The sequence below is a fragment of the Amycolatopsis sp. M39 genome, from assembly GCF_001651785.1.
Lineage (GTDB): Bacteria > Actinomycetota > Actinomycetes > Mycobacteriales > Pseudonocardiaceae > Amycolatopsis > Amycolatopsis rubida.
In genome coordinates this window covers 660728-716151 of record NZ_LWSF01000001.1, presented here as the reverse complement: position 1 = coordinate 716151, position 55424 = coordinate 660728, and the positions used below count along the sequence as shown (strand labels likewise).

The following is a 55424-nucleotide window of genomic DNA, read 5'->3' as shown; positions in this document are numbered from 1 at the left end:
CCACCAGTGAAAGGCACCCCCCATGCGATTGGCGGACAAGATCGCCCTGATCACCGGCGCTTCGAGCGGAATGGGCAGGGCAGCCGCCCAAACCTTCGCCCGCGAAGGCGCGACGGTCGTCGTCACCGACGTCGAAGACGCTGACGGCACCGCCGTGGCCGAGGAAATCCGCGCCAACGGCGGCCAGGCCGAATACCGCCGCCTGGACGTCACCGGCGAAGCTTCCTGGACCGCCGCGATCGCCGACGTCCTGGACCGGCACGGACGACTCGACGTGCTGGTCAACAACGCCGGCATCAGCGGCACCTTCGACCCAGACCTGACCAGCACGGCGTTTTATGATCGGCTGCTGCAAGTCAACGCCCGCGGAGTGTTCCTGGGCATCAAGCACGGTGCGGCGGCGATGTCCGGCCGAGGCGGAGGTTCGATCGTGAACCTCACGTCGATCTCGGCGTCCATCGGGCAGGTCGGCGTCCATCTGGGATACGCCGCCTCGAAGGGCGCGATCAAGGCGATGACGACCACCGCGTCCGTCCACTATGCGAGCGAAGGCATCCGAGTCAACGCGGTGGCACCCGGTCTGCTGCCACCGATGCGAACCTCTCGCGGCTCCACCGATCCGGTGTGGCGAGCGAAGCAGGTCGAGGGCGTCCCGATGGGGCGGACTGGGGAGGTACAGGAGGTCGCGGATGTGATCCTGTTCCTGGCTTCCGCGGAATCCTCGTACGTGACCGGGGTGGAGATCCTCGCTGACGGGGGTTACACGGCCCAGTAGACGTTTTCGGGCGCGCTGGGGCCCCTGCGGATCTCGGCGGCAGTCCCGGCTCGCTGGGGGTGGCATCGTGACGCCGTCAGCCCTCTGTCTCGTGCCGACTCCCGCTCGACCTTGGCTCCCCTGCTCCGGTGGCCGCTAGCCCCTCGGACACCCACCGCCGCGCGCCGACTCCCGCTGCCGCTCGGTCCGGATTCCCTGGTCCGTCCTCGGGATTCGGCTCTCCGGCACTCACCACCTCCCGCCAGCCGCAGCGGACTCGTCGACGCCCTGACTCGCCCTGGCCACCATCGGAGCCGGCGCTGTGATCGCTGCGAACCCTCCGCCCCGCGCCAACTCCGCCGGCCGCGGTCACTGCCAGCCCTCCGCCCCGCGCCAACTCCGCCAGCCGCGGCCACTACCGGCCCTCCACCTCGCGCCAACTCCGCCGGCCGCGGTCACTACCAACCCCGCTGCGCACCAACTCCACCAGCCACGGCCACTGCCGGCCCTCCGCCCCGCACCAGCTCCACCAGCCGCGGTCACTACCGGCCCCGCCGCGCACCAACTCCACCAGCCGAGCCCTGCGCGCCCGCCCCTGCCCACCATCGAACTCTGCTGCTGTGACCCCCTCTGCCTCAATCAGCCGTCACCGACCGGCGCGCGCGGTACGTTCACCGGGCCACCGCCCGGTGGCGAGACGGAGGCGAAGCCGGTGGAACTGAGGCAGGTCGAACACTTCCTGGCTGTGGTCCGGCGCGGCAACTTCACGCGCGCCGCCCAGGACGTGCACGTCGTGCAGTCCGCTCTCAGCGCGTCCATCCGGAAGCTGGAAACCGGCCTCGGCGCAGAACTGTTCGACCGCACCACCCGCCGGGTCACTCTCACCCCGGCGGGCGAGGCCCTGCTCCCGCTGGCCCGCCAAATCGCCGCGGACGTCGACTCCGCCCGAGGCGAGGTAGCCGCGGTGGCCGGCCTCGCGCGCGGCCGGGTGTCGATCGGGACCATCCAGACCCTGACCGTCGTCGACCTGCCCGCGAAGCTGGGCGAATTCCGCGCCCGCTACCCGGGAATCCGGCTGCGCGTCCGGGAAGGCACCATCCCCGGACTGACCGCCGCGGTGTCCGACGGCGAACTGGATCTGTCCTATGTGGGCGGTCCGCTGCCGGAGGAGCTGGCCGAATTCGCCAGCTGGCAGCAGAACCTGGTCCTGCTCACCCACCCCGGACATCGTCTGTCGGCCCGCCGCCGAGTCCGGCTCGCGGAACTGGACGGCGAGCCTTTCGTGGATTTCACCGGCAGCGGCCTGCAAGCCTTAGTCGACCGAGCCTTCACCGAGGCTGGCGTCCGTCGTGATCAGGTCTGCGAGGCGACAACCGTCCCGCTGCTGGTCGACCTGGTCGCGGCAGGCCTAGGCGTCACCGTGCTCCCAGAGCAGGTCGCCGCCCGGTCCGGACTGCCGTTCGCCCGCCTCACCCAGCCGACGCTGGCCCGCACCATCTCCCTGACCGGCCGCTCGGCAAACCTCACCAACCCGGCGGCACGGGCGCTGCTGGCCCATCTTCTCGCCTGACCCCGCGCACCGGCGCGAGCACCAGCGCGAACCCGGCCAAACCCAACGCCAGCGCGACGGTCGTCAGCCCGGTAATCCCGGCGACAAACGCCAATGCGAACGCCCTGCCGCCAAGCCGCCGCAGCAACCGGACAACATCCCGAGCAGCTCCGTCAGCCGACCCGACCCCGGTTGCCGGGTTGAGGTCGGCCATCAAGCCGCCGGTCGCAGGCTCGGCGGCAGCCGCCACTTCGACATCTACCGCAGGCTCGACACCGACCACTGGATTGACGCAGGCCACCGGGTTGACGCAGGCCGCCCGCCAGGCGCTCGCCACCGACTCAACGCCACCCGACGGGTCGTCATCGGCCGCCAAACCGACGTTGCCCGCAGGCTCGGCACCAGCCACCGGTTCGACGTCGGCCGCAGGCTCAACGCCAGACGCTGACCCGACGTCGGCAGCAAGCCCGGCGCTAGCCACAGACCTGGCACCCGCCCCAAGCCCAGCGCTAGCCACAGACTCGGCACCGGCCGCAGACTCGACGCTCACCGCCGGGTCGTCGCCGACTGCCGACTCGTCGCGCGCCACCTCATTGACGCTGGCCGCCGTGCAATCGCCTACCGGATCGACGGCAGCGTCCTCCGGTGCGCTCCCACGCTCGACCGTCGCGCCGAGGGCAGCGCCGTCCGGTGCGCTCCCACGAGCGTCCAGGCCTCCCTCACCGTCCAGGCCAGTTTCGGCGTCGGCGGACCGGTCCGCCGACACGTCACCGTCGAGGTGCCGGTCTTCGCTTTGTCCGGAGTTCTCGGCGGAATCGCCAGACGCAGACGTCATGGGCTGAGTATTGGCTTGCCTCGACCTCCCAGTCCAACACCTGTTTTCGCTGCGATTCAGCGATGAAATCGATCGCCCTCGCGAAGGCTTGTCGACGTGGCAGTCGCCGTCGGCTCGACGGCACCGGGGATCAGGCAAAGACCACCTCCTCGCTTCCAATCAGCTTCACGCCAGCCGCGGACAGTTCCCCGGCCACACGGGCGCTCTCCTCGGCGGCGGAGAATTCGTCGTCGTACGTGGCGTGGGCGTCGTGGACCAGCGTGCTCTTATGACCGCGCTTGAGGGCGGCCAAGGCGGGGGCTCGGACGCAGAAGTCACTCTGCATTCCGGCCACGACCAGCGGGCCGACTCCGGCAGCACGGAGCCCAGCTGGGTGCCGGCGAAGGAGTCGGGTGTCTGTTTGTCGACTACGTGCTCGCCTGGGCGGGCCTCGTGCACTAGTTCCCAGCCGGAGGTTCCGGGTACGTCGGGGTCGTCGCCGATGCTGTTGTTCCGGATGTGCACCACCTGCGCCCCCGGCCCGCGCCCGCTCCAGGACATGCGAGATCGCGGCGGCGACTCGGTCGGCATCGGGCACGGGAGCGGGCGGGAGAAGCATGCTGTTCTGGACATAGATGAGGAGCAGCACGAGAACCATGCCGGAAGCATCTCAGCGGGCACCGACAAAACCGGGGCTTCGGCGTTCGCCCACAGGGATGAACGCCGGACGAGGCCTTCGAAGTGGTCTGACGGAGCAGGTACCAGGCGGCGTTTGCCGGGACGGCTCTTCGGCAAGGCTTCCGCGTCGGGCTGTCGCGCCCGCCCTGCGTTGGCTCGGGCTACAGGTCTCGCCGTTCTCGCGCGGATTCCTGCTCGGTCGACGGTCTCGGATGCCGCATCGGGCGTTGCCGGGCGACTGGGTAGCGCGCCAGGGGGTGCGCCTCGTCCAATCGATGGCGGGCGCGGCGGGGTACGTCGTCCGACGGGGAGACCCAGCGGCGCGTCGAGTCGTCCGGAGGGGAGGCTGGAGGAGCATTCGGCGGCGGGACGGCAGAGCGACGCCGGGCGGCGCGGCGCAGGAACACTACGGCCAGCACCACGAACACCGCGGCGACGGCCACCAGGAGCCACCAAGCTTGCATTCGTCCTCCCGTCGTGGGTGGGTCGCACGCAAGGGTGCCCGTTCAGCACGAGGACAGCGCGATGTCCACACCGCCGGGTGTCACCGGAACGGGGGTTGTTTGCTGGATAATCGCGAAGAGCCGGGCGGGTCCTGCTTCATCGACGCTAACTGGGCCGCATAACGACGGGGCTTCACAGTGAAGCACACGGACGGTGCCAAAATTCTGTCGCGCGGCAACGCACGTGGAGTCTCGGGCCACGAGAAAGCTGCCACGCAACATAGGATCTCGGTGGGAATGGCTAGCACCGCAAAGGTGCGAAGCATGGACGCTGAGTGTCCCGGCCCGCGGCGCGCAGAGCCTCCGGCCAACCACGCCGAAGCCGCACTCACCCAAGCGACAACCTCACCGGTGAACGGCTCGCTTCACCCCCGCAGCACCAACTCGCGCACCTCAACCAGACCCCACACGACCCTGCCCGCGAGCAGCTCACCCCCCCCCACAGCAGCAAAAGCCGCACCTCACCCAGACCCACACGACCCTGCCCGCAAACAGCTCACGCCCCGCAGCAGCAAAAGCCGCACCTCACCCAGACCCGCACAACCCCATCCACGAACGACTCGCCTCTGCAGGCAGCAAAAGCCGCACCTCAGCCGAGCACCGACAACTCACCGGCGAAGGGCTCATTTCACCCCGTCCCGCAGCACCGACGCCCGCACCTCGCCCCGGCCCGCTCGACCCCACCGGCAAACAGCTCACGTCACCCCCGGCAGCACCAAAGCCGGACGGGCCCATCGGCGACCGCCCCGTAGCAACCGAAAGCCGCATCGCACCCAATCGCACACGGTCCCACCCGCGAACGACTCACTTCACCCCGTCCCGCAGCGCCGAAACCCGGTCCACCGCCGCGGTGAAATCTCCGCTGGGCAGGGATCCATCCGACAACCCGGCGGCCAACGCCGAAGCAGCATCGTCCCCCTGGCTCACGTCTCGGGCCGAGGCCAGGATCAGGTCCATTCCCGCCTTCGCGGCCAGCACCGCGCGGTTTCCCGTTCCGCCATAGGACTTCAGCGCACCGGCTTCCAAGGCGTCCGTCACGGTCACCCCGGCGAAGTTCGTGTCTTTTCGGAGTTCCCGCACGGCCGTTGGCGAGAGTCCGGCGGGGTGGGAGGGGTCAAGCGCGGGGTAGACAGCCCACGAGAGCATCACGAGCTTCACGCCAGCGTCGACCATCGGACGGTACGGGGCCTCGTCCTTGGCGCGCAGTTCGGGCAAGGGCACGTTCAGCGTCACCGGGCCGGCGTCCGTGTCGCTTCCGGCGGGCACGGCGCCCAGGCCGGGGAAGTGCTTGGCCGTCGCGGCGACGCCCGTTGACTGCTGGGCCGTGACGAAATCCCGGCCCAGCGCACCGGCCACCTGAGGGTCCTGACTGTATGAGCGGCCGTATTTGTCGATGAAATTGCCCGGTTGGCGGTAGACATCCAGAACCGGCGCGAGGTTGACGTTCATTCCTGCCCCGGCGAGGTTCTGGCCGGCACCGGCGCCCGCGGCTTTGGCCGCGGCAGAAGGGTCAGCGGACTGCGCTACCTGCTTCTCCGACAGAACGGGCTCGCCGGGCAACCGGCGGACCTTGCCGCCTTCCTGATCGGTCATCAGCAGCAACGGACGACGCACCGGGCTTTGCGCGTTCGCGTCCCGCAATTGTCGTACCACGTCGCTGATCTGCTGGGAGCTTGAGAGGTTCTCGCCGAAGAAGATTACGCCTGCCGCCTCGCCGGCGCGGATTCGTTGCAGCAACGAGGCGGGCGGCGTCAGACCAGGATAGGAGTAAATCACCCGCTGTCCGGCGAGCTGCCGCGGCGTGAGTCCGGCGGGAGTGGCGGCGACCGTGCTCAACGCGAGCACCGTCACGGCCAGAGCCAGCAATGCCTTCCGACGCTTCATGCGACCTCCGTTCACGAGCCGTAGGACCACGCTAACCCCCGGCGGGCGGGCGTGCTCGGCTGCCGGGGGTTAGCGCGGTGAACGAGATCGCCGAAGAATGGCGGGCACAGCGATATCTGGTGGGTTCAGGTGCGCGGCGGGTCGTCCGCATGCCGGTCGAGAGACCGAGCGGCACCGGCGTCCCGGCTGCCCTCGAAGGTGCAGGACTCGCTGCTGCCCGCGCGCGCGAAATCAGACCGGACAGGACTCGCTGCCCGGGTTGAGTCCTCAGTGGACAATCAGACCCAGTAAGCGACCCGAGCCCGGTAATTGCGCAGCACCAGCATCGCCAGCGACCAGCCGACCACGGTCACCACGCCCGCGACCAGCCAATGCGTCCAGCTTTGCTGCTGCCCGACCAGTGGTGCGCGCACGATCTCGACGAAGTGATAAACCGGGTTGAGCTGCAGCAAATTCACCGCGATGGAGCCGAATCCTTCGTGCGAGGCCTGGTTCATCGCGCGGACCTGGTCCATCGACCACATGATCGGTGTCGCGTAGAAGAGCATCGTGATGAAGCTCTGGATCACCGGCGGGATGTCGCGGAACCGCGTGGACACCACGCCGAACAGCAGCACCACCCACGCGCCGTTCAGCAGGACCAGGATCAGCGCGGGCACGGCGAGCAGCATTCCCCAGCCGAGCCCGGGGTGCAGCAGTGCGTATTCCTTGTCCACCAAGCGGTACGGGTGCGAGAGCTTGCCGAAGAAGATCGCCAGCACCAGTACGTACACGACGAGGTTGTGCGCCAGATACAACGCCTGCCGCCACACCGTGCGCAGCGCGTACACCGACACCGGAGCCGGCAGCTGCTTGATCATCCCTTCGTTCGCGATGAACGTTTCCGAACCCTCAACGATGCAGCCGTTCATGAAGTTCCACAGGATGAGCCCGGTGGTGATGCTCGGCAGCAGGGTCGAGATGGAAGTGCCGAACAACGCGGAGTTCACGACACCCAGCGCGAGCGCGGTGACTGCCATCCCGACGGTGATCCACAACGGCCCTAGCGACGAGCGCCGGTAGCGCTGTTTGATGTCCTGCCACGCGAGCAACGCCCACAGTTCCCGGGCACGCAACCCGGCCTGCAGATCGGCGAAGGCTCGACGCCAGCTTCTCGGGTCCGCGTCGATCGCGGGCGGAGCGGTCATGACCACGAACCTAGCCGCGATCGCCGTTCTCGGCCAACACACGACTACGGTGTGCCGGGTGAGCTTTTTCCTGTCCCGCGTCCTTTCCGCGCTCCGCGACGGCGGCGACACCGTGCTGTTCCACCACGACGACACCACCATGACGTACCGGGCGGCGTCAGAACTGCTGTCGAGGCTGTACGGCGGGCTCGCCGAGGTGCGCGCCGTGGTGGCGATCGACGCCGCCAACCGGCCGGAAGTGGTGCTGACCCAGCTTGCCGCGCAGCTGCGAGGGCTGGAAGTAGTGTTGATCGCGGCCTCCGCGAGCCGTCCGGCGCGAGCGGCGACGCTCGCGGCGACCGGGGCGACCCTGCTCACCGATGCCGAACTCGACACGCTCGCCATCGCGCGACCGTCCATTCCGGACAATTTGCCGAACAGTGTCACGGCGATTTTCCCCAGCGGCGGCACCACCGGAACTCCGAAACTGATCCGGCACAGCGGAATCTACGACGGCGTCGCCCATATCTTCCAGCCGGACGGCACCAAAACCGCTCTCGTCACCGCGCCGCTCACGCACATGACCGGCAACGCGGCCGTTTTGGGCGCGCTCTGCTGCGGCAACACCGTGGTACTGCACCGTGAGTTCAACGCGGAGAAGCTTCTCTCCGATGTGGAGCGGCATCGCGTCACCACATTTTCCCTTACCCCGCCCCGGCTAGCCGCCGTACTCGACCATCCACATCTGGCCGCCACGGACGTGTCCAGCGTGCAACAGCTTTCCCTCGGTGCCGCACCGCTGGCGCCACGCAGGTTGGCCGAGGCGCTCAAGGTGTTCGGCCCGGTCGTCGGACAGGGATACGGGCTCACCGAAGCGCCGATGATCGCCAGCATTTCCGCGGACGAAGTCCTTGCCCGGCCGGAACTTCTCGGTTCCGTCGGCCGCATCGTGCCCGGCATGGAAGCCCGGATCGCGGATGGCGAAGTGCTCGTCCGCGGGCTGTCGGTGATGGACGGCTACCACGGGAAACCGCCGATCGGCGACAGCTGGCTGCGCACCGGCGACCTCGGCCGCTTCGACGACGAGGGCTACCTCTACCTGGAGGACCGGATCGACGACGTCATCGTCACCGGCGAGCACGGCACGAAGGTCTCCTCGACCGCGGTGGAGCACGCGCTTCTCAGCCACCCCAAGGTGAAGGCCGCCTCGGTCGTCCCCGCACCGGGGCCGGACGGAACCCTGCTGCACGCCGTGGTGGTCGCCGAAAAGACCACCGCTGACGAACTGCGTGACCAGGTCCGCGAAGAACTCGGCGGCGAGCACTTCGTACCGTCCACTGTGGAGTTCCGCGGCGAGTTGCCGCTGACCCCAGTGGGCAAAGTGGACAAACAGCGGCTCAAGCGTTGACCGACCGGCCCAGCAAGCGTTCCCGGTGATGTTCCTCGCGCAGGTCCCGCCGCCGGGCGTGCAGCAGTTGCGCTAGCGTCACCTTGCCGAGTACCCGCGACGGGTCGTGCCGGTCGACCACCAGCGCCTGCGTCGTGTGCCCGAGCGCCAATTCGTTCGCGACGTCGCGCAGAGTGTCGTCCTCGTACACGACGACATCGGCCGACATCTGCACGTCCGGTTGGTGCGTCATCACTTCATGCACGAAGAACGTCTCAAGTGGATCGGTCGTGTACTCGCGAGTGAGGTGCAGCCGCCGCGCGATCTTCTCCGTGAGCACGGAACGCTTGAGCAGCAGCACCGAAAGCGCGTACGCCGAGAACGACGCTACGACGAGCGGCAGCAGATAACTCCACGCGTGGGTCAGCTCCAAAGTGAACACAATGCCGGTGAACGGCGACCGCAGCACGCCGCCGACCACCGCGGCCAACCCGCACGTCGCCCAGAACCCGGGCGCGATATGCGGTAGCAAGCCGCCTTCCGCGGCGCCCAGCGCGGCACCGATCATGAATACCGGTGTCAGCACGCCTCCAGAGGTCCCGGATCCCAGCGAAAGCGCCCAGATCAGCGTCTTCACGACCAGGATCCCGGCAATCAGCGACGCGGTCGCGTGCCCGGTGAGCAGCGTGTCGATCACGTCGTAGCCGACGCCGAGCGCGTGCGGTTCGATCAGGCCGCCGATGCCGATCGCGGGCCACCACATCCAGTGCACGGGCAGCCGCCCGAAAAGATCCTCGGCGAAGTAGACGAGCGCGGTCGCGCCGATCGCCAGCAACCCGCCGGTCAGGCCGGGGACGAGGGCGAGACCGCCGGCGGCCGGGCCGGGGCTGGCCCCGGTGAACGGGACTCCGAAGACCGGTCCGGTACCGAGCAGGAACCCGCGGCACACCGTCGCGACCGACACCGCGGCAGCCAGCGGCACGAGACTGCGCGGCCGCCACTCGAAGAGCAACAATTCGACCGCCAGCAGGACGGACGCGAGCGGTGCGTTGAAAGTCGCCGCCATCCCGCCCGCGGCACCGGCGACCAGCAGAGTCTTGCGTTCGTCCGCGGACAGTTTCAGCAGCTGCGCGAGGGATCGAACCGACCGCGCCGCCGGTCATGATGATCGGCCCCTCGGCGCCGAACGGGCCGCCGGTGCCGATGCTGACCGCCGCCGACACCGGTTTCAGCACCGCTCCGCGCGGGGCCACCCGGCTGCCGCCGGTGAGGATCGCTTCGATCGCCTCCGGCATGCCGTGGCCGCGGATCTTCTCCGAGCCGTAGCGCGCCATCAGGCCGATCACGAGCCCGCCGACAACCGGCGCGAGCAGCACGAGCCACCACGGATGGTGCTGCGCGCCCGGCGCGACGAGATCCGTCGCGACGCGTTGGTAGAAGACCCGGTTGGTGATCAAGCCGATGAGCTTGAGCAGCGCGAACGCCGCCACCGCCGCCGCGCCGCCCACTGGCAGCGCGATCGCGGTGATCAGCAGCATTCGCGGATTGACTGCGAAGTCGCCGAGGTGCGCGGCCCGCGCCGGAACCTTCCCAGCCGGCCCGGCCCCGCCGTGGGCACGCCCGATGCCGATTCCGCCGCCATGACCAGGTCGCGGACCGCCGTCGAGACCGCCTCGTTCCGCGCGGCAGGCACTTCCGCGAGCAGCTCGGACAGCGCGCGCTGGCGCCTGCCGACGACCCCCGCCACGACCTCGCGCCCGGCAGCGGTGACCTCGATGGTCACCACCGTGCGACGGTGCTCGTCCTCGCCGCGCACGACGTACCCGTGCGCTTCGAGCTTGTCGGCCAGCCGGGTGACCGAGGACGCGTTAACGCCCATCACCTCGGCGAGCCGCGAACACGGCACCCGTCCCAGGCTGTCGAGCACCACCAGCAATCGCACCTGCGGGAAGGTGACGCCGCGCGGGGCGGCGTGCGCGCTGTCCCAGGCCACGGCCACGAGCACGCGAGTCAGCCGTTCGAGAGCGGCCACGTCGTCCGGCACATCTTGCATAGTGCAAAAGTTGCTATAGGCAATGCTTCGGGTCAAGGGGGTGCTCGGTCACCAGGGGTTCCTTCCCGGGCTGCCGGTCGTGTCGGTGATCTTGGCTAGGGTGGGTTTCGGCGACGCGGAGGTGAGCCGGTGGAGGACCACCCACTCCGGGGCAACCCCGGGGAGCAGCACGACACGTATCCACAGCGCCCCGCGCAGCGGCGGCACGCTCCGCGTGCGAGACAGCGCGGATGAACGGAGAACGAGTCGCCTCCGCGTCGCTGCTCGAACCGATGCCGGTGTGGCGCTGGCCGGTCGCCCGGTGGACCACGTTCGACGAATGTGCCGCCGCCCTCGACCTCACGCCGGGCGAGCTGTCCTGGTTCGCCGACGAACGCGGCTGGCACCGGCGGTCCCGGCCGGTGCTGCGGCATTACAGCTACCGCTGGATCCCCACGTCCGCCGGCGGTGCGCGGCTGATCGAACGGCCGAAACCCCGGCTGGCCGAGGTACAACGCCGGGTCCGCGGGCACGTGCTCGACGCGCTGCCGGTCCACGAGGCCGCACACGGTTTCCGCCGCGGCCGTTCGATCCACACCTGCGCCCGCCCGCACGCCGGACAAGACATGGTGGTGCGGCTGGACCTGGCCGGCTTCTTCCCGACCGTCTCCGCGTCGCGCGTGCGGTCGCTGCTCGACCTGGCCGGCTACCCGCCAGCCGTCGCGTCCGCCATCGCCGGAATCCTCACCACCCGCACCCCGGTCGACGTCCTGCGCGCCGCACCCGCCCGATCGGCCATGCTGGGCCATCTCGCCGGCACGCATCTTCCGCAAGGCGCACCGTCCTCGCCCTCGGTGGCCAATGCGGTCACCCATCACCTGGACCGCAGGCTCTCCGGCCTCGCCGCCGTGCTGGGCGCGAACTACACCCGCTACGCCGACGATCTTGCCTTCTCCGGCGACGCGAGCCTGCCGCTGCACCGGCTGCTGCCGGGCGTCCGGCGGATCGTGACCGACGAGGGGTTCCGCCTGCGCGACGACAAGACGTCAGTGAAACCGGCTTACCGGCAGCAGCGCGTCGCCGGGTTGGTGGTGAACGCCGCGCCAGCCGTCGCCCGCGCCGAGTACGACGAACTTCGGGCCGTGCTGCACAACTGCGCCCGCACCGGCCCGGCGCCGCAGAACCGCGCCGAGCACCCCGATTTCCGCGCGCACCTGCTGGGCCGGATCGCGTGGATCAGCGCCACGAACGCCACCCGCGGCACGAAATTGCGCGACCTGTTCGACCGGATCGACTGGTCGTGAACGCGACCGGTTCAGACCGGCAACAGGCTGAGATTCCGCTCCATCTCGGCCCACCATCCGGCCGCCGGAACATCCCGCGGCTGAATCAACGAGGCTTTGACCAGAATGTCGGGCCGGTTTTCTCGCCAAGCGTAGGAAAAAAGCTCGTCGTAATGCACCCGCGGAAGCCATCCCTGTTCCCGGCCCGCTTCCAATCGCATGAGCTGCCGAGCAAGATCCATACTGCTTGGCGCACAACTGCGAAACGCGTTCGAAAATCTTTGCACGCCCACCGCGTCGCCCTGCCGAACCGCCTGGCAGGCAAGGAAAAGCGCCGTCACGGCAAGGACGTCCGACCGGCGCACCCCGCCCTCCGCCGCCAGATGTTCCGCCAGCTGAAAACTGCGCTTCCGCCGCCCCCGGCGCACCATTTCCGCCAGCGCTCGCTGCTGCCGAATGAGATATTCGTCTTCCCGCAGATACTGCACAGCGTTTCCTCCCCTGCGCCCGGTCCCGACCCAGGCCGCTTCCCGGTACAGGATGCTCCACCAGGGTGACAGATACGTCGGCGACACTCAGCCGTTCGGAGCAAAATATCACCCAGAGGCATCGACAGTACCCGACCGCGCAAGTCCGGGAATCCTTGTTGTGCCGCAGGAATCGGGCGGCTCAGCGCGGTGGGCGGGAGTTCGCGACGCGGGAGGGTTTCCGCATCGGCCTAGCGCTTTGGGTTGGGTTGCCGGTGCGGATGGGGCGAGTTGCTGCAGAATCCGCATTCCACGATGACTGACTGCAGCAGATACCCGGCAGCGAGCGGGACGGTGACTGCGAAACGCTTTCACACCAAGGGCTTGGTTCCGGCAAGCGGAGCAGGCCTCCGCACAGTTCGCGTCCGGGTCGCCTTGGGCAGCGCGGTTGTCGAGTTTGATTTCCGGGCGCGATTTCACCCGTTCGGCCCAGTCGGGCGCGTCGAATCGAGAGAACGAAGCGCAGGGAGAGAAAGCCCGCGCACGGAAGGATTCCCGGCCGCGCGGCGCCCAGGGGACCTGACACCGAGGACGTGCAAACCGAGAGAGGCGGCCTCGGGCACGTCGAGCGTCCGAGAGCGCGCAACCTCTCGCGCGCAGAGCGTGTGGCATCACGAGCACGGTGACGAAGCTTGCGGGACAGAACTGGATTTGCTCAGCCAAGGCCCACCCCGCCAGGGTTCCGGACAGACTCGGCTGCCCGGTCAGCTCGTCGGCAATCGAGGTCCCGCCGGGTTACGCCACCCGCCGCCGGGTTACCCCACCCCTCAGCCCCGAAAACCTCTCACCCGCACCAAACGCCGAACCGTCCAGCCCGGCACAGCTCAGTCACGACCAGCCCGGCCCTCCCCAGGACCAGGCTGGCACATCAGCCGACAACCCCGCGACCGGCCCGCACGCCGGCCGCGGCGTGTTCTTCCCCTGAAACCTCGGAGCACTCCGGCGGAACCGAAGCGCCTCAGGCGACCTCGGTCCGGCTGCCGCCCGGGGCGTGCAGCCCCAGCATGTCCAGCAGCAGGGCGCATTCCTGCGCGTCCTTGGACCGGGACGCGACGGCCAGCGCCGCCTTGCGGCGACGTTCCTCCTGCCGGGCCGCGTCCGTGTCGTCCACGAGGTCTGGTGCCGGGTGCAATCCGGTGGTCAGGTCTCGCATGGTGGCTCCTCCCCGATTGGCGTGGGCGCGGGTTCCCCGCGCTCCCTGCACACCCCTTCAACGGCCGAGCCGCACCGGATGTTCCGATGACTCCGGTCACGTCTGCCAGCCAGACCAGAATGACACAAGGCGGGAGCCGCCGGTGCGGCTCCGGAAAACGGACCGTGCGCAGGGCCGGAAGCCCATTGTCCTAAGTGGACACACCGGGAATGCGCCCATTCGGGTGGCGTGAGTGGCCTCACCCGGCCGGGCGAGCCACTATCCACGCTGTGCGTCCCGATCGGCGCCCCGTGCGCACCGCTCTCGCCGGGATGACCGTGCTCGTCCTCGGCGTCCTCACCGCGCTGCAGGCGCCGAATCTGCCGATTATCGGCGACGGCACCGCGTATGCCGCCGAGTTCAGCGAAGCCGCGGGACTCCAGACCGGCAGCGACGTCCGGGTCGCGGGAGTGAAAGTCGGCCGGGTGTCGGAGGTTTCGCTCGACGGCGCGTCCGTCCGGGTGTCGTTCCGGGTGTCGGGGGCGTGGCTCGGAGACCGGACATCCGCGTCGATCCGGATCAAAACGGTGCTCGGGCAGAAATATCTGGCGCTCGACCCGGTCGGTGCCGGACCGCTGGATCCGGACACGCCGATCCCACGCGACCGGACCACTGTTCCGTATGACGTCCTGCCCGCGTTCCGGCAGCTGGCCACGACCGTCGACGCCATCGACACCACCCAGCTGGCGCAAAGCTTCCGCGCCATTTCCGGCACCTTCGCGCACACCCCGGCCGACGTCCGCGCCACGCTGACCGGGCTGTCGCGGCTGTCCGATTCTCTCTCCGCCCGGGACACGAAACTGGCTCACCTTTTGGCTCAGGCGCGCACAGTTTCCACCACTCTCGCCGACCGCGACACCCAGCTGACCCGGCTTCTCGCCGATGGCAACCAGTTGCTGGACGAGGTGCGGAAACGCGCATCGGCCATTCAGTCGCTGCTCGCCGGAGCCCGCCGGTTGAGCAGCGAAGTGTCCGGGCTCGTCGCCGACAACGACCGCGAACTCGGCCCGGTGCTCGCCCAGCTCGACCGGCTCACCGCGCTGCTCGAACGAAACCGCGCCTCACTCGCGGACGGGATCCGCGAACTGGCCCCGCTCGTCCGCTTCGCCGCGAATCTCGCCGGCAACGGCCGATGGATCGACGGTTACCTGTGCGGCTTGATCTTTCCCGCGATCGGGCCGGTCAACGAGCACGGCTGTTTCAGTCCATGAGCCCCGGTCCGCCGGTGATCCGCACGGTGACCTGGTTGTCGTTGTAGGTGTAGGCCTCGTAAGCGAACTCGACGCCGGTCTTCTCGACGTGTTCGGTCCACGCCCGGTATTCGTGCCGTTTCCAGCCGGGGAAGTTGAAGAACTCGTCGAAGTGCACGATGCTGCCGACGCGCAGCCGCGGGCCGACGTTGTCCAGCACCGTCTTCGCGGAGCTGTAGAGATCGCCGTCGACGTGCAGGAAATCGACCGGACCGGGGTGTTTCTCCAGGAATCCGGGCAGACTGTCGGAGAACAGGCCGACGACGAGTTCGGCCCCCGGCACGTCGGGCAGGTCGTCGCGGGCGAAGGCGCCGGCTGGCATGCCGTTGAGCCACGCCTCGGGCAGGCCGTCGAACGAATCGAAGCCGTACACCTCGGTCGCCTCGCGCGCGGCCGTGATGGTGCGCAACGTGTTGCCGGACGCGACGCCGAACTCCAGCGCCATTCCGCCGGTGGGCGCGAGGGAAAGCGCGTACTCCAGCGTTTCCTTCGGGCTGCCGAAATGCTCTGCCCCGATCAGGCTTTCGCGCGCGAAGACGTTGCTCTCCAGCGCCGCGTCCTGATCGCCGGCGTACACGATGTCGCGGCGGCTGCGGATCTCGAACTCGACCACGCGGTCCAGCAGGCGGCCCCCCTGCCAGGCGATCTCGGACCGCAGATCCTCGCGCGTCCGTTCCAGCTCCGCGCGCAGTTCCGAGCGCAATTCGGCGAGCTGCTCGGTGTGCGGATCGTGCAGGCGGGCCGCGGCCCGGCGCAGCACCAGGCCGGCCTTCCGGCGCAGCGCAGGGCCCAAAGTCCTGGTCGTCAGCCGAGCTTGGCTTTCCTGGTTCATCCCGGGACGATAACCGACAACCGGACACCGTCCCGAACTGCCCGGTTTACCCGGAAGTAGCCTGCCGCCTCACCACCGCGGATCCCTGTGCGGCCGCGCATAACGCCGAGTTTCCTTCTCCGTCCACTGTGTACAGATCGCAGCGGCACGTCGCCCGCGAACGGCTCGCTTGGACGACCGTCGCTTCCGCACGCAGCAGCATGCCGTCGGCGGGCACGAGGTAGTCGATGGAGAAGCCGCTCGTGAGCAACTGCGGACCGAGCACGGTTCCGGCGGCGAAGGTGAGCGCGTTGTCCGCGGCGTAGGCGAGGACGCCGCCGTGCAGGTAGCCGTTCTGCTGCCGGAGGTCGTCGCGGACGTCCAGTTCCAGCACCGCGCGTCCGTCGCCGAATTCCTCGACCCGCGCGCCGAGCAGGACGCTGAACGGTTGTGCGGCGAGCCCGGCGCGCGCGAAGTCTAAGTCCATTTCCGATCCTCACTTCAGTAGTGAAGTACTTCAGTAGTGAAGTGAGGATGGCGGCGGGAAGAGAACACTGTCAAGATCCCCGCATGGCCGCCGACGAACGTCTTTTCTTCCTGCTGCAGAGCGCGGCGCACCGGCTGCGCGTCGAGGGCGACCGGCGCTGCCTCGCCGCGGGCGGCGTGACGACCGCGCAGCTCGGCGCACTGCTCGCGGTGCACGACCAACCGGGGCTCACCCAGCGGGAACTGGCCGCCGAACTGGGCCAGCGCGAATCGGCGATCACCGCGATGACCGGGCGGTTGATCGAGGCGGGGCTGATCGTCCGGCAGCCGCATCCAGAACAGCACCGGGCGCTGGTGCTGGACCTGACCGCGGAGGGGAACGCGACGATCGCCCGGTTGCGGCCGGTGATCGAGTCGTTCAACCGCGAGCTGCACGCGCTGCTCGGGGACGCGTTCGGGCCGACCAGCGAGGCACTGCGATACCTCGCTGGCTGGCCCGGCTAACCCCCGGCACACCTCCCCCGCGACGCGCCTGGCCGTGAGGGGAACCCTGACGGAATCAGATTCCCGCAGGGTTCCCCTCACGAACAAGCCGGGCGCGGAGCGTTAGGAGCACCCGGCTAGCTTCACCAGAGATGTCATCCACCACACCCGCCCCCGCTGCCTCGCGGCAACGTGCGGGCCCCATCATGTCCCGCGTGGCGATCATGGCGGCCCGGCTCTGGTGGGCCTGGCAGACGGTCCGATCCGCGGGCGTTGCTTACCTCTCGGCTCAGCGTTCGGAGCCGTCCCCGCCCTGCTCGGCGAGGAATCGTTCGAACTGCGAGCCCAGTTCGTCCGCGGTCGGCATGTGTTCCTGCGATTCGGCGAGCAGGCTGTGCCCGGAAGCTTCGGTGAACGTGTCGTACTGACGTTCCAGTGCGCGCACCACGTCGGCGGATTCCTCGGATTCGGCGACCTGGCGGTCGATTTCCGCCTTGGCCACCTCGGCCGCGGTGCGCAGTTCGCCGTCGGGCAGGCGCAGGCCGGTGGCCTTGCCGATCGAGTCGAGGATCGTCAGCGCGGCGGCCGGGTAGGTCGACTGCGCCAGGTAGTGCGGCACGTGCGCGGCGAAGCCCATCGCGTCGTGGCCCCATTCGCCGAAGCGGTACTCCAGCATCGCGGCGGCGCTGCCCGGGACCTGCATGCGGTTCGGCAGCGGCTGGTGCTCGCCGACCAGGTGCTCCCGGGTCGCGTGCGCGGTGACGCCGAGCGGGCGCGTGTGCGGGGCCCCCATCGGAATCCCGTGGTACCCCACGGTGAGCCGCACGCCCCAGCGTTCCACCAGCTGCCGCACGGCGGCCGCGAACAGCTCCCATTCGCGGTCCGGCTCGGGGCCGGACAGCAGCAGGAACGGAATGCCGTCGTCGTCGTGCAGCAGGCGCACGACCAGCTCGGGGGCCTCGTATTCCTCCCAGTGGTCGACCGCGTAGATCATCGACGGGCGGCGCGACCGGTAGTCGATGAGCCGGTCGACGTCGAACCGCGCGACGACCCGGTTCTCGACCTCTCCGGTGAGGTGGTCGGTGACCAGCCGCCCGGCCGAGCCCGCGTCCATGAAGCCCTCGAAGAAGTGCAGAAGCACCGCTCCGTCCAGGTCGGGGACGTCCGAGTCCACCTCGTACAGTTCCACGGGATCGAGTCCCACCGGATCCTCCTGCTGCTCGCTTGCACGGACGTACGCGATACAACGCGGCCCGGCTGCGAATCCATCCCGCGCGCGGCGGAAATAGTAACGCCCCGCACTCATCAGCCACCCCGGATCGGGGCATCGTGACACTTGTCGTGGGCATCGACCCCAGCGGTCAGGCACTCTGAGCACGTGAACTTCGAGGAATCCACCACGCTTGAACTGCGGCTGCGTCCGCCCGAACACCGGGTGAGCCGCCGGGCGATCGGCCACTGGGCGACGTCGGCGGGAGCGGCCTGGCTGCTCGTGCTCGCGGTGCAGGCGGTGGTGGTCGCGACCGCGGACGACCCGCCGTCGTGGCTCACCGTGACGCTGCTGCTCTCCTGCGTGCTCGCCCCGCTTCATCTGCTCGTCATGCCGCAGTGGCGCTACCGCGTGCACCGCTGGGAAGTCACCGGCGAGGCCGTCTACACCCAGTCCGGCTGGCTGAAGCAGGAGTGGCGGATCGCGCCGGTCTCGCGGGTCCAGACGGTGGACGTCGAACGCGGCCCGCTGGAGCAGCTGTTCGGGCTGGCCCGGCTCACCGTCACGACCGCCTCCGCCGCCGGGCCGCTGCGCATCTCCGGCCTCGACCGCGACGTCGCGGTCGCGCTCGCCGACGAGCTGACCCGCACCACCCAGGCCGTTCGCGGGGACGCGACGTGAACGCGACCGCGCCTTCCCCGCCGGCCGCCGCGGAGGGCACCGGCGACGCGCCCTGGCATCGCCTCGATCGCCGGATGTTGTTGATCCGCCCGGTTCTCGACCTGGTGAAGTCACTGCCGGTGCTCGTGGGCGCACTGGTGCTCGGCCACGGAAATCACTGGCAGTGGATCGGTCTCGCCGCCACCGCGGTGACGATCGGCGTCGGCATTTCGCACTGTCTCACCTCGCGCTACCGCGTCACCGCGACCCAGATCGAATGGCACACCGGGTTGCTGCTGCGCAAGCAACGCGCCATTCCGCGCGATCGAATCCGTACCGTGGACGTGCTTTCGGAACCGAAACATCGGCTTTTCTCGCTGTCGGCAGTACGAATCGGTACTGGACGGCACGATCACGGAAAAGGACCGGGCAAGGACCAGCTGGTGCTCGACGCGGTCACCCGCGCGGAAGCCCAGCGGCTGCGGACTCTGTTGCTGCACCGGAAACCGGCCGAAACCGAAGCGGCGCGACCGCCGGAGTCGCTCGTCGCCGAGGTCGACAAGCGCTGGGTGCGCTACGCGCCGTTCACGCTGTCCGGACTCGCGGTGGTCGCCGCGATCCTCGGCACGGTTTATCACTTCGCGCACGAACTGCACTTCGATCCGACGAGTTTCGGGCCGGTCCGCGACCTCACCGCCCGCGCGCTCGAACAGCCGGTGTGGCTCACCGTGGTGCTGGCGGCGGCCGGGCTGCTCGTGCTGGTGTCGGTGCTGTCGGTCGGCGGATACGTGTTGTCGTTCTGGAACTTCCGGCTCACCCGCGAACCGGGCGGCACGCTGCACATCCGGCGCGGACTGATCACGACGCGGTCGGTGTCGATCGAGGAGGACCGGCTGCGCGGCGTCGAGGTCAAGGAACCGCTGCCGCTGCGGATGGTCGGCGGCGCGAAGTGCGTCGCGGTCGCGGCCGGACTGCGCGAGGGCAAGGGCGCGGACCGCGGCGGCGGCCTGCTGCTGCCGCCGGCTCCGGCCGGGAAAGCCCGGGAGATCGCGAGCGAGGTGCTCGGCGAGGACTTCGCGAATGTCCCCCTCGTGCGGCATTCCCGGCGCGCGCTGACCCGCCGGATCACCCGCGCCGTCTTCTCCGTGCTGGCGCTGTCGGCCGCGCTGTTCGCGCTGGCTCGGCTCGATGTCCTGCCGGAATGGCCGTGGCAGGCCGCGCTCGTGCTGCTGCCGTTCGCCGTCCTGGTCGGTTTCGACCGGTACCGCTCGCTCGGCCACGCGATCACCGGCCGGTACCTGGTGACCCGTTCCGGGTCGCTGGCCAGGGCGACGGTCGCCGTCCGGCGGGATCGGCTCACCGGGATCGTCGTGCGGCAGTCGCTGTTCCAGCGGCGGGCCGGGCTGATCACCGTCATCGCACCGGTCGCCGCCGGGCGCGGGCACTACCGAGTGCTGGACGTCGAGAAGGGCACCGGGCTCGCGCTCGCCGACACCGCCGTCCCCGGATTGCTGACGCCGTTTCTCGCTGTCCCGGAAAAACCGTGACCTGTGGTAATTTACCGACGCGTTCGTGTCTGAATTCGGCGCTCCTACGGAGAGGTTTCAGGATGTCTGAACCCGGACTCCGTCGCACGGCCGGCGCCAACAGTTCCCGGAAAGTGCTCCAGTTGCTGTTGTCGTTCACCGAACAGCGCTGGGAGGCCAGCGTGGCGGAACTCGCCGAGGTGATCGGCAGCCCGGTCGCCACGACTTACCGCTACGTGCAGTTGCTGAAGGAACTGCAGCTGCTCGAAGAGGCGCGGTCCGGGCGCTATCACGTCACCAGCCGCGTCATGCCGCTCGCGCGCGCCGCCCGGCTCGCGAACGACCTGGCGCGGATCGCGCGGCCGACGATGGAGGAGGCCGCGCGCGAACTCGGCGAGACGATCCTGTTGTTCCAGCACTTCGGCGAGTTCGCGGTGTGCAGCGACCGGGTGGAATGCGACCGCGCGATGCGGTTCACGTTCCAGCCGGGGCATTCCATCCCGCTCGGCGTCGGCGCGACCGGGAAGATGCTGCTCGCCCTGCTGTCCGACGGCGAACGCGAACGCCAGGCCGCCCGGATCGCCGAAGAACGCGGCACCGAGGTGCGTGACGCCCTCAAACACGCGCTGGCCAACCGCTACGCACAGAGCTGGGGCGAAATCGAGGACGGCGTGTGGGCGTGCTCGGTGCCAGTCGACGCGGACCGGCTGCGGCCGAGCGTGCTGAGCCTGGTCGGACCGGCCACGCGCGTCGGCGACGCGGAGCGCGATCGGGCCATCACGGCGTTGCGCGCTTACGCGGAGCAGATCGGAAAAGCGATTTCCGAGTACTCCGAGTAGCCGTAGAATCGGGCCAGTGATCCGCCTCGCCACCCCAGCCGACCTTCCTGTGCTGCCTGACCTCGAACGTGCCGCCGGAGAACCGTTCCGGACCGTCGGCATGGCCGAGATCGCCGACGACGCACCGCCCTCGGTCGAAGAGCTCTCGGTGTTCCAGTCCGCGAGCCGATGCTGGGTCTGGGACGACGACGGGACGATCGCGGCGTACGTGCTCGCCGAAGAGGTCGACGGTTTCGGGCATGTGGAACAGGTTTCGCTGCTGCCGAGCCACGCCCGCCGAGGATTGGGGCGGGAGCTGATCGAGGCGGTCGGCACGTGGGCCGCGGAGCGCGGGCTGTCCGGGCTGACGCTGACGACGTTCGCCGAGGTGCCGTGGAACGCGCCCTACTACGAGCGGCTCGGGTTCCGCGTGCTGGCCGACGACGAGCAGGGTCCGGCGCTGCGGGAGATCCGGCGGGCGGAGATCGCGCGGGGCCTGGACCGGTGGCCGCGGGTGGCGATGGTGCGGGCGAAGTGAGGTCTGCCCGCGTTTCTGTTGCGGGATAAGCGGTTTTGCCGTTGTTCGGGCTGATGCCGCCGAGGTCGCCCGCGTCCGGGTCGTCGAGTACTCGGCGCTTCCGTCTCACTCCGGCCGGAACTTCGCGCACTGCCCGCCGCTCATCCGGCTCGGCCATGTCTCGCGGGTTTTCCTTGCCGGGCTGGCGATCTTTCAACGTCGCCCGCGCGTGGGTCGCTCGGGAGGGGGACCTGGATTGCCTCGTGAATCGAACACGTGTTCTACTGATCGGGCCGGCCCCGGAGGGGGAAGCTCCGCGGGCCGGCACCCAGGCAGAACGTGTCCGTCGATCGATCCCCAGGAGGCAGTGTGGCGGTCAAGATCACCCACCTCGCCAGTGGTCAGCAGGTCCGCTTCGCGAACGCGGACGGCGCCCGCCGCTATGCCGAAATCATGGGCGGCGGAGTGGACAAGTGGCGGTTCACGATCGTCCCCGGGGACAGTGGGGCTCCTGGGATGCCCGCGGCGGTCGTCAACGTGCCGGTGTGGCGGACTGTCGCTCGGTGATTGCTGCCCGACGATGGGTGACTGTCAGATGGGTGGCTCCCGGTGGGTGGCTCCCGGGCGGCTGCCGCGCGGTGACCGGCGGCCGACCCCGGCAGCTCCCAGCGATCGCCGCCCGACGATGGGCGGCTGTCAGATGGGTGGCTGTCATCGGTGGCTCCCGGTGGTTGCTGCCCGGCGATCAGCAGCCATCCCCGGCGACTCCCGGCGATCGCCGCACTGCGATCAGCAGCCACCCCCGGCGACTCCCAGCGGCTGCCGCACGGCAATCAGCAACCACCCCCGGCGACTCCCAGCGGCTGCCGCACGGCAATCACCAACCACCCCCGGCGACCCCCGGCAGCTGCCGCACGGCAATCAGCAACCACGCCCGATGACTCCCGGTGGTTGCCGCGCGGCAACTGGCATCCTCCCGGCGGTTGCCGCACGGCAATCGGCACCCTCCCGGCAGCCCCCGGCGATTACCGCACGGCAACCGCCCTCCGGCAGGCCCCGGGCGGTTGCCGGGGGTGGTTGCCGCCGTTCAGCGGGCGTCGCAGCGACCATCCGCCTGACCGGCTTCCGCTCGGCAACAGTCGCCGAGCGGCTGTCCTGGCGGCTTGCGCTCGACGGCGGTCACCGAGCGGCTGTCCGGTGAACACCGGCTCGGCATCCGTCACCCGATCGCCAGGTGTCCGCCGCCCGGTCGTCGCCGCTGAGGACCGTTTGCCCGGTGACAGCACGGTGATCGGCCCAGCGCGAAACCGTCGTGCCGATCACCGGAACAACGTCACCTGCTGTTTGTTGCTTACCGGCCACGCATTGTGCTCCACTGTCGATCACCCACTGCTGTAAGTCCCGCGTCAGCGGGACCGCCGCTTGTCAGCAGCGACCACCTCGGCACGGCCCTGCACCCGTGCCCGACGGACAGAAGGAGCGGCTCCTTTGCTTGCGCACCAGCGTGGAACACATCTGCGTGGAAACAATCGCCGTGGAAAAATCCGGGTCACCGTCGCGTTGTCGGTCCTCGCGCTCGCGGTCGGGGCCAGCGCGGCCCACGCGGCGCCGACGGCCACCCCGAAAGCCACGGCGTGGCCCGGCGGTTCGAAGGTGGCCATCGCCGACGACTCCGGGGTTTTCGGCAGCAACCTCAGCGGCGTGTCGTACGAATCGCCCACCGTGCTGTGGGCGGTGAAAAACGGCCCGAGCACCCTGTACCGGCTCGTCCAGGACGGCAAGAAGTGGCGGCCCGACACCGCCAACGACTGGGCCAAGGGCAAGTCCATGCACTACTCCGACGGCAGCGGCGACCCGGACGCCGAAGGAGTCGTCTTCACCCCGGACGGCGTCTTCACGGCCACCGAGCGCGACAACGACGACGGCGACACGAGCAAGCCCGCCGTGCTCCGGTACGCGACTTCCGGGTCGGGCAAATCGCTGAACGCGACCGGGGAATGGGACCTTACCTCCGACCTGCCGTCCGTCGAGCCCAACAAGGGGCTTGAGGCCATCGCCTGGGTTCCGGACTCGGCGCTCACCGCGCACAAGTTCCGGGACGAGCACACGAAAGCCGCTTACAACCCGGCGAGCTACCCGAACCACGGGACCGGCTTGTACTTCGTCGGGCTCGAAGACAACGGGAAGGTCTACGCGTACGCGCTCGACCAGTCCGGCGACAAGTACACGCGCGTCGCCACCATCGACAGCGGATTCCCGGCGATCATGGATCTTGAGTACGAACCGTCGACCGGCCACCTGTGGGCCGAATGCGACAACACGTGCAAGGGCCGCACCAGCACGCTCGACGTCAACTCCAAGGGCGCGTTCGCGGTCACCGCGCAGTACGACCGCCCGTCCGGGATGTCGAACTACAACAACGAGGGCTTCGCCATCTCGCCGACCTGCGCGAATGGAAGCAAGCAGGTCGTGTGGTCCGACGACGACAACGACGACGACCACGCCCTGCGCACGGGGACGCTCTCCTGTAAATAGTCCTTGCCGACAGTCTGCGGCGGCACCGAAAGGTGCCGCCGCAGTGTCCTGCGTACGTCAGTTCTTCAGCAACCGGTCCAGCGCCCGCGGAACAGCCGCGGCCAGCAGGTCCAGTTCCGCCTCTTCGGCGACCAGCGGCGGCGACACCGCCATCCCCTTGCCGAGCGAGCGCACGATCACGCCCTCTTCGAGCAGGAACTTGTGCAGCCTTCCCGGCGCGCCCGGATCCGCGGCCAGCAGGTCCGGCGCGAGTTCCACCGCGGCCAGGAATCCCAGCCCGGCACGGACTTCCGCCACCGCCGGATGCCCGACCGCACCGGAAAGCGCGTCCGCGAGCGGCTTCTCCAGCGCCTTGCCACGCGGGATGATGTCGTCGCGCTCGTAGATGTCCAGCGTCGCGTTCGCCGCGGCGCAGGCGACCGGGTGCCCGGCGTAGGTCGCTCCGTGGCGCAGGATCGGCGCACCCGGGCGGCCGGTGAAGAACGGCTCCGCCACGTGCGGCGCGACCAGCAGCACGCCCAGCGGAATCGTCCCGCTCGTCACGCCCTTCGCCGTGGTCACCAGGTCCGGCCGCACTGACCAGCGGTCGATGCCGTACCAGGTGCCGAGCCTGCCCCACGCGCAGATCACGCAGTCCGCGACGAACAGCACCTCGTGCTTGCGGCAGATCGCCGCCACTTCCTCGACGTAGCCGTCCGGCGGAAGCAGCACGCCGCCCGCGCCGATGACCGGTTCGCAGAGGAACGCGGCCACCCGATCCGGGCCCACGCGGAGGATTTCCTCCTCCAGCGCCGCCGCGTTGTCATACGGCACCTGCGAGAAATCCGCGGCAGGCGGGCCCCAGCCCTCCGCGTTCACCGGAATCCCGGCCGCGGCAGTGCCGAATCCGTGGGTGCCGTGGTAGCCCTGGGTCCGGCTGATGACGTGGGTCTTGTCCGGGCGTCCGGTGTGGACGAAGTAGGACCGCGCGATCTTCACCGCGGTGTCCACCATGTCGCCGCCGCCCGAGCCGAGGAACACCTTCGACCCCGGCACCGGAGCCAGCTCGGCCAGCCGCGAAGCCAGCTTCAGCGCCGGTTCGTTCGCGACGCCGCCGAACAGGTTGTACGCGTCGAGCTTCTCCAGCTGCTCGGTCACCGCGCGGGTGATCTCCGGACGGCCGTGGCCGAGGTTCGAGTACCACAGCGACGCGGAGGCGTCGAAGTAGCGACGGCCCGCGTCGTCCCAGACATAAGACCCCTCGCCGCGGGTCACCACGAACCGGTTCCCGTCGACCGCGCCCATGTCCGCGAACGGGTGCCACAGCGGGTTCGGCTGCTGGTCCGGCATNTCCGGCATTGCTCCTCCTCGGGGTCGGCTCAACCGGCCGGTGCCGCGGGGAGCGGTGACCGGCCGCCGCCGCCCTTTCTACCCGCCCGGCCGGGGATCGGCGAACCGCGACCCCTCGACGCGCGCCATCGCGGAACTCCGCAGTCCGTAGTCCCGATGGCGATGTCCCCGGCCGGGAAGACCGGTCGCGGGCCGCCGCGCCGGACGGCGGCAGGCCAGCTCGCCCTTGTACAGCTCGGCGGCGCGGACCAGATCGGCGTAGGCCTCGACGTGGATCCGGTTGATCGCGTCGTGCGCGTCCCGGGCGGCTGCGTCGAGCCACGCGCAGTAGTCGCTTCGGGTCTGGGTCCGCATCGCGCGCCCCCGCTCAGACGTTTTCGACGGTGGTTGCCGGTGCGTTCGCGGGCGCGGAACTCAGTGACGCACCCTTCCGGTCCTTGATGAAGAAGCTGGTGACCAGGCCGAGCACGGTCATCACGGCGAGGTAGCCGCCGACCGCGTAGACCGTGCCGGTGCTGGTCTGCAGTGTTTCGGCGATGGTCGGCGCGAACGCGCCGCCGAGCACCGCGCCGATCGCGTACGAGATTGCCGCGCCGCTGTAGCGGACTGTCGTCGGGTACATCTCCGCGTACAGCGCCGACTGCGGGCCGTAGGTGAACCCGAGCCCGATCGAGAACAGGAACAGCGCCACCAGAAGCAGTCCGACGTTGGCCGTGTTGATCAGAGCGAAAAACGGGAACATCCACACCAGCTGGATGACGAACCCGATCTGGTAAGTGCGGACCCGGCCGATCCGGTCCGCGAGCCAGCCGCCGAGCAGCGTGCTCACCAGCCAGGCGACCGCGGACAGCATGACCGCGATCAGCACCGTCGAACGGCCGAGGTGCAGTGTCTTCGTCGCGTACGACTGCACGTACCCGCCGGTGGTCATGTACCCGACGGCGTTGTTGGCCGCGAACAGCAGCGCACCCGCGACGACCAGCTTCCAGTGGTGCCGGAACAACTGCACCAGCGGCATGCTCGACCGCGCCTTCTTCTCGCGGACCTCCTCGAACACCGGGCTTTCCGCGACCCGGGACCGGATCATCAGGCCGGCGACGATCAACACGACGCTCAGCAGGAACGGGATCCGCCAGCCCCACGCCAGGAACTGCTCCGGCGAGGTCAGCGCGGTGACCAGCGCGAGGACACCGTTGGCCAGCAGCAACCCGATCGGCACGCCGATCTGCGGGAACGCGCCGTAGAGCCCGCGCCGGTCAGCGGGCGCGTGCTCGACCGCGAGCAGGGCCGCCCCGCCCCATTCGCCGCCTGCCGAAAGCCCCTGCACGACGCGCAGCAGCACCAGGATGATCGGCGCCCACACCCCGATCGACGCGGTGTTCGGCACCAGGCCGATCAGCACCGTCGAGATCCCCATCAGCAGCAGCGTGAGGATCAGCATCGCGCGCCTGCCGAGCCGGTCGCCGAGATGCCCGGCGATCACCGCGCCGATCGGGCGGAAGAAGAAGCTGATGCCGACCGTCGCGAACGAGACGATCAGCGCGTCCTTGCCGAGCACCGCGAAATACTGCGTCGCGAAGACCAGTCCGGCACAGATCGCGTAGATGAAGAAGTCGAACCATTCGATAGTCGTGCCGACCATCGCCGCCAGCACGACGCGGCGGTGCTCTCTGCTGATCCCGGTCGTGCGCGGCATCGCGCCTCCCTGCTGACAGTGCTTCAGGTCGCGCCGGATCGTATATAATCAGTCGCCATTTCGACAAGCCTCACTGCGGTAACTGAGCTGGCTTTTCGTCTATTGACAGCGTGCGCGTGGATTCCAGCCAGCGGCCGCGCGGGCTGGATAGTATATTATTTAGCATGGCGAACGGACCGGTTACCGTGGCCTGGACACCCCGCCCCGGCGGGCCCGCGAAGGGGAGGCGACAGGGATGTCCACAACGCACGAGCAGGCGGGGCTCAGCAAGAGCCAGCACACGTATCAAGTGCTGAAGTCCCGGATCACCGCGGGCGAATACCCGGCCGGGCACCGGCTCGTCCTGGGTTCGCTGGCCAAGGAATTCGACGTGAGCTCGGTCCCGGTGCGGGAAGCGGTGCGGCTGTTGCAGGCCGAGGGGCTGGTGCACTACGAGCGCAACGTCGGTGCGACTGTCGCGGCGATCGACCCGGTCGGCTACGAGCACACGATGCAGATGCTCGCGATCGTGGAAAGCGCGGCGACCGCACTCGCCGCGCCGCATCTGACCGCCGACGACCTCGCCGAGGCAGGCGAGCTCAACGACCGGATGCGCGCCGGTCTCGACCAGCTCGAACCGGTCGAATTCACCCGGCTCAACCACGAGTTCCACGAGGTGCTCTACAGCCGCTGCCCCAATCCGAGCCTGGTCGACCTGGTCAAGAAGGGCTGGGCCCAGCTCGCCACGATCCGCGATTCGACCTTCTCGTTCGTGCCCGCCCGCGCACTCGCCTCCGTCGCCGAACACGACCAGCTGCTGGACCTGATCCGCTCCGGTTCCGGAGCCGAATGGATCGAGCACTGCGCGCGGGCACACCGGTCAGCGACGCTGGATGCGTTCCTCAGCTGGGAGGCGGACGCGCACCACGGCTGACCGCGCTCAGCCGCAGAGCTTCGCACCGTCACGCGGTCATGCGCGCGAGGATCGTCGCGAAATCCTGCTGTGGAACGGGAAACAAGCCGCGGCGAAACGGCAATCCCCAATGCGCGGGGTCGGTGACAAACGACAACTGGCCGACCAGCGGCTTCGCGTCCACCCGCTGACAGGCGTGGAAGGAAGCCGCGAGCCGCCATGGCTGGAAGTCGTCGCTGACGTAGGCCTGGTAAGGCTTTTCGCCGGTGATAGTGGCCCACGCGGTGAACTGCCGGACCGGTGCGCCGCCCTGCAAGCTCGTGCGCGGCGAGTAGAAGATCATCTCGTCGCCGGGACTCGGCTGGCGGAGACGTTTGCCCGCACCGTGATCCGCCTGGGTGAAGCCGCCTTCGATGGCGGCTTCGACGTGGTCGAGGCTGACGGTGTTGATCCAGAATCGCTGGCCGGACGGGGTCACTTTGCTGTCAGCCCTTCGACCAGGCCGGTCGTCGGCCTGCCGAGGAGCCGGGAAAGATCGTCGCCGACCCGGGCGAAAACCCCGGCGGCAATGGTTTCGTCGAGACTGACCAGGAAGCCGGCCAGCTCGTCGGGCATTCCCGTTTTGCTGAGCAGTGCCCGCAATTCCCCGGGAGCGACCGGCTGATAGGCGACTTCCCGCTCCAGCACGACCGACATCGCTTCGGCAATGTCGGCGTAGGTGAAGTCCGTGTCGCCGGAAAGGCTGTACGTGACGTTGTCGTGCCCATCGGTGGTGACCACGACGGCCAGCGCCTCGGCCAGGTCCTTCCGGCTCGCCGCCGCGACAACAGCGTCGCCGGTCGCCGCGGCGAGAACGCCGGTGAAGCGGGGACCGGCCAGCGACTGGACATAGTTCTCGATATACCAAGTGTTCCGCAGGATCGTGTACGGCACGCCGGACTCGACAAGGGCCTTCTCCGTCGCCCGGTGGTCCGCGTTGATCTCGAACCGGTCGTCGTCGGCCCGGACGCCGCTGGTGTAGTAGATCTGCCGGACGTTCTTCGCGGCTTCGATGACCGACTCGTGCTGGGCGAGGCGATTCTCGTCGCGTCCCGAGATCAGCACGATGTCCGAATGCCGCGTGACCAGTTCCGCGACACCAGCTGCGTCCGACAGGTCGACGGACGCGGCGCGGAACCCGGCGGAAGCGAGTTCCGCGAGGCGCGCCGGGTTGCGGCCGGCCGCGGTGATCGTCGCGGGATTCACGCCCCGCGAGACCAGCGCGCCCAGGACGTGCTGGCCGAGTGCTCCGGTAGCCCCGAAAACGAGGGTGCTCGCCTCAGCCACGGTCGTGGAGGGTGACGTGGTAGCCGTCGGGGTCGGCGAAAGTGAACGTGCGGCCGAAGGGACCGTCGATCGGCGCGGAGACGATCGGGTGCCCGTCGGCGACGAGCGCGTCGTGAATGGCCTGGACGTCGGTGGCGAGCAGCCAGATCGCGGCGCCGATGCCGGGCTGGGCGACGGAGGCGAGGCTGGTGCCGGGAACGACCTCGCGGAGGGCGAACGCGATCGGCTTCGTCTCGAAGACGACAGCGTGCGGCGGTCCGGCCGGCGAGCGGACGAGGCCGAGGTAGCGCTCGTAGAACGCCTGGGAAGCGTCCAGGTCACGCGCCTGGAGCGAGAGGAAATCGGGGCCGATGGCGGGCATGGTGCTGCTCCTTTTCTTCATGTCAGGTTTCTGACACGATCCACTGTATGTCAGAATCCTGACATGAGTCAAGACCGTGGCGGTGTCGACCTGAACAAGTCACTGGGCTACCTGCTGAAAGAGACGTCGAGCGCGCTGCGGGCGGCTATGGAGGAGGTGCTGCGTCCGCTCGGGATGACGGTGACGCACTACTCCTGTCTCGAACTGCTGGCGCAGCGGCCGGGCCTGTCGAACTCCGAACTCGCGCGGGGGACGTTCGTGACCCGGCAGTCGATGAACGTGCTGCTCCAGGCTCTGGAACGGGACGGTTACGTGACCAGGCCCGCGGAGGCACCGGTCGGGAAGGCTCTTCCCACTCGTCTCACGCCGCGCGGGCGGCGGAACCTGGAGAAGGCGAGCGCCGCGGTACGGGCTGTCGAGGTCAGGATGCTGTCCGGGCTGACCGAGGCCGAGCAATCGGACGCGTTCCGGATCCTGCGGAACATGGCCAGTTCCCTGCGGGACGGCAGATAGCCCGACCCCGACTTCCCCGCCGCCACTTTCACCGCCGTGAGGGCCACCCTGAGGGAATCTGATTCCCTCAGGGTGGCCCTCACGGACGTATGCGGGAGTCGCGGCGGGAGCGTTCGCCGCTCAGCCGCGCGGTTTGCGGTACCACCGCGGCGAGGTGTTCAGCGGCGGCTTGAGCTTCGCGCGCACCACCAGCACGTTCGGCTCGTCCGACTCCACGAATTCGCTCAGCAGACGGCGAAAGGCGCGACCGAAGCCGGACACCCGGTCCGCGTGCACCCCGAACGAACGGGCCAGTCCGACGAAATCCGGGCTGTCCCAGTCGACGCCGCGGTGCGGCAGGCCTTCCTGGTCCTGGTCGAAGCGCAGCATGCCGTAGCCGCCGTCGTCGACGACCACGACCGTCACCGGCAGCTGTTCCTCGGCGAGGGTCGCCAAATCCCCTACCGCGTAAAGGAAACCACCGTCGCCGGTGACGCACAGGACGCGCCCGCCACCCGCCGCCTCGGCTGCCGCGCCCGCGCCGAGCGACGCCGGGAAGCCGTAGCCGAGCGTGCCCCAGCCCATCGGGTACGCCAGCCGCCGCGGCGCGCGGACCCGATGGAAGCCGCCGATCCAGTACCCGGCGACGCACATGTCCGTGACGATCGTCCCGTCCGCCGGGAGCACTTCCTCCAAAGTGGACAGAAAGTCGGCGGCCTGCGGTTCCTCGTCGCGGATGCGCCTGCGCACCCGGCGGCCGATGCCGGCCAGCCGGGTGGTGAGTTCGTCCAGGCCGGGCCGCGTTTCCGGGTGCAGGGATTCGACGACGCGGCGGGCGTCGCCAACCAGGGTGACATCCGGCCGGTAGTTCTTCGCCGCGTCGCCCGCGTCGACGTTGATCGCGATCAGCTTCGGCGGCGCGGGCATCAGCCAGTTCTGCGTCATCAGGCCGTCGAAATCGGTGCCGATCGCGAGCACCACGTCGGCCTCGTCCCACAGCTGCCCGACCTCCGGCGCGTGCACCGGATTCGGGGCCAGGCAAGGATGTTCGGGCGGCAGCAGGCCGCGGGCGCCGAAGGTGGTGAGCACCGGCGCGGCCAGCCGCTCAGCCAGCTGCCCGATCGCTTCGCCCGCTTCGGAGCGCAACGCACCGCCGCCCGCCCAGATCAGCGGACGGCGCGCGGACGCCAGCAGCTCCGCCGCGCGAGGCAGGTCCGGCAGGTCGAGCACGCGTTCGGCGGGCGGCGCGGGCGGTTCGCGCGGCGGCGTGGCCTCGCGGAGGAAATCGGTCGGAATACCCAAATACACCGGGCCGCTTTGCGGCATCAGCGCGAGCCGGGCGGCGCGGTGCAACGTCGCGGCGATCTGGTCCGCGCGGTGCACCGTGAAACCGGCTTTCGTCACCGGTGCGAACATCGCCTGCTGGTCGGAAGTTTCGTGCAGCACTCCGCGCACGACACCCGGACGGCGCAGCGTCGACGGAATGTCCGTGGCGATCACGAGCACCGGAGCCGCGGAGGCCATCGCTTCGCCGACCGCACCGAGCGTGTTCGCCGCACCGGGGCCGGTGGTCACGAGCGCGACACCGAGTTTTCCCGTCCTGCGCGCATAACCGTCTGCGGCGTACCCCGCGGTTTGTTCGTGCCGGACGTTGACGAGCCGGATCCCGGTGTCGGCCAACGCCTCCCACAGCGGCAGGTTGTGGACTCCCGGCAGGCCGAACACCACCTCGGTCCCGAGAGCCGTGAGCGTGTCCCCCAGCTGCTGAGCTCCAGTCCGTCCTGCCACGCCAGCGATGGTATCCGCCTCGCGTAAGCAGCTGCAGACACGTCACCGGACAGGGTTTGTCATCGCCGCGCGGCCCGGCTGTCCCCCACCTGGCCGCGAGATCCGAGGCACCGCCTTTTTCGTGCGTACACTCCGGGTGCCGGGGACGCCGAGGTCCCCAAGGCGGCGGAAAGGGGTGGCCGAATGCCGTTGATGCCGGTGACCGACTCGATGTTCCTGATGGTCGAGACCCGCGAGCACCCGATGCACGTAGGCGGGCTCCAGCTGTTCGGCAAACCCGACGGCGCGGGCGAGGACTACCTGCGCGATCTCCGCCGGTCCCTGCTCGAATCGGACAACATGCGCGGCGTGTTCCGGATGCGGCCGAGCCGTCCGGTGAACACCGTCGGGCACGTGCGCTGGTCCCGCGACGCCGACCTGGAGCTCGACTACCACTTCCGGCATTCCGCGCTGCCGCAACCGGGCCGGGTCCGCGAGCTGCTCGAACTCACCTCGCGCTGGCACAGCACGCTGCTCGACCGGCACCGGCCGCTGTGGGAAACGCATCTCATCGAAGGACTGCGCGACGGCCGGTTCGCGGTGTACTCGAAGATCCACCACGCGCTGATGGACGGCGTTTCGGCGCTGCGGCATCTGCAGGGCACGCTGTCCGACGACCCCGCTGACCTGGACTGTCCGCCGCCGTGGGGTTCGCGCGACAAGCCCGCCGCGAACCACGACGGCCGGGCCCCGGCGTCGCCGTTCGCCCTGGTGGGCAAGACGTTCGAGCAGATCGCGGGGATCGCGCCGGCCGCGGCGAAGGTGGCGCGCGAGGCGTTCCGCGAGCACCGGCTCACGCTGCCGATGCAGGCGCCGAAGACGATGCTGAACGTGCCGATCGGCGGCGCGCGCCGGTTCGCCGCGCAGTCCTGGCCGATCGAGCGGGTGCGCGAGGTCGCGACCGCCGCGGGTGTGTCCCGCAATGATGTCGTGCTCGCGATGTGCTCCGGCGCGCTGCGCGACTACCTGATCGAGCAGAGCGCGCTGCCGGACGCGCCGCTGGTCGCGATGGTCCCGGTGTCGCTGCGCCGCCGCGACTCCGGCGACGCGACCGGCAACAACATCGGCGCGCTGCTGTGCAACCTCGCCACCGACCTGACCGATCCAGCGCAGCGGCTGGCCGCGATCTCCGAATCGATGGCGAATGGCAAGAAGCTGTTTTCGCAGCTCTCGCCGCTCCAGACGTTGCTGCTGTCCGGGATCAACGTGGCCCAGCTGGGCGCGTCGCCGATCCCCGGAGTCGTCGGCAACACGCGGCCGCCGTTCAACCTGGTGATCTCGAACGTGCCGGGCCCGCGCAAGCAGATGTACTGGAACGGTGCGGCGCTCGACGGCATCTACCCGGCGTCGGTGCTGCTCGACGGGCAAGCCCTGAACATCACGCTGACCAGCAACGGGGACAATCTCGACTTCGGCGTCACCGGGTGCCGGCGCAGCGTCCCGCACCTGCAGCGGATCCTGACGCATCTGGACACGGCGCTCGCCGAGCTGGAGTTCGCGAGCCGGGGGCAGCCGGGCCTCTGAACAGCGGCAGGTCGTGAGGGTTCCCCTCACGAACCTTCGTCCGCACGAGCCGGACCCGACGTCGCCGCTTGCCGCTCTCAGCCGCGGGTTATTCGGTTGACGGCCGCGGGAGGCTCGGCCGGTGAGCCTCCTGGAGCCGTTGCGGCACCGCAGTTTCCGCGCCCTCGCCGCCGGGCGGACGCTCGGGACCTTCGGCAATTCGGTCGCTCCGGTCGCGCTCGCGTTCGCGGTGCTCGACCGCACCGGGTCGGCGGTCGATCTCGGGCTGGTCGTCGGGGCCCGGTCGCTGGCGAACGTGCTGCTGCTGCTTTTCGGCGGGGTCCTCGCGGACCGGCTGCCGCGCGCGGTGATCCTCCAGGGCACCGAGATCGCCGCCGGGCTCAGCCAGGCGCTCATCGCGGTGAGTGTCCTTTGTGGATTCTCCTCCCTCCCGGTCCTCGTCTCGCTGAGCGTGGTCAACGGCGCGGTCTCGGCGATGTCGCTGCCCGCCGCGGCGGCGATCACTCCGCAGACCGTGCCGCGAGAACTGCTGGCCCCGTCGAACGCGTTGCTGAGGCTGCTGGTCAACGGCGGTCGCATCGCCGGGGCCGGGGTCGCCGGGGTCGCGGTGGCGGCGGCCGGGTCCGGCTGGGCGCTGGCGGTGAACGCGCTGCTGTTCTTCGCCGCCGCACTCGCCTATCACGCGGTTCGGCTGCCGCGCGCCGAGCGGGTTTCGGGTGCCCGGCCGATCGCCGAGCTGGTCGCCGGGTGGCACGAGTTCCGGTCCCGCACCTGGGTGTGGGTGGTGGTGGCGCAGTTCGCCTTCGTCAACGCCGCCGGGCTCGGCACGCTCGTGGTCATCGGGCCGGTCGTCGCGGACGAGACGTTCGGGCGGTCCGGATGGGGGCTGGCGCTGGCGACGCAGACGGCGGGCGCGCTGGCCGGCGGGATCGTCGCCGCGCATTGGCGGCCGCGGCGCGCGTTGTTCGCCGGGGTGCTGCTGGTGACGATGGAAGCGCTGCCGGTGCTGACACTCGGCTGGTGGCCCTCGCTCGTCCCGCTGCTGATCGCGATGCTGGCGGCCGGGCTGGCGATGGAGCAGTTCAGCGTCGCCTGGGACGTTTCGCTGCAGGAACACATCCCGCCCGACCGGCTCGCCCGCGTGTACTCCTACGACATGCTGGGTTCACTCGCCGCGATGCCGCTCGGGCAGATCGCGGCGGGTCCCCTCGTGCAGCACTTCGGCCGCGAAACCGTGCTCGTCGCGTGTGGTGTGCTGATCCTCGTCTCGACCGGGCTCGCGCTGTGCAGCCGCGAGATCCGGCAGCTCACGAACCGGCAGGACGTACCGACAGGAAGTTGACCGCGCTCGCGCTGAACACCAGCTCGTCGTCGCCGTTGAACAGCTCCATCCGGGTGCGCACGAGACCGCGACCGGGCTTCGACTTCGACAGCCGCGCCTCGGTGACGGTCGCCCGCATCCGCAGCCGGTCCCCCGGCCGCACCGGGCGCGGCCAGCGCAGTTCGTCGACGCCCGGGCTGCCGAGGCTCGCGACCGACGACAGGTAGTGGTCGGCGAACATCCGCATCATCAGGCTCGACGTGTGCCAGCCGCTCGCGATCAGCCCGCCGAACGGGCCCTCCTTCGCCGCCACCGGGTCGACGTGGAAGCTCTGCGGGTCGTACTTCCCGGCGAACTCGATGATCTCCGCCTCGCTGACGGTCGTGTCGCCGAACTCGTATACCGAGCCCTCGGGGTAATCCTCGAACCAGCGGTCGTCGATGGGCGCGGTGAACTCGGTCATGCGCGACAGCCTGCCACAGCTTGGCACCCGGGGACGGTGCCGCGCGTCGTCACGGCGCGGCCCAGGGCCGGACCTCCTCGAGCAGCTTCGCCACCGCCAGCACCAGGTCGTCCGAATGCCGCGGGCCGACGATCTGCAGGCCCACCGGGAGACCCGATTCGGTGCGCCCGGCCGGGACGCTGATCGCGGGCTGTTGCGTCATGTTGAACGGGTAGGTGAACGGCGTCCACTCCGGCCATTCGGTCATCCCGCTGCCCGGCGGCACGTCGTGGCCCGCCTCGAACGGCGGGATCGGGACGGTCGGCGTGAGCAGCACGTCGTAGCGGGTGTGGAACTCGCCCATCAGGATGCCGAGCGNGCCGAGCGCGGCGCGTTCCGCGGTGGCGTCGAGGTAGTCGCCCGCGGAATAGGTGCGGCCCTGTTCCCACACGCGGCGCAGGCCCGGATCGATCCGCGACTCGCTGCCCGGCGGGAACGCTTCGAGGGACTTCGCCGCGCCCGCGGACCACAGCACGTCGAAGGCGTCCTTCGGGTCGGCGAAGCCGGGGTCGGTCTGCTCCACCTGCAATCCGGCGTCGGCGAGGGACTGCACCGCCGACTGGACGATCGCCGCGACTTCCGGGTCCACTTCGGCGAAACCGAGCGTCGGCGAGTACGCGGCGATGAGCCCGCGCACGTCGCGCCGCACGGCCTCGCGGTATGCGCTGATCGGCGGCGCGAGCCCGGTCGGGTCGCGGTGGTCCGGCAGCGCCAGGACGTCCAGCAGCAACGCCGTGTCGTCCACGCTGCGGGCCATCGGCCCGGCATGCGCGAGCGGGCCGAACGGGCTCGCCGGGAACAGCGGGACCCGGCCGTGGGTCGGCTTCATGCCGACGATTCCGCAGAACGACGCGGGAATCCGGATCGAGCCGCCGCCGTCGGTGCCGACGGACAGCTCGCCCATCGCCGCGGCGACCGCGGCCGCGCTGCCGCCGCTGGACCCGCCCGCCGTCATCCGCGGATTCACCGGATTGCGCGTGATGCCCGCGAGCGCGCTGTCAGTGACGCCTTTCCAGGCGATCTCCGGCGTGGTCGTTTTGCCCAGCACGACCAGGCCCGCTTCGCGCATCCGCGCCATTACCGGGCTGTCCACCTCCCAAGGCTGCTCGACCGGGATGCTCGTGGAACCGCGCAGCGTCGGCCAGCCCTGGGTGAGGAAGATGTCCTTGATCGACGCCGGGACTCCGTCGAGCGCACCGATCGGATTCCCGTCGCGCCAGCGGGCTTCGGCCGCTTTCGCCTGGTCGAGCGCGCGCTCGGCGTCGACGAGGCAGAAGGCGTTGACCTCGCCGTCGCGATTCTCGATGTTCTGCAGGGCGGCTTTCGTCGCCTCGACCGGCGACAGTTCGCCGGTGGCGTAAGCGGCGACGAGTTCGCTGGCAGTCAATTCCCGGTCACCCATCCGGCGCCTCCCTGCGATTCGGACGGCACGTACCCGAGCCGTTTGTCCACGACGTTCCACAGCGGTTCCCCGGCGAGCCAGCGCCGGAAGTTCCCCGCGAACACCTCGACCAGCGTCCGCCGCCAGCCGATGAAGTCGCCCGACATGTGCGGGGACAGCAGAACGTCCGGCATGGTCCACAGCGGACTCTCGGCGGGCAGCGGCTCGGTTTCGAAGACGTCGAGCGCGGCACCGGCGATTTCGCCTGCTTGCAACGCCGCGATCAGCTCGGACGTGACCACGAGCTCGCCGCGGCCCACGTTGACGAACCGCGCGGACGGTTTCATCGCGGCGAACGCGGCGGCGTCGAACATACCCTTGGTCTGGTCGGTGAGCGGCGCGACCGCGACGACGTAGTCGAACTCGGGCAGATACCGCGTCAGCCCGGCGGATTCGTGCACGACACCGAAGTCCGGGTCCGCGGCCCTGGCCCGCCGGCCCGCCCCGGACACGCGCATCCCGGCCGCACGCAGCATCCGCGCGATGGCCCTGCCGATCGGTCCGGTGCCGACCACCAGCACCTCCCGCCCGGCGATCCGCTCGGTCTCGCGGTGCTTCCACGTGCCGGCGCGCTGCAGGTCGAGCGAACGCGCGAAGTCCTTGGCGAACGACAGCACGACGCCGAGCACGTACTCGGCGATGGCGTCGTCGAACACCCCACGCGAGTTCGTGAGCACGACATCGCTCTCGCGCAGCCCCGGAAACAGCACCGGGTCGACGCCGGCGCTCGCGATGTGCAGCCACTTCACCTGGTCCGCGGCAGACCAGGCTCCGGGGACGGCTCCGGACAGGAAGTCGTAGACGAAGAGCGCGTCGGCACCGGCCAGCGCACCGGCGAGGCCGCGCTCGTCGGTGTAACGAACTGACGCCGCGTCTTCGATAGCGGCCATGTCCGGTGGATGGTCTGCCCCGCAGAGCACTGCCAGTACGGGGTTTTCCGGGGCGATCACGATTGACACGGTAAAAGTGGCTCGTATGATTGTCAACAATCCGAGGACCACCCCCGGAGCACCGGACGGGCATCGGCACAGGCGTATTCCGGAGGCTGAACCTTGGATCTGGACTTCCTCGCGTTCGAGGGCCCGCTCGCCCAGCGCGGCATCGGCGTGATCGCGCCGTTCGACCTCGCGCTTGAGCGCGAGCTGTGGCGCTGGGTGCCGATGGAGGTGTCGCTGCATCTCGCCCGCACCCCCTACGAACCGGTTCCGGTGAGCATGGAGATGGCACAGCTGGTGAGCGACAGCAGGCACCTCGCCACGGCCACGCGCGACGTGCTGCACGTGGAGCCGGAGGTGGTCGCGTACCTGTGCACCTCGGGCAGCTTCGTGAACGGCATCGACTACGAACGCTCCCTCACCAAGGCGATCTGCGACGCGGGCGCGCCGGACGCGGTCACCACCTCCGGGGCGCTGGTCGAGGTGCTGCACCAGCTCGACCTGCGGCGGGTCTCGGTGCTCACCCCCTACGACGCCGATCTCACCGGCAAACTCCACGATTTCCTCGGCGAGGTCGGCGTGACCACGGTGTCCAGCGACCATCTCGGACTGGGCGGCGGCATCTGGAAGGTCAGCTACCGCACCATTGCCGAGCGGATCCTGGCCGCGGACCACCGCGACGCCGAGGCGATCTTCGTCAGCTGCACCAACCTCCCGACGTTCGACCTGATCGAACCGCTGGAGAAGACACTCGGCAAACCCGTGCTGACCGCCAACCAGCTGACGATGTGGGCATGCCTGCGCCGGATGCGGCTGCCCATCGTGGGACCCGGCCAGTGGCTGCGGGAGGTGTCTTGACCGGTCCCGCTAATATTGTCGACAATTTGCGCATCCCGGAGGTTTCGTGACCACGATCGGCTTCATCTACCCCGACCACGCGGCCGAGGACGACTACCCGCTCGCGGAACAGCTTCTCGGCGGCTCCGACGGCGACATCAGCCTGCCGGTCGCGCACATCTACGGCACCGACCTGCACGCCGTGCCGGAACTGCTCGACCTCGGCAGTGAAACCCGGCTCGCCGAAGGCGCCCGGCTGCTCGCGAAGCACCAGCCGGAAGCGGTGGTGTGGGCATGCACGTCCGGCAGCTTCGTGTACGGCTGGGACGGCGCGCGCAACCAGGCCGACCAGCTCGCCAAGGCCGCCGGAGTGCCGGCTTCGAGCACGTCGTTCGCCTTCGTGCACGCGGCGAAAGCCCTTGGCGTGCAACGAGTCGCAGTGGCCGCGAGCTACCCCGACGACGTCGCGCGGCTGTTCGTGGACTTCCTCGCCGCGGGAGGCGTCGAGGTGCTCTCGATGTCGAGCGCCGACATCGACACCGCCGCCGAGGTAGGCCAGCTCGCTCCCGAGGCCGTGGTGGACCTCGCGGTAAGCCACGACCATCCCGACGCCGACGCGGTACTGGTGCCCGACACCGCGATGCGCACGCTCGGCGAGATCACCGACATCGAGGCGAAGCTCGGCAAGCCGGTGCTGACCGCGAACCAGGTGACGGTGTGGGAAGGCCTGCGACTGACCGGCGCGAGCAGGCTGGTGCGTTCGCTGGGCGCGTTGTTCCGGACGAGGGGCTGACCCGTGGTCGCACTCCCTGACATAGAACCGGTCAGCCGGGAATCGACCGCCGCCGTGATCGCGCGCCAGCTGCGCGACGCGATCATGACCGGCGCGCTGCCGCCGGGCACCCAGCTCGGCGAAACCGACCTGGCCGCCCGCTTCCAGGTCTCGCGCGGCCCGCTGCGCGAGGCGATGCAGCACCTCGTGTCCGAGGGTCTGCTGCGCAGCGAACGCCATCGGGGCCTGTTCGTGATCGACCTCGAACCGGCGGACGTCTTCGACATCTACCTCGCCCGCTCGGCGGTCGAACGAGCTGCCCTGCTCTGCGCCTTCCGGGGAGATCGCGAGGCAGTGGCGGCGATGCTGGAGCAGAACGTGGCCGACATGGCCGCCGCCGCGGACGACCCGGCTGCGTTGTCGGAGGCTGATCTGCGGTTCCACGAGGCGCTGATCAATGCGTCCGGCAGCAAACGGCTGGTGCGCATGGCGCGGACGCTGCTGATCGAGACGCGGATGTGCCTCACGCTGCTGCAGAGCACGTATCAGGGCGTGGAGGATCGGTTGGAGGAGCACACCAGGATCATTGAAACCCTGCGGTCGGGTGACGAGGAAACTGCGCTGCACTTGCTGGACGCGCACATGGAGGACGCGATCAGCCGGTTGCTTCCGGGGCGGAGTTTGAAGGGTGGAGCCGCGGCCGCGGAGTGAGGCGGGCGGCTTCTTGATCGCGCCCGCGCCAGCTTCCGCGCGGTAACCCGTCGCACCGCCCAGCCTCCCCTGCCAGGCCGGGCTTCGCTCTCTGCCGGGAGCCGAGTTCACAACCGCGGCAACTCCGCCATCGTGCCGCCCAGGACGCGGGCGCGCAGTTCTCCGGGCGGGGTCACGCGTTCGACAGTCGTGCGGGACAGGGCCGGGTCGCCGTAAGGAGCGTCCGAACCGAACACGGTGTGGTCCAGGAGTTCGGCGATGCCCAGCCGGACCACGAAAACGATGCTGGCGGCGGACAGTTCCAGGTAGCCGTTCGGCGTTTCGCGGGACAGCTCGATCGCGGTGAGCCAATGGGCCCCGCTCAATTGGCTGATCACCAGCGGTACGGCCGGGTAGCGGCGGGCCAGTGCGGCCAGGGTGGACAGATCGTCTTCCGTGGTCGGGGCGGAGCCGTGCACCACGACCCGGGAGTCCATTGTGGTCGGTGGCGGCTCGCAGGACCGGTTCGATCCGGGCGGCCGCGCCGGGAGTCGGCGTCAGTTCGCCGATTCCGTGGAAGCCACTGGCGGCGGAGTCGACCGCGGCGGCGATGTCGTCCGGGGGAAGGTCGAGCCGGATCGAGCGGAAACCGGGAAACCGGCCGGGGTGCGCGGCCAGCGCGGCGTCCAGTCCTTGCCAAGCGGACTGATAGCCCTCGCCGGAGCGCCCGTTGAGCGCGGCGTCCAGCACGCTCATTTCCTGCCGGAACGAAGCCAGGTCGACGTCGCGTTCCGGGTGCGGCCGGGTCGCGAAGAGCACGGCGCGGTCGACGCCGGCTTCGCCGAGGAGGGCGAGGTGCTGGCGCACTGGGTCGTGAACGTGGCTGTGGGCGTCGATGATCAACAGCAGCTCCCGGTCGGGTTGGGCGCGCGGAATGCGGCCGCCGGGACCAGTGCTGAACGTTGGCACCATGCCAAGGTCAAGCTCAGCGGAGGGGCGATGCGAATCGGGCAGCTTGCCGAACACACCGGGACCAGCGAACGGCTCCTGCGGTACTACGAACGCGTCGGTCTGCTGACGGAGGATCGGCTGCCCAACGGCTACCGCGACTAGGCTCCGGCCGCCGAGCAGACCGTCCGGCAGATTCGCGCGTTGCTGGCGGCCGGGTTGCCGACCAGCATGATCAAGCGGATGCTGCCGTGCGCGGAAGCGGACGGTTCGTTGCGTCCGTGCCCGGGAGTACTGGGTGCGCTGCGCACTCACCTCGGCGAACTCGACCGCCGAGCGGAGGACATCGCGCAGGCGCGGCGGACGCTCCGTGCGGCGATCGCGGCGACGGAGCACGCCACCTGAACTCACTCCCGCACCGCCCGGGCACACGAAATCCCGGCCAGCCGCGCTCCCTTCCACACCTGACCTGGCCCGCTGCTCCCGCCGGAGCGGGAACCGCGCGGCGGTCCGCTTCTCGCGGGAAAACTGGTGCGGCACCGGCCGACCGAACGCCGCCTGGCCGGGTTTGGCGGCTTCACCCCTTACCGCGTGGGCGGGATAGGCGGCGCTCTCCCGGAACAGGACCTCTCTTTCGCCAGGCTCGCCGTCCCGCTGGCCGATCCTGACGGCACTCGCCGCGCAACAGGCCGCGAAACCCGAGCCACCGGTCAACGTGAGCAGCAGCAACGGAATGGCCGAATCCGCGTTGAGGTCTCGGCAGCTCGGCACCGGCGTGCCGGTGAGGCGAGTATCGAGTTCCAGCCGCTCCACCGCCATCCGCTTCGCATAACTGAACAACCGCGGCTCCTTGTGCCCGATGGCATCCCGGACTGGCACGAAATCGCCGTCAGCGAAGAAGGGAGGAGCGCCCCCGGCTTCCACAATGCCAGGGAAAACCGGCCCCGCAGTCAGCTCGAAGGAGCCCCAGACGATGCGGCTCCCACCGTGACCCAGTACCGCCGAACCGGTCCGCGGCCGGTCTGGCGGACTTCCTCCAGCACTCCGCCCGCGCGTTCGATCGTCGTGGCGGAAGCCAGGTTTTCCTCCGCGCACACCAAGAGCACGCGAGCCAGGTCCATCCGCCGGGCTTCGGTCAGCATCTGGCGCAGTGCCCAGGAAGCGAGACCACGCCCGCGCGCCGACGGGCGGATGCCGAAGCCGAGGTGTCCGGCCCATCGGACATACTCGGCCGGTCCAGTGCGCAGGGCGATTCCGCCGAGCACCTGTCCGTCCTCGACCAGCCAGCGGTATACGGCGCGGTCTCGCGCCAATGAGCCGACCCAGGCGGCGAAGCCAGCCGGAGAATCGACCTGATCCGACGCGGACAGGCCGAAACCGTCCTCGTGCAAACCCGGGCCCCATTCGCGATGCGCTTCCAGCCATGAGCGGTACAGACCGGCAGTGGGGGCCAGAAGTTCGGGCATGCTCCGATGCTACCGGCCACCGGCGACGAAAAACCTGGCACAGCGAGAAAAAAAACTCAGGCACGACGCACCCCCAGCACGGGCTGTCCGCCGCGGCCGGAGTTGTACTGCGGAGACCACGGGAACCGGCCCGCCGAGTCGGCGTAGACCAGCTGCCTGGCTTCGATTCCCGTGCCGTAACAGCACACCGCGATATCCAGGTGTGCCGCGGGAGCACTGAGCTGGACGATCTCCAGTCGCGGCAACCGGGGCAGCAGCCACTGTTCCCCGGGCACCGGCGGGCCGGTGCACAGCGACTGTTCGGCCGCGGCGTTCAGCAACCGCATCGCACGGTGCGGCAGCAATCCGGTGACAATCAGCTCAGGCAGGCCCTGCACGGTCAGGCCCGCGGTGTAGGCCCAGGGCGGCCGGGAACCTGTTCCCAGCACGCCCTGGACGCACCAGCCGTTCTCCCTGATCTCGTCGAGCACCTCGATCAGGTACTGCTCCTCCGGTCTTTCCGGTTCCTCGCACCTCTGGCACATCGGCTCCTCCTCCCCTCGGGACCCGTCGGCGGGTCAGGGAAGAGTCAACCGCGCGGCACCGACGAAAAATCAGCGGAGCGAAGCGGCCACCGCGGTGCCGAGCGCGGTTGTGGTAGCGGTTCCGCCGAGGTCGGGGGTGCGCGTTTCGCCCGCGGCCAGCACCTCGTCGACAGAGGCGCGGATTGCTTGTGCGGCAACGGTTTCCCCGAGGTGCTCCAGCAGCATCGCCGCGGCGAGGATCTGGGCGACCGGGTTCGCGATGCCCTGTCCGGCGATGTCCGGAGCACTGCCGTGGACCGCCTCGAACATCGACGGAAACTCACCTGATGGGTTGATGTTTCCCGACGGCGCCATGCCCAGTCCGCCGGTGATCGCGGCCGCGAGGTCGCTCAGGATATCGCCGAACAGGTTCGACGCCACCACCACGTCGAGCCGGTCCGGGGCCTGCACCATCCGCGCGGCGAGAGCGTCCACATGGCACTGTTCCGCGCGGACGTCCGGGTACCGCGCCGCCACCTCGGCGAAAATCTCGTCCCAGTAAGGCATCGAGTGGATCAGCCCGTTGGACTTGGTCGCCGAGGTCACGCGCCGGGAACGCGTGCGCGCGAGATCGAAGGCGTACCGGATGATCCGTTCCACCCCGACCCGGGTGAACACCGACTCCTGCAGCACGAACTCGTCCGGCCGCCCGGCGTTGTGCCGTCCGCCGATCTCCGAGTACTCGCCCTCGGAGTTCTCCCGGACGATCACCATTTCCAGCTCGTCGGCCTTCCGCCCGGCCAGCACCGAGGACGTCCCCGGAAGCAACCGGACCGGGCGCAGGTTGACGTACTGCTGGAACGCCCGCCGCAACGGGATCAGCAAGCCCCACAACGAAACGTGGTCCGCGACGCCGGGGAAGCCGACCGCGCCGAGCAGGATGCCGTCGAAACCCGACAGCTGCTCGACCCCATCCTCCGGCATCATCGCGCCGCTCTTCGCGTACCGCTCGCAGCTCCAGTCGAATTCGGTCCACTCCAAGGAGAATCCGTACTTAGCCGCGGCCGCGTCGAGGACCCGGCGCGCCTCGATCGTGACGTCGACCCCGATCCCGTCGCCGGGAATGCTCGCAATCCGGTGTGTCACAGGCTCACCGCGATGTACTTGGTCTCCAGGAACTCGTCGATGCCGACCGTGCCGCCCTCGCGGCCGAGGCCGGACTGCTTGACGCCGCCGAACGGAGCCGCCGGGTTGGACACGATGCCCTGGTTGAGGCCGATCATCCCGGCCTCCAAGCGTTCCGACACCCGCAGCGCGCGCTTCAGGTCGCTGGTGAACAGGTAGGACACCAGGCCGAATTCGGTGTCGTTGGCCTTCTCGACCGCCTCGTCCTCGGTGTCGAACGGGGTGATCGGCGCCACCGGGCCGAAGATTTCCTCGCTGGCCAGCCGGGCGTCCACCGGAACGTCCGTGAGCACGGTGGCCGGGTAGAAGTGCCCAGGACCGTCGACGCGTGAGCCGCCGGTGAGCACCCGCGCACCCCGGTCTGTGGCGTCCTTGACCAGCTCGGTCACCTTCTTCACCGCGGCCTCGTCGATGAGCGGGCCGACCACGACGCCTTCGTCGGTGCCGCGGCCCATCGGCAGCGCCTGCATCCGCTCGGTGAGCCGGCGGGAGAACTCCTCGGCGACACCGCGCTGCACGTAGAACCGGTTGGCCGCGGTGCACGCCTCGCCGATGTTGCGCATCTTGGCCTGCATCGCGCCCTCGACCGCGGCGTCCAGATCCGCGTCGTCGAACACGACGAACGGCGCGTTGCCGCCCAGTTCCATCGACGTGCGCAGCACCTTCTCCGCGCACTGCTCCAGCAGCTTGCGCCCGACCCCGGTCGAGCCGGTGAAGGACAGCTTGCGCGCGCGTCCGTCGCGGATCAGCGGCTCCATCACGCCGCCCGAGTCCTTGGTGGTGACGACGTTCAGCACGCCTTCGGGCAGCCCGGCGTCGGCGAGGATCTGGGCGAGCGCGAGCATCGACAGCGGCGTCTGCGCGGCGGGCTTGATCACCATCGTGCAGCCCGCGGCGACGGCCGGGCCGATCTTGCGTGTGCCCATCGCCATCGGGAAGTTCCACGGCGTGATGAGTAGCGTCGGACCGACCGGCTGGCGCGCGATCAGGAACCGGCCCGAACCGTTCGGGGCCACCGCGTAGCCGCCGTCGATCCGCACCGCTTCCTCGGCGAACCAGCGGAAGAACTCGGCGGCGTAAGTGATTTCCCCGGCGGCCTCGGCCAGCGGCTTGCCCATTTCCAGGGTCATCAGCAGCGCCAGCTCGTCTCGGCGCTCGATGAGCTTGTCGTACGCGCGGCGCAGGATCTCGCCGCGCTCCCGAGGGGCCACCGCGGCCCAGTCAGCTTGCGCCGCGACGGCCGCGTCGAGCGCCGCGAGACCGTCTTCCGGTGCGGCGTCCGCGACCTGGCACAGCACCTCGCCGGTGGAGGGGTCCTGCACGTCGAAGGTCTTCCCGCTGCGCGCGGCGACCCACTTGCCGCCGATGAAGAGTTCCTTGCCGACCGCGTCCACGACGCCGTTCTCGGTGATCCCGCTCATCCAGGTTGCTCCTGTTCCTGTTGTCCCGAACTCATGCTATGGATATTGTCAACAATCGACAACCGTCTCCACCCGCATCCAGGAGGGCGCCGCATGGCCCAGCTTTCCCCGCTGCTCAAGCAGGCAACGCCCGTCGTCGTCGACCACGGTGAAGGGGTTTACCTCTACGACGTGGACGGGAAACGTCATCTCGACTTCACCGCGGGCATCGGGGTGACCAGCACCGGGCACTGTCACCCGCGCGTGGTCGAAGCCGCGCGCGAGCAGATCGGCAAGCTCGTGCACGGCCAGTACACGACGGTGATGCACCAGCCGCTGCTCGAACTGACCCGCAAGCTCGGCGAGGTGCTGCCGTCCGGGCTCGATTCGCTCTTCTACGCCAACTCGGGCAGCGAAGCTGTCGAGGCCGCGCTGCGGCTGGCCCGGCAGGCGACCAAGCGGCCGAATGTCATCGTGTTCCAGGGCGGCTTCCACGGCCGCACGGTCGCCGCGGCGGCCATGACCACCTCCGGCACGCGGTTCAGCGCGGGCATCTCGCCGCTGATGTCCGGCGTGCACGTCGCGCCGTTCCCGTACGCCTACCACTACGGCTGGGACGAGGAGACGGCGACGAAGTTCGCCCTGCGCGAGCTCGACTACCTCTTCCAGACAGTCTCCGCGCCGAACGAGACGGCAGCGTTCTTCATCGAGCCGGTGCTCGGCGAGGGCGGCTACGTCCCCGCGAACACCGCGTTCATGGCCGGGCTGCGCGAGCGCGCCGACCGGCACGGGATCCTGCTGGTGCTCGACGAGGTGCAGGCCGGGTTCGGCCGCACCGGCAAGTTCTGGGGCCACGACCACTTCGCCGTCCACCCGGACGTCGTGCTGATCGCGAAGGGTCTCGCGAGCGGCTTCCCGCTGTCGGGCATCGCCGCTTCGGAAGAGCTGATGGCGAAGGCGTACCCGGGCTCGCAGGGCGGCACGTACGGCGGCAACGCAGTGTCGTGCGCGGCGGCTATCGCGACGCTCGACGTCATTCAGGACGAAGGCTTGGTCGAGAACGCCGCGGAGCGTGGCCGTCAGCTTCTCGAGGGCGCGCGCGTCATCGCGGACAAGACGCCGGCTATCGGCGACGTACGCGGTCTCGGGCTCCTCGTGGGCACTGAGTTCACTACAGCGGACGGCGAACCGGACACAGCCACCGCGCAGGCCGCGCAGCAGGCAGCCGCGAAGAGCGGACTGCTGTTGCTCACCTGTGGGGCGTACTCGAACGTCGTGCGCATGGTGCCGCCTCTGGTCGTCAACGCGGAACAGGTCGACGACGCGCTGCGTATCTGGGGCGAGGTCGTCACTTCGGTCACGGGGAGCTGAGGCATGGCGCGTTACATCACCATCAGCCTCGACAAGCGCGGCGTCACCTGTCGCGCCCGGCTGCTCGACGACGAAGCACCGCGCACCTGCAAGGCGGTGTGGGACGCACTGCCGCAGAGCGGTTCGGCCTACCACGCGAAGTACGCGCGCAACGAGGTCTACACGCTCGTGCCGCCCTTCGCGGAGCCTAAGCCGGGCCGTGAGAATCCGACCATCACCCCGATTCCGGGCGATGTCGTCTACTTCGGATTCGAGGCGTGGGAAATCGGCAATCCAGCGTACGGCTACGACGACGGCAGCGAGGCGCACAGCGACCAGGGTGCCACGGATCTCGCGATTTTCTACGGCCGCAACAACCTGCTGATCAACGGCGACGCGGGCTGGGTGCCCGGCAACGTGTTCGCGACGATCGAAGAAGGCCTGTCCGAGATGGCCGCGGCCGCGCAGGACCTGTGGCTGCGCGGCGTGGAAGGCGAGACGCTGTCGTTCGCGCGAGCTGACTGACGGGTCGTCCGACGGCGACGTGCAGGTGGGCTCGTGAGTGGTGATCACAATTCTCACCGTGATCAACACTCACGAGCCCCCGGATTAGCCGCGCGCCGCTCGGTTGCGCATGGCTCGCCAAGGCAGCGCCCAGCACCGGCCGACGAGACGGGTCGCCGGACTCCGCCCCCGCAAAGCCCGCCCGGCACCGCCCCCGCAAAGCCCGCCCGGCACCGCCCCCGCAAAGCCCGTGAGGGGTCCTTCGCGGGGATCAGATTCCCGCGAAGGGCCCCTCACGGACTTCCGCATCGTGCGCCGGATCCACCGGCAGGGCAGATCCCTCGCGCACCGCCGACCCCGCACCCACTGCCGAGAAAACCCCATCGGGCCAGATTGTTCCTCCGGAGTGAAGCCGGGTTAACCCTCCGCGATCATGAACTCGGCCCGATATTCGCTGCCGGACAAGGGATCCAGCCCCCGCTGATCACCCGGCGGTGTGAACCTCGGCAACTCACCAATCGTGGCCTCACATTCACCGGTTCGAGGGGCCGCGCCGCCCGGTTGCCGCAGTGCGCGTCTGCTACCCAGGGTGATCGGAGCCGGGGTTCGCTACGAACCGTGGCGAAGAGTCCACAGTGCACCCCCGGCGACAAACCCGAAAGCCTTACATGTTTAACATGGGAAGATTCCCCGGCCGCCGATCCCTTGCCAGTACAGGGAAACCCGCGTTTTGACACCGCGAGCGGGCCGGTGGAAATCTGCGTTGGCTCCTCGCGAGAGCACCAAGTAAGAACAATCCGAACAAGGAGCCCCTCAATGCAGATGTTCACCCAGCACGTGCACCACGGCCACGACCTGATCTCGGGTCTGCTCGCGCACCTGGCGCACGTGCTCGGCTGGCTCGTCTGACCGGCACCGAGGATTAACCCAGGGGCCGGCCTGTTGGCGCGGGCCGGTCCCTGCTTGGGTTCTCTCCCCTTCCTGGCCACGCGCGCGGCGTGGCCTTTTTCGTGCCCGCGTCGGCTAACGTGAAAACTATTCATGGCCAGCCTCGTGCCAGAACAGCTAGGCTTCGGCCACGAGGCACGCGCACGAGGGAGTGGCATGAGCGAGATCGCAACACAGCTGGCAGGGGCCGTCGGAGCGGGGAACCTGCTGACCGGTGACGCGATTTCCGACGACTACGCGCACGACGAGGCACTCAGCACGCCAGTCCAGAAACCGGCGTACGTCGCGAAGCCGGCCACTGCCGAAGAAGTCTCCGCGCTGCTGAAGATCGCCGCCGCCGAGGGCATCCCGGTGACCGCGCGCGGGTCCGGCAGCGGGCTGTCCGCCGCGGCGCGGCCGGTCGAAGGCGGGCTGGTCGTCTCGTTCGAGCGGATGAACTCGGTGCTTGAGATCGACGACGGCAACCACGTCGCCGTCGTCCAGCCGGGCGTCACGCTGGCCGAACTCGACGCGAAGACCGCCGAACACGGGCTCACCTACCCCGTCTATCCCGGCGAGCTGAGCGCGAGCGTCGGCGGCACCGTCGGCACCAACGCCGGCGGGATGCGCGCGATCCGCTACGGCATCACCCGCGGCAACGTCTCCGGTTTGCAGGCGGTGCTCGCGACGGGCGAGATCGTTCGCACCGGCGGCCGGATGTCGAAGATCTCCAGCGGCTACGACCTCACCCAGCTGATCATCGGCTCGGAGGGCACGCTCGCGCTGGTGACCGAGGTGATCGTGAAGCTGCAGCCCCGGCTGCCGCACAGCGCGACGGTGCTGGCCCCGTTCGACGATTTCGAGCAGGTGATGGCGGCGGTGCCGAAGATCGCCGCGAGCGGTCTCGCCCCGCAGATCCTCGAGTACATCGACAACATGACGATGGCCGCGATGGTCTACAACGACAAGCTCGAACTGGGCGTCCCGGCGGAAATCCGCGACCGGACCCAGGCGTATCTGGCCGTGGCGCTGGAAAACCGGGTGGCCGACCGGCTCGGCGAGGACGTCGAGGCGCTCGGCGAACTGCTCACCGAACTCGGCGCGATCGACGCGTACGTGCTCGAAGGCGGAGCCGCGCGCAAGCTCATCGAAGCCCGCGAAAAAGCCTTCTGGAACGCCAAAGCCGCGGGCGCGGACGACGTGATCGACGTGGTGGTGCCACGGACCGCGATGCCGCAGTTCCTGGCCAAAGCCCGCGAGCTGGCGATGGCGACCGGCGGCGGCGCGATCGGCTGTGGGCACGCCGGCGACGGCAACGTCCACCTGGCGATCTTCTGCAAGGACCCGGACACCCGCGCGCAGTTGCTGACCGACATCTTCGGTTACGCGTACGAGCTGGGCGGCGCGATCTCCGGCGAGCACGGCCTCGGCCGCACCAAGACCAAGTACTACGCCAAGCTCGAAGACCCGGCGAAGCTCGATCTGCTGCGCCGGGTCAAGGAAAGCTTCGACCCGGCCGGGATCCTGAATCCCGGCGTTCTGTTCGCGCAAACCGGAAAGTGAGCACAGTGAGCACGCTCAACGGCGCCCAGTCCCTCATCCGCACGCTCGTCGACAGCGGGGTCGACGTGTGCTTCTCCAACCCCGGCACGTCGGAAATGCATTTCGTCGCCGCGCTCGATTCGGTGCCGGAGATGCGCGGCGTGCTCGCGCTGTTCGAGGGCGTCGTGACCGGGGCCGCGGACGGGTACGCGCGGGTCGCGGGCAAGCCCGCCGCGACGCTGCTGCACCTCGGCCCCGGGCTGGGGAACGGCCTGGCGAACCTGCACAACGCGCGGCGCGCGCACACGCCGGTGGTCAACGTGATCGGCGACCACGCCACCTATCACAAGCAGTACGACGCCCCGCTGGAGTCGGACATCGACGCCATCGCGGGCTCGCTCGAAGGCTGGGTGCGCCGGTCCGGGCACACGAAGGACGTCGGCGCGGACGCCGCGGCGGCGGTCGCGGCGGCGCAGGACGCACCGGACCGGGTCGCGACGCTGATCCTTCCCGCCGACGCGTCGTGGGGCGAGGGCGGTGAAACGTGCGAGCCGATTCCGCCGCGCGTGCCGCAGGCGGTCGACTCGACGACCGTGCAGAAGATCGCGGACGTGCTGCGCAGCGGCGAGCCGGTGGCGTTGCTGATCGGCGGATCCGCCTGCCGCGAGGCCGGTTTGCGCGCGGCCAGCCGGATCGCGGCGGCAACCGAGGTGAAGGTGTTCGCCGAGACCTTCCCCGCCCGGCTGGAGCGCGGCGCGGGGTTGCCGAACATCGAACGGCTGGGGTATCTCGCCGAGCAGGCCAAGTACCAGCTGGACGGAATCAAGCACCTGATCGTCGCGGGCACGCGGGCACCGGTGTCGTTCTTCGCCTACCCCGGCATGCCGAGCGAGCTGACCCCGGAAGGCGCGGACGTCCACGTCCTCGCGAACGTCGGACAGGACGTCCCGGCCGCGCTGGAAGCGGTCGCCGCGTTGGTCGCCGCGGACACCGAGCCGGTTGTGCGGGAGGCTGGACGGCCGGAGCTGCCGAGCGGTCCGCTCACCGTGCAGAACTGGGTCGATGTGATCGGCGCGCTGCTGCCGGAGAACGCGATCATCGTGGACGAGGCGAACACGTCCGGGCTGATGCTCCCCGCGGCGACCGCGGGCGCGCCGCGGCACGACGTGCTGACCCTGACCGGCGGCGCGATCGGCTACGGAATGCCGGTGGCCGTCGGCGCGGCGATCGCGGCTCCGAGGCGACCGGTGGTCAACCTCGAATCCGACGGCAGCGCGATGTACACGATCTCCGCACTCTGGACGCAGGCGCGCGAGAACCTCGACGTCACCACGGTGGTGCTCAACAACAACGCGTACGCGATCCTGCGGATGGAGCTGCAGCGCGTCGGCGCGTCCGGAGACGGGCCGCGGGCGAAAGACCTGCTGGACATCGGCCGTCCGGACCTGGATTTCGTGAAGATCGCCGAAGGCATGGGCGTTCCGGCGACCCGGGCGACGACCGCGGAGGAGCTGGCCGGACAGTTCCGGCGCGCGATCGCCGAACCGGGGCCGCATCTGATCGACGCGGCCGTTCCCCCGCTGCTCTGACTCGTGAGTGTTGATGCCGGTTCTGACCGGCATCAACACTCACGAGGCTCTAGACCCGGGCGAGTTCCGGGCTGGCGGCACGGAACCGCGGCACCACCGCGGTCAACGCCAGCCCGGCCACCGCCGCGACCGCGGCGACCGCGAACGTGGCGCGGAAACCCGCGAGCGAGGGCACGGTGAACGAGCCGACGGTGATCGTCAGGTGGGCGAGCATCGTGGCCATCACGGCGCTGGACGTCGAGGTGCCGACGGACCGCATGAGCGAGTTGAGCCCGTTCGCCGACGCGGTTTCGGTGACCGGCACCGCGCTCATGATCAGCGCGGGCATCGCGGCGTAAGCGATGCCGACGCCCGCCCCGATGATCACCGACGCGATGATCAGCTCGACCGCCGTGGCCATCAGGAAAATCGCGAAGACATAGCCGACCGCGATCACGATCGCGCCGGTCATGAGCGTGACGCGCGCGCCGTAGCGGTTGGTCAGCCGCGCGGAGACCGGGGACAGCGCCATCATGACCAGGCCGTTCGGCGCGAGGCACAGTCCGGCTTGCACCATGGTGAGCCCGAGGCCGTAGCCGGTAACCGAAGGCGCCTGCAGCAACTGCGGGAACGACAGCGACATCGCATACATCGCGAAGCCGACGAGGACCGATGCGAGGTTCGTGAACAACACCGGCCGCCGCGCCGAAACGCGCAGGTCGACCAGCGGGTCACGACGGCGCAGCTGATACCAGCCCCAGGCCGCGAGAACGACCACGGCCGTCGCGGCGAACCCGAGCGTCGCCGGACTGCCCCAGCCCCACTCGCCGCCCTTCACGATCGGCAGCAGCAGACTGGTGAGCCCGACGATCAACCCGAGCGTGCCGAGGAAATCGAACGGTGCGGGCGTGCGCACCGGCGATTCCGGGACGAACCGCAGGATCAGCAGCGCACAACCGAGCCCGAGCCCGGCCGCGCCCCAGAACAGGACGTGCCAGTCCGCGTGCTCGGCCACGATCGCCGCGACCGGCAACCCGATCGCACCGCCGACGCCGAGCGTCGCGCTCATCAGCGAAATCGCGCCGCTCACGCGCTCGGCGGGCAGTTCGTCGCGCATGATGCTGATGCCGAGCGGGATGACGCCCATCGCGCAGCCCTGCAACCCGCGGCCGACGATCATCAGCGCGAGCGAACTGGTGAGCGCCGAGACCACGGACCCGGCGATCAGCACCCCGAGGCTCACGAGCAGCACCCGGCGTTTGCCGTAAAGATCGCCGAGCCGCCCGGCGACCGGCGTGCACACCGCCGCCGCGAGCAACGTGACGGTGACAACCCACGAGGCGTCGGTCGGCGTGGTGTCCAGCAGTCTCGGAAACGCCGGGATCAACGGGATGACCAGCGTCTGCATGAACGAAGCGACCAGCCCGCACGAGGCGAGCACCACGATGATCGGCCCCGAACCCGCCCGCGCCACCACGTCCCCCGTCCCGTATGCCGTACCGGATTCGTACGCTACCGGGCGAGGCGGGCGGAACGGGCGGTTCGTGATCGATCCGACTTACCGGGCTGCTCCGTCTGGCCCAGTGCTCGCTGGGGTCAGAGCCACTGTTTGACACCGCCGTGACCGGAGCAGGTGCCGGAACGGTGCTGGCTGTAGCTGTAGCTGCCGTCCTTGCACTGGGCGGTCGCGCCGGAGGGGTTCGAGTCCGGGCGGTGGACGCAGTTTCCCGAGGAGTTGCGGTAGTAGTCGGAGCCGCACTCCGCTGGTTTCCGCACCGGCGGCTGCTGGGCCGGGGCGACCCGCGGTGCGGCCTGGGCCTTCGGTGTCGTTTTCGGCTTGGCGACCGTGGTGGGCGGGACCACCGGAGGCGTGGTGACCGGTGGTGCGACCGACGTGGACGGTGCCGTTGAAGTCGGCGTGGTTGAAGTCGCCGACGTTTCCGGCGTGCTGTAGGTCGTCGTCGGCGAGTACTCGCTCGTGACCGCCGACGGTGCGGTCCCGGTCGGTACCGCACCGCATCCGGCGACCAGAACGCCCGCGGCCAACGCCATCCCCAGTTTCCGCAGCATGCGGTTCCTCCTCTAGAGCCAATGCGAGGAGGTCGAGAATCCGCGGAAAACTGTTACAGCGGTTGCGAAGCCCACTCGGTCGGTGACGGAGAGAGCACGAAATCGAGCCGCCCGCCGTACCGGGTCAGCGAAGCGGGCGCCTTCCAGTCCCGCTGCGGCTTGCCGTCGCGCCAGGCCGACCGCACGTACTTCCCGGAACCCAGCCCGGTGATCGTCAGTACCGCGCCGCTGCCGGAGCGCACCTCCGCGTGCGGGAACAGGGGGCTCGACAGCAGCATCTCGCCCGACCCCGGCGTACGCGGGTAAATGCCGAGCGCGCCGAAGACGTACCAGGCCGACATGGTGCCGAGATCGTCGTTGCCCGGCAGGCCCGACGGACCGGTGGTGTAGACCGTGTCCACGATCTGCCGCACGGTTTCCTGCGTCTGCCACGGACGGCCCAGCTCGTTGTACAGCCATGGCGCGTGGATGTCCGGCTCGTTCGTCGGGTCGTACTTCAACGGACCGCCGCCGCGCAACTGCCAGTTCCCGGCCGCGTCATGGAAGAACCCGTCCAGCCGCTTCGCCGCGGTTTCCTTGCCGCCCATGGCATCTGCGAGGCCGGTGACGTCTTGCGGTACCAGCCACGCATACGCGGCGGCGCTGCCCTGCGCGAAGCCGCGGTCGCTGGCCGGGTCGAACGGCGTCGCCCAGGAGCCGTCCAGATTTCGGGCCTGCGGGTACCCGGTCGCGGGGTTGAAGACGTTGCGCCAGTATTCGCCGCGCGCGGAAAGCTCAGCGGCTTCCTTCTTCCGCCCCAGCTGCGCGGCCCACTGCCCGAGCGCGAAGTCCGCGATCGAGTCTTCCAGCGTTTCCGCGCCGCCGCCCCAGCAATGGCACACGTCGTTGGCCGCGTAGTGCGATTGGAGATATTGCGCGAGATTCGGTCGCTGGCCGACGCATTGCCCCGGACAACCCGCGTCCTGCAAGCCTTCCGGCCGCGGCACGGTGGCCTGGGCGTACAACGAATCGAAGGCGCCGCGGTAGTCGAAGTTGCGCACGCCCATGGCGTAGAAGGTCGCGAGCGTGGCGGCGGCCGGGTCCCCGGTCATCACGTGGGTCGCGCCGTTCACGTGGACCCAGCGGTCCCAGACGCCGTCGTTTTGCTTGGCATAGTTGAACAATGACTGCGCGAAGTTCCCGGCGACGCGCGGCTCAAGCAAAGCCAGCAGCTGAATCTGCGCGCGATACTGGTCCCAGCCGGAGAAGTTGCTGTACTGCGCGTCCTGGCCGCGTTCGAGCCGGTGCGGTTCGCGGTCCATCCCGAGGTAGTGGCCGTCGACGTCGCTGACCAGGTTCGGCTGCTGCAGCGAGTGGTACAGCGCGGTGTAGAACACGGTGCGCTGCGCGGGAGTTCCGCCGCCGATCCGCACCCGGCCCAGCCTGGTGTTCCATTCCCGGCGAGCCGCCGCGGCCACCGAGTCCACAGTGGACCACGGCGGCTGCTCCGCGCGCAGGTTCCGTTCGGCCCCGGCGAGCGACACGTAGGAGATCGAGATCCGCATGGCGACCCGGCTGCCCGGCGCGAACCCGACCCAGCCGCCGGAACCGCGGCCGGCGCGGTCCTTGCCGGTCGCGTAGCCCTCGCCGCCGGTCTGGTCCCGGCCGCCCGGCTGCAGCGTGCTGTCGCGCCAGGTGCCGGTGCTGGTGAACGGCTGGTCGAACTGCGCGGTGAAGTACAGCCGGTAGTAGGTCTTGCGGTTGTTCACGCCGCCGTTGGCGCGGCGGCCGCAGAACGCGCCGGTGAGCACCGAGCCAGTGACCTGCCGGCGCGCCGGATCGATGTGCGTCTCCGCGTCCTCGCTGCCGTTGAGCGAATTCGACGTGCGGAACAGCAGGTTCGCCGGGGAGCCCGCGGGGAACTCCACCCGCCCGGCCGCTGTGCGCTCGGTCGCGGCGAAGTCCGTGGTCA

General features: G+C 69.5%; 55 protein-coding genes and 1 pseudogene (1 of these 56 cut by a window edge). 25 read left to right on the top strand and 31 right to left on the bottom strand.

Annotated elements, in window-relative coordinates; translation table 11 throughout:
- Window positions 1-22 precede the first annotated feature (22 nt).
- Together A4R44_RS03360 and A4R44_RS03355 are read left to right on the top strand one after the other, a co-directional pair.
- Entirely contained in the window at window positions 23-775 is a 753-nt protein-coding gene (locus A4R44_RS03360; protein WP_067576253.1) for an SDR family NAD(P)-dependent oxidoreductase, read from the top strand.
- Between the two features lie 691 nt (window positions 776-1466).
- The gene (locus A4R44_RS03355; RefSeq protein ID WP_067576251.1) at window positions 1467-2324 is read left to right on the top strand and encodes a LysR family transcriptional regulator; all 858 of its coding nucleotides are present in this window, start codon (window positions 1467-1469) and stop codon (window positions 2322-2324) included.
- On the opposite strand, the gene A4R44_RS47740 is transcribed toward A4R44_RS03355, so the two are convergent.
- The 5 genes from A4R44_RS47740 to A4R44_RS03335 form a co-directional block, all read right to left on the bottom strand.
- Entirely contained in the window at window positions 2278-2712 is a 435-nt protein-coding gene (locus tag A4R44_RS47740) for a hypothetical protein (RefSeq protein WP_157904813.1), read from the bottom strand. The two genes, A4R44_RS03355 and A4R44_RS47740, sit on opposite strands and share 47 nt — an antisense overlap.
- Window positions 2713-3268: 556 nt before the next feature.
- Complete coding sequence (locus A4R44_RS03345; protein WP_095213164.1) at window positions 3269-3775, bottom strand: isochorismatase family protein; 507 nt, start codon at window positions 3773-3775, stop codon at window positions 3269-3271.
- 181 nt (window positions 3776-3956) lie between these two features.
- Window positions 3957-4259: a hypothetical protein gene (locus tag A4R44_RS47735; protein WP_157904811.1), complete on the bottom strand. Its 303-nt coding sequence runs from the start codon at window positions 4257-4259 to the stop codon at window positions 3957-3959.
- Window positions 4260-5102: 843 nt separating this feature from the next.
- Window positions 5103-6182: a glycoside hydrolase family 3 N-terminal domain-containing protein gene (locus A4R44_RS03340; RefSeq protein WP_067576248.1), complete on the bottom strand. Its 1080-nt coding sequence runs from the start codon at window positions 6180-6182 to the stop codon at window positions 5103-5105.
- A gap of 278 nt (window positions 6183-6460) precedes the next feature.
- Window positions 6461-7369: an ABC transporter permease gene (locus A4R44_RS03335; RefSeq protein WP_067576246.1), complete on the bottom strand. Its 909-nt coding sequence runs from the start codon at window positions 7367-7369 to the stop codon at window positions 6461-6463.
- 58 nt (window positions 7370-7427) lie between these two features.
- On the opposite strand from A4R44_RS03335, the gene A4R44_RS03330 reads away from it, so the two are divergent.
- Complete coding sequence (locus tag A4R44_RS03330; protein ID WP_067576593.1) at window positions 7428-8756, top strand: class I adenylate-forming enzyme family protein; 1329 nt, start codon at window positions 7428-7430, stop codon at window positions 8754-8756.
- On the opposite strand, the gene A4R44_RS51665 is transcribed toward A4R44_RS03330, so the two are convergent.
- The 3 genes and pseudogenes from A4R44_RS51665 to A4R44_RS03320 form a co-directional block, all read right to left on the bottom strand.
- On the bottom strand, window positions 8746-9825 hold the full coding sequence (locus tag A4R44_RS51665; RefSeq protein WP_304456042.1) for a chloride channel protein: 1080 nt from the start codon (window positions 9823-9825) through the stop codon (window positions 8746-8748). The genes A4R44_RS03330 and A4R44_RS51665 overlap by 11 nt on opposite strands.
- Window positions 9826-9928: 103 nt before the next feature.
- Window positions 9929-10030, bottom strand: a pseudogene (locus A4R44_RS51660) (hypothetical protein); the annotation flags it as partial.
- A gap of 233 nt (window positions 10031-10263) precedes the next feature.
- Window positions 10264-10788, bottom strand: a complete 525-nt coding sequence (locus A4R44_RS03320) for a MarR family winged helix-turn-helix transcriptional regulator (protein ID WP_232791476.1) — start codon at window positions 10786-10788, stop codon at window positions 10264-10266.
- A 230-nt stretch (window positions 10789-11018) separates the two neighbouring features.
- Between A4R44_RS03320 and A4R44_RS03315 the strand changes: the two genes are divergently transcribed.
- Window positions 11019-12071 carry a reverse transcriptase family protein gene (locus A4R44_RS03315; RefSeq protein WP_095213163.1) on the top strand — a complete coding sequence of 351 codons (1053 nt, stop codon included), beginning with the start codon at window positions 11019-11021 and terminating at the stop codon, window positions 12069-12071.
- A gap of 11 nt (window positions 12072-12082) precedes the next feature.
- Here A4R44_RS03315 and A4R44_RS03310 read toward each other — a convergent pair whose 3' ends face one another.
- Together A4R44_RS03310 and A4R44_RS03305 are read right to left on the bottom strand one after the other, a co-directional pair.
- A complete protein-coding gene (locus A4R44_RS03310; protein WP_093573203.1) occupies window positions 12083-12538 on the bottom strand; it encodes a hypothetical protein in 456 nt (151 codons plus the stop codon).
- A gap of 997 nt (window positions 12539-13535) precedes the next feature.
- On the bottom strand, window positions 13536-13730 hold the full coding sequence (locus A4R44_RS03305) for a hypothetical protein (protein WP_067576242.1): 195 nt from the start codon (window positions 13728-13730) through the stop codon (window positions 13536-13538).
- Window positions 13731-14041: 311 nt separating this feature from the next.
- Here A4R44_RS03305 and A4R44_RS03300 point away from each other — a divergent pair, with 311 nt between their 5' ends.
- Window positions 14042-14980 (top strand): MCE family protein, encoded by a 939-nt coding sequence (locus A4R44_RS03300; RefSeq protein ID WP_067576591.1) that lies wholly within the window; start codon window positions 14042-14044, stop codon window positions 14978-14980.
- Here A4R44_RS03300 and A4R44_RS03295 read toward each other — a convergent pair.
- Together A4R44_RS03295 and A4R44_RS03290 are read right to left on the bottom strand one after the other, a co-directional pair.
- The gene (locus tag A4R44_RS03295; protein WP_232791475.1) at window positions 14970-15851 is read right to left on the bottom strand and encodes a class I SAM-dependent methyltransferase; all 882 of its coding nucleotides are present in this window, start codon (window positions 15849-15851) and stop codon (window positions 14970-14972) included. The genes A4R44_RS03300 and A4R44_RS03295 overlap by 11 nt on opposite strands.
- Window positions 15852-15897: 46 nt before the next feature.
- The gene (locus A4R44_RS03290) at window positions 15898-16317 is read right to left on the bottom strand and encodes a PaaI family thioesterase (protein WP_067576238.1); all 420 of its coding nucleotides are present in this window, start codon (window positions 16315-16317) and stop codon (window positions 15898-15900) included.
- Between the two features lie 83 nt (window positions 16318-16400).
- Between A4R44_RS03290 and A4R44_RS03285 the strand changes: the two genes are divergently transcribed.
- Window positions 16401-16820 carry a MarR family winged helix-turn-helix transcriptional regulator gene (locus A4R44_RS03285; RefSeq protein ID WP_067576236.1) on the top strand — a complete coding sequence of 140 codons (420 nt, stop codon included), beginning with the start codon at window positions 16401-16403 and terminating at the stop codon, window positions 16818-16820.
- A 268-nt stretch (window positions 16821-17088) separates the two neighbouring features.
- Here A4R44_RS03285 and A4R44_RS03280 read toward each other — a convergent pair whose 3' ends face one another.
- Window positions 17089-18003: a proteasome assembly chaperone family protein gene (locus A4R44_RS03280; RefSeq protein WP_067576234.1), complete on the bottom strand. Its 915-nt coding sequence runs from the start codon at window positions 18001-18003 to the stop codon at window positions 17089-17091.
- A 174-nt stretch (window positions 18004-18177) separates the two neighbouring features.
- Between A4R44_RS03280 and A4R44_RS03275 the strand changes: the two genes are divergently transcribed.
- From A4R44_RS03275 to A4R44_RS03250, 6 genes are all read left to right on the top strand, one after another.
- The gene (locus A4R44_RS03275) at window positions 18178-18690 is read left to right on the top strand and encodes a PH domain-containing protein (RefSeq protein WP_093573208.1); all 513 of its coding nucleotides are present in this window, start codon (window positions 18178-18180) and stop codon (window positions 18688-18690) included.
- Window positions 18691-18764: 74 nt separating this feature from the next.
- On the top strand, window positions 18765-20216 hold the full coding sequence (locus tag A4R44_RS03270; protein WP_198545165.1) for a PH domain-containing protein: 1452 nt from the start codon (window positions 18765-18767) through the stop codon (window positions 20214-20216).
- A 62-nt stretch (window positions 20217-20278) separates the two neighbouring features.
- A complete protein-coding gene (locus A4R44_RS03265; protein ID WP_067576228.1) occupies window positions 20279-21034 on the top strand; it encodes an IclR family transcriptional regulator in 756 nt (251 codons plus the stop codon).
- A 16-nt stretch (window positions 21035-21050) separates the two neighbouring features.
- A complete protein-coding gene (locus A4R44_RS03260; RefSeq protein WP_067576226.1) occupies window positions 21051-21551 on the top strand; it encodes a GNAT family N-acetyltransferase in 501 nt (166 codons plus the stop codon).
- Between the two features lie 348 nt (window positions 21552-21899).
- Window positions 21900-22097 (top strand): hypothetical protein, encoded by a 198-nt coding sequence (locus A4R44_RS03255; RefSeq protein ID WP_037715481.1) that lies wholly within the window; start codon window positions 21900-21902, stop codon window positions 22095-22097.
- 1086 nt (window positions 22098-23183) lie between these two features.
- Entirely contained in the window at window positions 23184-24065 is an 882-nt protein-coding gene (locus A4R44_RS03250) for an esterase-like activity of phytase family protein (protein ID WP_338080333.1), read from the top strand.
- Window positions 24066-24122: 57 nt separating this feature from the next.
- Here the strand turns inward: A4R44_RS03250 and A4R44_RS03245 are convergent, their stop codons facing one another.
- The 3 genes from A4R44_RS03245 to A4R44_RS03235 all read right to left on the bottom strand — a co-directional run bounded on the left by A4R44_RS03245 (window position 24123) and on the right by A4R44_RS03235 (window position 27090).
- A complete protein-coding gene (locus A4R44_RS03245) occupies window positions 24123-25394 on the bottom strand; it encodes an aspartate aminotransferase family protein (RefSeq protein WP_067576222.1) in 1272 nt (423 codons plus the stop codon).
- 78 nt (window positions 25395-25472) lie between these two features.
- Complete coding sequence (locus tag A4R44_RS03240; protein ID WP_067576220.1) at window positions 25473-25748, bottom strand: hypothetical protein; 276 nt, start codon at window positions 25746-25748, stop codon at window positions 25473-25475.
- A 13-nt stretch (window positions 25749-25761) separates the two neighbouring features.
- The gene (locus A4R44_RS03235; protein ID WP_093573214.1) at window positions 25762-27090 is read right to left on the bottom strand and encodes an MFS transporter; all 1329 of its coding nucleotides are present in this window, start codon (window positions 27088-27090) and stop codon (window positions 25762-25764) included.
- A gap of 235 nt (window positions 27091-27325) precedes the next feature.
- On the opposite strand from A4R44_RS03235, the gene A4R44_RS03230 reads away from it, so the two are divergent.
- Window positions 27326-28003, top strand: a complete 678-nt coding sequence (locus A4R44_RS03230) for a GntR family transcriptional regulator (RefSeq protein ID WP_067576218.1) — start codon at window positions 27326-27328, stop codon at window positions 28001-28003.
- 28 nt (window positions 28004-28031) lie between these two features.
- On the opposite strand, the gene A4R44_RS03225 is transcribed toward A4R44_RS03230, so the two are convergent.
- Genes A4R44_RS03225 through A4R44_RS03215 form a run of 3 tightly spaced genes read right to left on the bottom strand, consistent with a single transcriptional unit; the run spans window position 28032 to window position 29669 of the window.
- Complete coding sequence (locus A4R44_RS03225; RefSeq protein WP_067576216.1) at window positions 28032-28460, bottom strand: EVE domain-containing protein; 429 nt, start codon at window positions 28458-28460, stop codon at window positions 28032-28034.
- Window positions 28457-29308 carry an NAD(P)H-binding protein gene (locus A4R44_RS03220; RefSeq protein ID WP_067576214.1) on the bottom strand — a complete coding sequence of 284 codons (852 nt, stop codon included), beginning with the start codon at window positions 29306-29308 and terminating at the stop codon, window positions 28457-28459. The genes A4R44_RS03225 and A4R44_RS03220 overlap by 4 nt, the downstream gene beginning before the upstream one ends.
- A complete protein-coding gene (locus A4R44_RS03215; RefSeq protein ID WP_067576212.1) occupies window positions 29301-29669 on the bottom strand; it encodes a VOC family protein in 369 nt (122 codons plus the stop codon). Before A4R44_RS03215 ends, A4R44_RS03220 begins: the two co-directional genes overlap by 8 nt.
- A 63-nt stretch (window positions 29670-29732) precedes the next feature.
- Between A4R44_RS03215 and A4R44_RS03210 the strand changes: the two genes are divergently transcribed.
- Window positions 29733-30182 carry a MarR family winged helix-turn-helix transcriptional regulator gene (locus tag A4R44_RS03210; RefSeq protein ID WP_067576210.1) on the top strand — a complete coding sequence of 150 codons (450 nt, stop codon included), beginning with the start codon at window positions 29733-29735 and terminating at the stop codon, window positions 30180-30182.
- Between the two features lie 120 nt (window positions 30183-30302).
- On the opposite strand, the gene A4R44_RS03205 is transcribed toward A4R44_RS03210, so the two are convergent.
- A complete protein-coding gene (locus tag A4R44_RS03205; protein WP_067576208.1) occupies window positions 30303-31949 on the bottom strand; it encodes a thiamine pyrophosphate-binding protein in 1647 nt (548 codons plus the stop codon).
- Window positions 31950-32132: 183 nt separating this feature from the next.
- On the opposite strand from A4R44_RS03205, the gene A4R44_RS03200 reads away from it, so the two are divergent.
- Window positions 32133-33512 carry a wax ester/triacylglycerol synthase family O-acyltransferase gene (locus A4R44_RS03200; protein ID WP_067576206.1) on the top strand — a complete coding sequence of 460 codons (1380 nt, stop codon included), beginning with the start codon at window positions 32133-32135 and terminating at the stop codon, window positions 33510-33512.
- A 121-nt stretch (window positions 33513-33633) separates the two neighbouring features.
- Complete coding sequence (locus A4R44_RS03195; protein ID WP_067576204.1) at window positions 33634-34854, top strand: MFS transporter; 1221 nt, start codon at window positions 33634-33636, stop codon at window positions 34852-34854.
- Here A4R44_RS03195 and A4R44_RS03190 read toward each other — a convergent pair.
- The 3 genes from A4R44_RS03190 to A4R44_RS03180 form a co-directional block, all read right to left on the bottom strand.
- Window positions 34820-35296, bottom strand: coding sequence for a MaoC family dehydratase (locus tag A4R44_RS03190; protein WP_067576203.1), 477 nt, complete (start codon window positions 35294-35296; stop codon window positions 34820-34822). The two genes, A4R44_RS03195 and A4R44_RS03190, sit on opposite strands and share 35 nt — an antisense overlap.
- A gap of 49 nt (window positions 35297-35345) precedes the next feature.
- Window positions 35346-36737, bottom strand: coding sequence for an amidase (locus tag A4R44_RS03185; RefSeq protein ID WP_067576200.1), 1392 nt, complete (start codon window positions 36735-36737; stop codon window positions 35346-35348).
- Window positions 36719-37666, bottom strand: coding sequence for a D-2-hydroxyacid dehydrogenase (locus A4R44_RS03180; protein WP_067576587.1), 948 nt, complete (start codon window positions 37664-37666; stop codon window positions 36719-36721). The genes A4R44_RS03185 and A4R44_RS03180 overlap by 19 nt, the downstream gene beginning before the upstream one ends.
- Window positions 37667-37828: 162 nt before the next feature.
- Between A4R44_RS03180 and A4R44_RS03175 the strand changes: the two genes are divergently transcribed.
- Genes A4R44_RS03175 through A4R44_RS03165 form a run of 3 tightly spaced genes read left to right on the top strand, consistent with a single transcriptional unit; the run spans window position 37829 to window position 40031 of the window.
- Window positions 37829-38569, top strand: coding sequence for an Asp/Glu/hydantoin racemase (locus tag A4R44_RS03175; protein ID WP_067576198.1), 741 nt, complete (start codon window positions 37829-37831; stop codon window positions 38567-38569).
- A gap of 46 nt (window positions 38570-38615) precedes the next feature.
- Window positions 38616-39341 carry an aspartate/glutamate racemase family protein gene (locus A4R44_RS03170; RefSeq protein ID WP_067576196.1) on the top strand — a complete coding sequence of 242 codons (726 nt, stop codon included), beginning with the start codon at window positions 38616-38618 and terminating at the stop codon, window positions 39339-39341.
- Window positions 39342-39344: 3 nt separating this feature from the next.
- Window positions 39345-40031 (top strand): GntR family transcriptional regulator, encoded by a 687-nt coding sequence (locus A4R44_RS03165; protein WP_067576194.1) that lies wholly within the window; start codon window positions 39345-39347, stop codon window positions 40029-40031.
- A gap of 107 nt (window positions 40032-40138) precedes the next feature.
- Here A4R44_RS03165 and A4R44_RS48770 read toward each other — a convergent pair whose 3' ends face one another.
- Window positions 40139-40507, bottom strand: a complete 369-nt coding sequence (locus tag A4R44_RS48770) for an amidohydrolase family protein (RefSeq protein ID WP_198545143.1) — start codon at window positions 40505-40507, stop codon at window positions 40139-40141.
- A gap of 76 nt (window positions 40508-40583) precedes the next feature.
- On the opposite strand from A4R44_RS48770, the gene A4R44_RS52160 reads away from it, so the two are divergent.
- Window positions 40584-41123, top strand: coding sequence for a MerR family DNA-binding transcriptional regulator (locus tag A4R44_RS52160; RefSeq protein ID WP_338080331.1), 540 nt, complete (start codon window positions 40584-40586; stop codon window positions 41121-41123).
- A gap of 30 nt (window positions 41124-41153) precedes the next feature.
- Window positions 41154-41363, top strand: a complete 210-nt coding sequence (locus A4R44_RS52155) for a MerR family DNA-binding protein (protein ID WP_338080336.1) — start codon at window positions 41154-41156, stop codon at window positions 41361-41363.
- Between the two features lie 545 nt (window positions 41364-41908).
- On the opposite strand, the gene A4R44_RS03150 is transcribed toward A4R44_RS52155, so the two are convergent.
- The 4 genes from A4R44_RS03150 to A4R44_RS03135 all read right to left on the bottom strand — a co-directional run bounded on the left by A4R44_RS03150 (window position 41909) and on the right by A4R44_RS03135 (window position 45533).
- The gene (locus tag A4R44_RS03150) at window positions 41909-42424 is read right to left on the bottom strand and encodes a GNAT family N-acetyltransferase (RefSeq protein ID WP_067576192.1); all 516 of its coding nucleotides are present in this window, start codon (window positions 42422-42424) and stop codon (window positions 41909-41911) included.
- A gap of 56 nt (window positions 42425-42480) precedes the next feature.
- Window positions 42481-42948 (bottom strand): DUF4262 domain-containing protein, encoded by a 468-nt coding sequence (locus tag A4R44_RS03145; protein WP_067576190.1) that lies wholly within the window; start codon window positions 42946-42948, stop codon window positions 42481-42483.
- 69 nt (window positions 42949-43017) lie between these two features.
- Window positions 43018-44073, bottom strand: coding sequence for a tartrate dehydrogenase (locus A4R44_RS03140; protein WP_067576188.1), 1056 nt, complete (start codon window positions 44071-44073; stop codon window positions 43018-43020).
- Complete coding sequence (locus A4R44_RS03135; RefSeq protein ID WP_067576187.1) at window positions 44070-45533, bottom strand: NAD-dependent succinate-semialdehyde dehydrogenase; 1464 nt, start codon at window positions 45531-45533, stop codon at window positions 44070-44072. The genes A4R44_RS03140 and A4R44_RS03135 overlap by 4 nt, the downstream gene beginning before the upstream one ends.
- 93 nt (window positions 45534-45626) lie before the next feature.
- Between A4R44_RS03135 and A4R44_RS03130 the strand changes: the two genes are divergently transcribed.
- The 4 genes from A4R44_RS03130 (at window position 45627) to A4R44_RS03115 (ending at window position 51424) form a co-directional block, all read left to right on the top strand.
- Entirely contained in the window at window positions 45627-46883 is a 1257-nt protein-coding gene (locus A4R44_RS03130) for an aspartate aminotransferase family protein (RefSeq protein WP_067576185.1), read from the top strand.
- Window positions 46884-46886: 3 nt separating this feature from the next.
- Window positions 46887-47387: a DUF3830 family protein gene (locus tag A4R44_RS03125; RefSeq protein WP_067576183.1), complete on the top strand. Its 501-nt coding sequence runs from the start codon at window positions 46887-46889 to the stop codon at window positions 47385-47387.
- 1083 nt (window positions 47388-48470) lie between these two features.
- On the top strand, window positions 48471-49856 hold the full coding sequence (locus tag A4R44_RS03120; RefSeq protein WP_067576181.1) for an FAD-binding oxidoreductase: 1386 nt from the start codon (window positions 48471-48473) through the stop codon (window positions 49854-49856).
- 5 nt (window positions 49857-49861) lie between these two features.
- Window positions 49862-51424 (top strand): acetolactate synthase large subunit, encoded by a 1563-nt coding sequence (locus A4R44_RS03115; protein ID WP_067576180.1) that lies wholly within the window; start codon window positions 49862-49864, stop codon window positions 51422-51424.
- Window positions 51425-51473: 49 nt separating this feature from the next.
- Here the strand turns inward: A4R44_RS03115 and A4R44_RS03110 are convergent, their stop codons facing one another.
- The 3 genes in view from A4R44_RS03110 to A4R44_RS03100 are tightly spaced (at most 53 nt apart) and all read right to left on the bottom strand, a layout consistent with a single transcriptional unit that may run on beyond the window.
- A complete protein-coding gene (locus A4R44_RS03110) occupies window positions 51474-52952 on the bottom strand; it encodes an MFS transporter (protein WP_369805819.1) in 1479 nt (492 codons plus the stop codon).
- Between the two features lie 47 nt (window positions 52953-52999).
- On the bottom strand, window positions 53000-53473 hold the full coding sequence (locus A4R44_RS03105) for a DUF3761 domain-containing protein (protein ID WP_067576176.1): 474 nt from the start codon (window positions 53471-53473) through the stop codon (window positions 53000-53002).
- A gap of 53 nt (window positions 53474-53526) precedes the next feature.
- Window positions 53527-55424, bottom strand: partial view of a GH92 family glycosyl hydrolase gene (locus A4R44_RS03100; protein WP_067576174.1) — the 3' portion only. 454 nt of this gene lie beyond the right edge of the window; 1898 of the gene's 2352 nt are visible here — the last part of the coding sequence; the start codon falls outside the window, past its right edge; it ends in the stop codon at window positions 53527-53529.

What these genes read in the sequence shown, in the direction of transcription:
- A4R44_RS03270 (WP_198545165.1), top strand. Translation starts at nt 18,765, where the DNA reads ATGTTGTTGATCCGCCCGGTTCTCGACCTGGTGAAGTCACTGCCGGTG.
- A4R44_RS03130 (WP_067576185.1), top strand. Translation starts at nt 45,627, where the DNA reads ATGGCCCAGCTTTCCCCGCTGCTCAAGCAGGCAACGCCCGTCGTCGTC.
- A4R44_RS47735 (WP_157904811.1), bottom strand. Translation starts at nt 4,259, where the DNA reads ATGCAAGCTTGGTGGCTCCTGGTGGCCGTCGCCGCGGTGTTCGTGGTG.
- A4R44_RS03145 (WP_067576190.1), bottom strand. Translation starts at nt 42,948, where the DNA reads ATGTGCCAGAGGTGCGAGGAACCGGAAAGACCGGAGGAGCAGTACCTG.
- A4R44_RS03360 (WP_067576253.1), top strand. Translation starts at nt 23, where the DNA reads ATGCGATTGGCGGACAAGATCGCCCTGATCACCGGCGCTTCGAGCGGA.
- A4R44_RS03120 (WP_067576181.1), top strand. Translation starts at nt 48,471, where the DNA reads ATGAGCGAGATCGCAACACAGCTGGCAGGGGCCGTCGGAGCGGGGAAC.
- A4R44_RS03180 (WP_067576587.1), bottom strand. Translation starts at nt 37,666, where the DNA reads ATGGCCGCTATCGAAGACGCGGCGTCAGTTCGTTACACCGACGAGCGC.
- A4R44_RS03150 (WP_067576192.1), bottom strand. Translation starts at nt 42,424, where the DNA reads ATGCCCGAACTTCTGGCCCCCACTGCCGGTCTGTACCGCTCATGGCTG.
- A4R44_RS03340 (WP_067576248.1), bottom strand. Translation starts at nt 6,182, where the DNA reads ATGAAGCGTCGGAAGGCATTGCTGGCTCTGGCCGTGACGGTGCTCGCG.
- A4R44_RS48770 (WP_198545143.1), bottom strand. Translation starts at nt 40,507, where the DNA reads ATGGACTCCCGGGTCGTGGTGCACGGCTCCGCCCCGACCACGGAAGAC.
- A4R44_RS03305 (WP_067576242.1), bottom strand. Translation starts at nt 13,730, where the DNA reads ATGCGAGACCTGACCACCGGATTGCACCCGGCACCAGACCTCGTGGAC.
- A4R44_RS03295 (WP_232791475.1), bottom strand. Translation starts at nt 15,851, where the DNA reads ATGAACCAGGAAAGCCAAGCTCGGCTGACGACCAGGACTTTGGGCCCT.
- A4R44_RS03315 (WP_095213163.1), top strand. Translation starts at nt 11,019, where the DNA reads ATGAACGGAGAACGAGTCGCCTCCGCGTCGCTGCTCGAACCGATGCCG.
- A4R44_RS03215 (WP_067576212.1), bottom strand. Translation starts at nt 29,669, where the DNA reads ATGCCCGCCATCGGCCCCGATTTCCTCTCGCTCCAGGCGCGTGACCTG.
- A4R44_RS03320 (WP_232791476.1), bottom strand. Translation starts at nt 10,788, where the DNA reads ATGCAAGATGTGCCGGACGACGTGGCCGCTCTCGAACGGCTGACTCGC.
- A4R44_RS03265 (WP_067576228.1), top strand. Translation starts at nt 20,279, where the DNA reads ATGTCTGAACCCGGACTCCGTCGCACGGCCGGCGCCAACAGTTCCCGG.
- A4R44_RS03235 (WP_093573214.1), bottom strand. Translation starts at nt 27,090, where the DNA reads ATGCCGCGCACGACCGGGATCAGCAGAGAGCACCGCCGCGTCGTGCTG.
- A4R44_RS03105 (WP_067576176.1), bottom strand. Translation starts at nt 53,473, where the DNA reads ATGCTGCGGAAACTGGGGATGGCGTTGGCCGCGGGCGTTCTGGTCGCC.
- A4R44_RS03240 (WP_067576220.1), bottom strand. Translation starts at nt 25,748, where the DNA reads ATGCGGACCCAGACCCGAAGCGACTACTGCGCGTGGCTCGACGCAGCC.
- A4R44_RS03230 (WP_067576218.1), top strand. Translation starts at nt 27,326, where the DNA reads ATGTCCACAACGCACGAGCAGGCGGGGCTCAGCAAGAGCCAGCACACG.
- A4R44_RS03245 (WP_067576222.1), bottom strand. Translation starts at nt 25,394, where the DNA reads ATGCCGGACCAGCAGCCGAACCCGCTGTGGCACCCGTTCGCGGACATG.
- A4R44_RS03290 (WP_067576238.1), bottom strand. Translation starts at nt 16,317, where the DNA reads ATGGACTTAGACTTCGCGCGCGCCGGGCTCGCCGCACAACCGTTCAGC.
- A4R44_RS03300 (WP_067576591.1), top strand. Translation starts at nt 14,042, where the DNA reads ATGACCGTGCTCGTCCTCGGCGTCCTCACCGCGCTGCAGGCGCCGAAT.
- A4R44_RS03200 (WP_067576206.1), top strand. Translation starts at nt 32,133, where the DNA reads ATGCCGTTGATGCCGGTGACCGACTCGATGTTCCTGATGGTCGAGACC.
- A4R44_RS03210 (WP_067576210.1), top strand. Translation starts at nt 29,733, where the DNA reads ATGAGTCAAGACCGTGGCGGTGTCGACCTGAACAAGTCACTGGGCTAC.
- A4R44_RS03345 (WP_095213164.1), bottom strand. Translation starts at nt 3,775, where the DNA reads ATGGTTCTCGTGCTGCTCCTCATCTATGTCCAGAACAGCATGCTTCTC.
- A4R44_RS03285 (WP_067576236.1), top strand. Translation starts at nt 16,401, where the DNA reads ATGGCCGCCGACGAACGTCTTTTCTTCCTGCTGCAGAGCGCGGCGCAC.
- A4R44_RS03125 (WP_067576183.1), top strand. Translation starts at nt 46,887, where the DNA reads ATGGCGCGTTACATCACCATCAGCCTCGACAAGCGCGGCGTCACCTGT.
- A4R44_RS03135 (WP_067576187.1), bottom strand. Translation starts at nt 45,533, where the DNA reads ATGAGCGGGATCACCGAGAACGGCGTCGTGGACGCGGTCGGCAAGGAA.
- A4R44_RS03190 (WP_067576203.1), bottom strand. Translation starts at nt 35,296, where the DNA reads ATGACCGAGTTCACCGCGCCCATCGACGACCGCTGGTTCGAGGATTAC.
- A4R44_RS03335 (WP_067576246.1), bottom strand. Translation starts at nt 7,369, where the DNA reads ATGACCGCTCCGCCCGCGATCGACGCGGACCCGAGAAGCTGGCGTCGA.